Source organism: Phytopseudomonas dryadis (assembly GCF_004327355.1).
Classification (GTDB): domain Bacteria; phylum Pseudomonadota; class Gammaproteobacteria; order Pseudomonadales; family Pseudomonadaceae; genus Aquipseudomonas; species Aquipseudomonas dryadis.
This window is the reverse complement of the sequence record NZ_QJUM01000021.1, coordinates 1-56590: the sequence shown is the minus strand read 5'-3', so window position 1 is coordinate 56590 and position 56590 is coordinate 1. Positions and strand designations below refer to the sequence as shown.

The 56590-nt window shown below is 66.2% G+C and carries 53 protein-coding genes (1 of these 53 cut by a window edge); 41 read left to right on the top strand and 12 right to left on the bottom strand.

The genetic code is table 11. The annotated features are described in order from the left end of the window. Positions 1 to 656, top strand: partial view of a threonine ammonia-lyase, biosynthetic gene (gene ilvA, locus DNK34_RS17525; RefSeq protein ID WP_131175546.1) — the end only. Its footprint begins 859 nt before the window's first position; the window shows 656 of its 1515 coding nt (coding positions 860-1515); its start codon lies off the left edge, out of view; the stop codon is at positions 654 to 656. A 218-nt stretch (positions 657 to 874) separates the two neighbouring features. Further along, the gene (locus tag DNK34_RS17520; protein ID WP_131175547.1) at positions 875 to 1315 is read left to right on the top strand and encodes a DUF2269 family protein; all 441 of its coding nucleotides are present in this window, start codon (positions 875 to 877) and stop codon (positions 1313 to 1315) included. Here DNK34_RS17520 and DNK34_RS17515 read toward each other — a convergent pair whose 3' ends face one another. Continuing rightward, positions 1316 to 2521, bottom strand: a complete 1206-nt coding sequence (locus DNK34_RS17515; protein ID WP_131175548.1) for an MFS transporter — start codon at positions 2519 to 2521, stop codon at positions 1316 to 1318. A 156-nt stretch (positions 2522 to 2677) separates the two neighbouring features. Continuing rightward, positions 2678 to 3334: a histidinol-phosphatase gene (locus DNK34_RS17510; protein WP_131175549.1), complete on the bottom strand. Its 657-nt coding sequence runs from the start codon at positions 3332 to 3334 to the stop codon at positions 2678 to 2680. A 164-nt stretch (positions 3335 to 3498) separates the two neighbouring features. Between DNK34_RS17510 and DNK34_RS17505 the strand changes: the two genes are divergently transcribed. From DNK34_RS17505 to DNK34_RS17460, 10 genes are all read left to right on the top strand, one after another. After that, positions 3499 to 3978: an RNA pyrophosphohydrolase gene (locus DNK34_RS17505; protein WP_131175550.1), complete on the top strand. Its 480-nt coding sequence runs from the start codon at positions 3499 to 3501 to the stop codon at positions 3976 to 3978. Positions 3979 to 3996: 18 nt separating this feature from the next. Beyond that, the gene (ptsP, locus tag DNK34_RS17500; RefSeq protein ID WP_131175551.1) at positions 3997 to 6276 is read left to right on the top strand and encodes a phosphoenolpyruvate--protein phosphotransferase; all 2280 of its coding nucleotides are present in this window, start codon (positions 3997 to 3999) and stop codon (positions 6274 to 6276) included. A 347-nt stretch (positions 6277 to 6623) separates the two neighbouring features. Beyond that, positions 6624 to 7976 carry a flavin-containing monooxygenase gene (locus tag DNK34_RS17495; RefSeq protein WP_131175552.1) on the top strand — a complete coding sequence of 451 codons (1353 nt, stop codon included), beginning with the start codon at positions 6624 to 6626 and terminating at the stop codon, positions 7974 to 7976. Further along, on the top strand, positions 7976 to 8410 hold the full coding sequence (locus DNK34_RS17490; RefSeq protein WP_131175553.1) for a RidA family protein: 435 nt from the start codon (positions 7976 to 7978) through the stop codon (positions 8408 to 8410). The genes DNK34_RS17495 and DNK34_RS17490 overlap by 1 nt, the downstream gene beginning before the upstream one ends. After that, the gene (locus tag DNK34_RS17485) at positions 8407 to 9081 is read left to right on the top strand and encodes a DUF1028 domain-containing protein (RefSeq protein ID WP_131175554.1); all 675 of its coding nucleotides are present in this window, start codon (positions 8407 to 8409) and stop codon (positions 9079 to 9081) included. The genes DNK34_RS17490 and DNK34_RS17485 overlap by 4 nt, the downstream gene beginning before the upstream one ends. Before the next feature lie 28 nt (positions 9082 to 9109). Further along, positions 9110 to 10294 (top strand): acetylornithine deacetylase, encoded by a 1185-nt coding sequence (gene argE / locus DNK34_RS17480; protein ID WP_244216329.1) that lies wholly within the window; start codon positions 9110 to 9112, stop codon positions 10292 to 10294. Between the two features lie 262 nt (positions 10295 to 10556). Then, positions 10557 to 11228, top strand: a complete 672-nt coding sequence (locus DNK34_RS17475; protein WP_131175556.1) for a GntR family transcriptional regulator — start codon at positions 10557 to 10559, stop codon at positions 11226 to 11228. A 68-nt stretch (positions 11229 to 11296) separates the two neighbouring features. Then, positions 11297 to 11638: a hypothetical protein gene (locus tag DNK34_RS25750; RefSeq protein ID WP_242675173.1), complete on the top strand. Its 342-nt coding sequence runs from the start codon at positions 11297 to 11299 to the stop codon at positions 11636 to 11638. A gap of 16 nt (positions 11639 to 11654) precedes the next feature. Next, complete coding sequence (locus DNK34_RS17465) at positions 11655 to 12743, top strand: polyamine ABC transporter substrate-binding protein (RefSeq protein ID WP_131175557.1); 1089 nt, start codon at positions 11655 to 11657, stop codon at positions 12741 to 12743. Positions 12744 to 12771: 28 nt separating this feature from the next. Then, complete coding sequence (locus DNK34_RS17460; protein WP_131175558.1) at positions 12772 to 14388, top strand: gamma-glutamyltransferase family protein; 1617 nt, start codon at positions 12772 to 12774, stop codon at positions 14386 to 14388. Between the two features lie 78 nt (positions 14389 to 14466). Here DNK34_RS17460 and DNK34_RS17455 read toward each other — a convergent pair whose 3' ends face one another. Beyond that, the gene (locus DNK34_RS17455; protein ID WP_131175559.1) at positions 14467 to 15387 is read right to left on the bottom strand and encodes a LysR family transcriptional regulator; all 921 of its coding nucleotides are present in this window, start codon (positions 15385 to 15387) and stop codon (positions 14467 to 14469) included. A 649-nt stretch (positions 15388 to 16036) separates the two neighbouring features. On the opposite strand from DNK34_RS17455, the gene DNK34_RS17450 reads away from it, so the two are divergent. The 6 genes from DNK34_RS17450 (at position 16037) to DNK34_RS17425 (ending at position 23441) form a co-directional block, all read left to right on the top strand. Beyond that, the gene (locus DNK34_RS17450; protein WP_131175560.1) at positions 16037 to 17527 is read left to right on the top strand and encodes an aldehyde dehydrogenase; all 1491 of its coding nucleotides are present in this window, start codon (positions 16037 to 16039) and stop codon (positions 17525 to 17527) included. 41 nt (positions 17528 to 17568) lie between these two features. Continuing rightward, positions 17569 to 18942 (top strand): aspartate aminotransferase family protein, encoded by a 1374-nt coding sequence (locus DNK34_RS17445; RefSeq protein ID WP_131175561.1) that lies wholly within the window; start codon positions 17569 to 17571, stop codon positions 18940 to 18942. A 135-nt stretch (positions 18943 to 19077) separates the two neighbouring features. Beyond that, a complete protein-coding gene (locus DNK34_RS17440; RefSeq protein ID WP_131175562.1) occupies positions 19078 to 20064 on the top strand; it encodes an ABC transporter substrate-binding protein in 987 nt (328 codons plus the stop codon). Between the two features lie 154 nt (positions 20065 to 20218). Then, the gene (locus tag DNK34_RS17435; protein WP_131175563.1) at positions 20219 to 21022 is read left to right on the top strand and encodes an ABC transporter permease; all 804 of its coding nucleotides are present in this window, start codon (positions 20219 to 20221) and stop codon (positions 21020 to 21022) included. Further along, complete coding sequence (locus tag DNK34_RS17430; protein ID WP_131175564.1) at positions 21010 to 21843, top strand: ABC transporter ATP-binding protein; 834 nt, start codon at positions 21010 to 21012, stop codon at positions 21841 to 21843. The genes DNK34_RS17435 and DNK34_RS17430 overlap by 13 nt, the downstream gene beginning before the upstream one ends. Then, positions 21843 to 23441: a GMC family oxidoreductase gene (locus tag DNK34_RS17425; protein ID WP_131175565.1), complete on the top strand. Its 1599-nt coding sequence runs from the start codon at positions 21843 to 21845 to the stop codon at positions 23439 to 23441. The genes DNK34_RS17430 and DNK34_RS17425 overlap by 1 nt, the downstream gene beginning before the upstream one ends. A 30-nt stretch (positions 23442 to 23471) precedes the next feature. Here the strand turns inward: DNK34_RS17425 and DNK34_RS17420 are convergent, their stop codons facing one another. Continuing rightward, entirely contained in the window at positions 23472 to 24227 is a 756-nt protein-coding gene (locus DNK34_RS17420; protein WP_131175566.1) for an outer membrane beta-barrel protein, read from the bottom strand. 437 nt (positions 24228 to 24664) lie between these two features. On the opposite strand from DNK34_RS17420, the gene DNK34_RS17415 reads away from it, so the two are divergent. From DNK34_RS17415 to DNK34_RS17385, 7 genes are all read left to right on the top strand, one after another. Beyond that, positions 24665 to 25639 carry a Bug family tripartite tricarboxylate transporter substrate binding protein gene (locus DNK34_RS17415; protein WP_131175567.1) on the top strand — a complete coding sequence of 325 codons (975 nt, stop codon included), beginning with the start codon at positions 24665 to 24667 and terminating at the stop codon, positions 25637 to 25639. A gap of 148 nt (positions 25640 to 25787) precedes the next feature. Further along, the gene (locus tag DNK34_RS17410; RefSeq protein WP_131175568.1) at positions 25788 to 27050 is read left to right on the top strand and encodes an OprD family porin; all 1263 of its coding nucleotides are present in this window, start codon (positions 25788 to 25790) and stop codon (positions 27048 to 27050) included. A gap of 72 nt (positions 27051 to 27122) precedes the next feature. After that, positions 27123 to 27593, top strand: a complete 471-nt coding sequence (locus tag DNK34_RS17405; protein WP_131175569.1) for a tripartite tricarboxylate transporter TctB family protein — start codon at positions 27123 to 27125, stop codon at positions 27591 to 27593. A 3-nt stretch (positions 27594 to 27596) separates the two neighbouring features. Then, complete coding sequence (locus tag DNK34_RS17400; RefSeq protein WP_131175570.1) at positions 27597 to 29114, top strand: tripartite tricarboxylate transporter permease; 1518 nt, start codon at positions 27597 to 27599, stop codon at positions 29112 to 29114. Positions 29115 to 29118: 4 nt separating this feature from the next. Continuing rightward, positions 29119 to 30156, top strand: coding sequence for an AbrB family transcriptional regulator (locus tag DNK34_RS17395; RefSeq protein WP_131175571.1), 1038 nt, complete (start codon positions 29119 to 29121; stop codon positions 30154 to 30156). Positions 30157 to 30204: 48 nt separating this feature from the next. Then, positions 30205 to 31176: a Bug family tripartite tricarboxylate transporter substrate binding protein gene (locus DNK34_RS17390; protein ID WP_131175572.1), complete on the top strand. Its 972-nt coding sequence runs from the start codon at positions 30205 to 30207 to the stop codon at positions 31174 to 31176. Between the two features lie 118 nt (positions 31177 to 31294). Continuing rightward, positions 31295 to 31990, top strand: a complete 696-nt coding sequence (locus DNK34_RS17385) for an RraA family protein (protein ID WP_131175573.1) — start codon at positions 31295 to 31297, stop codon at positions 31988 to 31990. A gap of 39 nt (positions 31991 to 32029) precedes the next feature. On the opposite strand, the gene DNK34_RS17380 is transcribed toward DNK34_RS17385, so the two are convergent. Beyond that, on the bottom strand, positions 32030 to 32707 hold the full coding sequence (locus DNK34_RS17380; protein ID WP_131175574.1) for an IclR family transcriptional regulator: 678 nt from the start codon (positions 32705 to 32707) through the stop codon (positions 32030 to 32032). A 150-nt stretch (positions 32708 to 32857) separates the two neighbouring features. Here DNK34_RS17380 and DNK34_RS17375 point away from each other — a divergent pair, with 150 nt between their 5' ends. After that, entirely contained in the window at positions 32858 to 34057 is a 1200-nt protein-coding gene (locus tag DNK34_RS17375) for a CaiB/BaiF CoA transferase family protein (protein ID WP_131175575.1), read from the top strand. Beyond that, positions 34054 to 34890, top strand: a complete 837-nt coding sequence (locus tag DNK34_RS17370; protein ID WP_131175576.1) for a citryl-CoA lyase — start codon at positions 34054 to 34056, stop codon at positions 34888 to 34890. The genes DNK34_RS17375 and DNK34_RS17370 overlap by 4 nt, the downstream gene beginning before the upstream one ends. A 10-nt stretch (positions 34891 to 34900) precedes the next feature. On the opposite strand, the gene DNK34_RS17365 is transcribed toward DNK34_RS17370, so the two are convergent. The 6 genes from DNK34_RS17365 to glcC all read right to left on the bottom strand — a co-directional run bounded on the left by DNK34_RS17365 (position 34901) and on the right by glcC (position 40788). After that, a complete protein-coding gene (locus DNK34_RS17365) occupies positions 34901 to 36244 on the bottom strand; it encodes a hemolysin family protein (RefSeq protein WP_131175577.1) in 1344 nt (447 codons plus the stop codon). A 63-nt stretch (positions 36245 to 36307) separates the two neighbouring features. Beyond that, positions 36308 to 37612 carry a phosphate regulon sensor histidine kinase PhoR gene (phoR, locus tag DNK34_RS17360; RefSeq protein WP_131175578.1) on the bottom strand — a complete coding sequence of 435 codons (1305 nt, stop codon included), beginning with the start codon at positions 37610 to 37612 and terminating at the stop codon, positions 36308 to 36310. Positions 37613 to 37664: 52 nt separating this feature from the next. Then, complete coding sequence (gene phoB / locus DNK34_RS17355) at positions 37665 to 38354, bottom strand: phosphate regulon transcriptional regulator PhoB (protein WP_131175579.1); 690 nt, start codon at positions 38352 to 38354, stop codon at positions 37665 to 37667. A 91-nt stretch (positions 38355 to 38445) separates the two neighbouring features. After that, complete coding sequence (gene ubiA / locus DNK34_RS17350) at positions 38446 to 39336, bottom strand: 4-hydroxybenzoate octaprenyltransferase (RefSeq protein ID WP_131175580.1); 891 nt, start codon at positions 39334 to 39336, stop codon at positions 38446 to 38448. A gap of 43 nt (positions 39337 to 39379) precedes the next feature. Further along, on the bottom strand, positions 39380 to 39931 hold the full coding sequence (locus DNK34_RS17345) for a chorismate--pyruvate lyase family protein (protein ID WP_131175581.1): 552 nt from the start codon (positions 39929 to 39931) through the stop codon (positions 39380 to 39382). 83 nt (positions 39932 to 40014) lie between these two features. Beyond that, entirely contained in the window at positions 40015 to 40788 is a 774-nt protein-coding gene (glcC, locus tag DNK34_RS17340; RefSeq protein ID WP_131175582.1) for a transcriptional regulator GlcC, read from the bottom strand. 236 nt (positions 40789 to 41024) lie between these two features. Here glcC and glcD point away from each other — a divergent pair, with 236 nt between their 5' ends. The 7 genes from glcD (at position 41025) to DNK34_RS17305 (ending at position 49892) form a co-directional block, all read left to right on the top strand. Continuing rightward, a complete protein-coding gene (gene glcD, locus DNK34_RS17335) occupies positions 41025 to 42524 on the top strand; it encodes a glycolate oxidase subunit GlcD (protein ID WP_131175583.1) in 1500 nt (499 codons plus the stop codon). Continuing rightward, the gene (gene glcE / locus DNK34_RS17330; RefSeq protein ID WP_131175584.1) at positions 42524 to 43579 is read left to right on the top strand and encodes a glycolate oxidase subunit GlcE; all 1056 of its coding nucleotides are present in this window, start codon (positions 42524 to 42526) and stop codon (positions 43577 to 43579) included. The genes glcD and glcE overlap by 1 nt, the downstream gene beginning before the upstream one ends. Before the next feature lie 3 nt (positions 43580 to 43582). Next, on the top strand, positions 43583 to 44800 hold the full coding sequence (glcF, locus tag DNK34_RS17325; protein WP_131175585.1) for a glycolate oxidase subunit GlcF: 1218 nt from the start codon (positions 43583 to 43585) through the stop codon (positions 44798 to 44800). Positions 44801 to 44880: 80 nt separating this feature from the next. Then, the gene (locus DNK34_RS17320; RefSeq protein WP_131175586.1) at positions 44881 to 45279 is read left to right on the top strand and encodes a heme-binding protein; all 399 of its coding nucleotides are present in this window, start codon (positions 44881 to 44883) and stop codon (positions 45277 to 45279) included. Between the two features lie 85 nt (positions 45280 to 45364). Then, positions 45365 to 47542: a malate synthase G gene (locus DNK34_RS17315; protein ID WP_131175587.1), complete on the top strand. Its 2178-nt coding sequence runs from the start codon at positions 45365 to 45367 to the stop codon at positions 47540 to 47542. A gap of 296 nt (positions 47543 to 47838) precedes the next feature. Then, entirely contained in the window at positions 47839 to 49539 is a 1701-nt protein-coding gene (locus DNK34_RS17310; protein ID WP_131175588.1) for an L-lactate permease, read from the top strand. Between the two features lie 185 nt (positions 49540 to 49724). Further along, complete coding sequence (locus tag DNK34_RS17305; protein WP_131175589.1) at positions 49725 to 49892, top strand: rubredoxin; 168 nt, start codon at positions 49725 to 49727, stop codon at positions 49890 to 49892. A gap of 20 nt (positions 49893 to 49912) precedes the next feature. Here DNK34_RS17305 and DNK34_RS17300 read toward each other — a convergent pair whose 3' ends face one another. Then, positions 49913 to 50287, bottom strand: a complete 375-nt coding sequence (locus DNK34_RS17300; protein ID WP_207390785.1) for a winged helix DNA-binding protein — start codon at positions 50285 to 50287, stop codon at positions 49913 to 49915. A 209-nt stretch (positions 50288 to 50496) separates the two neighbouring features. Here DNK34_RS17300 and DNK34_RS17295 point away from each other — a divergent pair, with 209 nt between their 5' ends. The 7 genes from DNK34_RS17295 to DNK34_RS17265 all read left to right on the top strand — a co-directional run bounded on the left by DNK34_RS17295 (position 50497) and on the right by DNK34_RS17265 (position 55853). Continuing rightward, positions 50497 to 51354, top strand: coding sequence for a sugar phosphate isomerase/epimerase family protein (locus tag DNK34_RS17295; RefSeq protein WP_131175590.1), 858 nt, complete (start codon positions 50497 to 50499; stop codon positions 51352 to 51354). A gap of 20 nt (positions 51355 to 51374) precedes the next feature. After that, positions 51375 to 52463, top strand: a complete 1089-nt coding sequence (locus DNK34_RS17290; protein ID WP_131175591.1) for a putative urea ABC transporter substrate-binding protein — start codon at positions 51375 to 51377, stop codon at positions 52461 to 52463. Further along, positions 52460 to 53461: a fatty acid desaturase family protein gene (locus tag DNK34_RS17285; RefSeq protein ID WP_207390786.1), complete on the top strand. Its 1002-nt coding sequence runs from the start codon at positions 52460 to 52462 to the stop codon at positions 53459 to 53461. The genes DNK34_RS17290 and DNK34_RS17285 overlap by 4 nt, the downstream gene beginning before the upstream one ends. Before the next feature lie 45 nt (positions 53462 to 53506). After that, entirely contained in the window at positions 53507 to 53674 is a 168-nt protein-coding gene (locus DNK34_RS17280) for a rubredoxin (RefSeq protein WP_131175592.1), read from the top strand. Positions 53675 to 53750: 76 nt separating this feature from the next. Continuing rightward, positions 53751 to 54899, top strand: a complete 1149-nt coding sequence (locus DNK34_RS17275) for an NAD(P)/FAD-dependent oxidoreductase (protein WP_131175593.1) — start codon at positions 53751 to 53753, stop codon at positions 54897 to 54899. Positions 54900 to 55066: 167 nt separating this feature from the next. Then, the gene (locus DNK34_RS17270; protein ID WP_131175594.1) at positions 55067 to 55339 is read left to right on the top strand and encodes an HU family DNA-binding protein; all 273 of its coding nucleotides are present in this window, start codon (positions 55067 to 55069) and stop codon (positions 55337 to 55339) included. Positions 55340 to 55463: 124 nt separating this feature from the next. Next, positions 55464 to 55853: a helicase gene (locus tag DNK34_RS17265; protein ID WP_131175595.1), complete on the top strand. Its 390-nt coding sequence runs from the start codon at positions 55464 to 55466 to the stop codon at positions 55851 to 55853. The last annotated feature ends 737 nt before the right edge of the window (positions 55854 to 56590 follow it).

Here is a 56590-nt window from a genome sequence, read left to right as displayed (position 1 = left end):
AGCGGTACGTCGAGCGCGAAGGCGCCACTGGCCAGGTGCTGGTCGGCATCGATTCCGGCGCCAACGTCAACTTCGACCGCCTGCGCCACGTCGCCGAACGCGCCGAACTGGGCGAGAAGCGCGAGGCGATCATCGCCGTCACCATCCCGGAAAAGCCCGGCAGCTTCAGGGCCTTCTGCGAGGCCATCGGCAAGCGCCAGATCACCGAATTCAACTACCGTTATCACAGCGATGGCGAGGCGCATATCTTCGTCGGCGTGCAGACCCATCCGGAAAACGACCCGCGCGGGGCGCTGGTGGAGAACCTGCGTGGCCAGGGCTTCCCGGTGATCGACCTGACCGACAACGAACTGGCCAAGCTGCACGTCCGCCATACCGTGGGCGGCCATGCCGCGGCGGTGCCGGATGAGTGCGTATTCCGTTTCGAGTTCCCGGAACGGCCGGGGGCGCTGTTCAACTTCCTCACCAAGCTCGGTGGGCGCTGGAACATCACCCTGTTCCACTACCGCAACCATGGCGCCGCCGATGGCCGCGTGCTGGCCGCCCTGCAGGTGCCGGAGGACGAGCGCCACTTGCTGGCGCCGGCGCTGGATGCCATCGGCTACCCGTACTGGGACGAGAGCGACAACCCGGCCTATAAACTGTTCCTGGGCTAGTTCTTTCCTGGGTATCGCGTTGCTCAACCCAGGCTACGACTCTGTTTCTCGGCCAGCGGGCTCACCCATATCCCGGGCAGCGCGATAGTTCCGGTATGTTCCCGGGTATCGCTCTGCTCCACCCAGGCTACCTGTCTGTCTGCCGGTAGCCTGGTGTCGAGCGCAGCGATGCCCAGGGCTGCGTTACATCTGTATCCATAAAAATCAAGGAAACCGTGATGGAACATTACCTGCTGCTGAGAATCGCTCACAGCCTACCCGGCATCCTGCTGCTGCTCGGCGTGGCGGCCCATGCCTTCATGCTGTGGAAGGCATGGCGCGGCGGCGATGCGGCGTTGCTGCAACGCAAGCTGCGCCGCACGCGCCGCATCAGCCTGCCGGTGTTCGCCGTGCTGGCCCTGAGCCTGCCGCTCACCGGCTGGTGGATGGTCGAGCTGGCCGGCTGGCCGCTGGGGCTGACCTGGCTGCTGGCCGGCAGCGTGCTCTATGGTGTGATGATGGTGCTGGGCCTGCTGCTGGTCGGCCGCCTGAATGCCTGGCAGGCCCTGGGCGAAACCCCGGCGCCGGTGCGGCTGCTGCGCTTCAGCGCCGCCTATGCCGGGCTGATCGTGCTGCTGTTGCTGGTGATCATGGCGCTGATGGGCGCCAAGCCGGCCTGATCATTTGCGCCCCAGCCAGCTCAGGGCCAGCAGCAGGTAGATCAGCGAGCCGCCCCAATACAGCCAGGCGAAGCCGTCGACCAGCCCGATCAACAGGTAGGCGAGCAGCGGCCCCAGCGCGGCGCCCAGGTCCTGGGCGATCGAGTAACGGGTCATGAAGGCGACGACATTGCCCGCGCTGGCGGCGTCGCTGGCCAGCGCGTCGGTGAGCGTGGTCAGCGCCGTCGCCAGCAGCATCACCAGCAGGGTCACGGCGATCCAGGGCAGCAGGGGCAGGCCGCTGGCCATCGAGCCAAAGCTCAGGGCGGCGCCCAGCAACGTCCAGCCGTAGAGCCGGGAGCGGCCGCCCGGGCCATCGGACCAGGCGCCGAAGCGCCGGCCCAGCCAGGGCTCCCATGACCAGCGCAGCGCCTGCAGGATGCCGGATAGGGCGGTGGCGCTGAGCAGCAGGCCGAAGAGGTCGAGCTGGCTGCCATGGAAGCGTTCGATCAGGGCGCTCAGGGTCGCCGCCAGTACGCCCTGGATCAGCATGGCGATGCAGAAGCCGCTGGCGATCACCCGGTACTTGCCGTTTACCCGCGCGCTATCTCGCGCGGTGCCGGGGCTCTGCGCCGCCGCTAGCTGTCGTTCGCCGTAGCTCGAGGGCAGGTGGAAGTGGCGCAGCAGCAGCGGCACGCCGAGCAGGGCCATGCCGGCGAAGCTCAGGGCCAGCGCCGGCAGGCCGTAGAGCGGCACCAGCAAGCCGCCGAGCAGCATGCCGGCGAGGCTGCCGAGCCGGTAGAGGCCGTTGTACAGGCCCATCGCCTGGCCGCGCGACTGCCCGTTCGTGCAGTAGACCACCGCCGACAGCCCGCCGATACGGAAGAACGACCAGCCGATGCCCCATGCCGCGCGCAGCAGCAGCCAGGCGAAAAAGCCTTTGGCGATGCCGTAGCCGAAGGTCGTGGCGGCGCCGAGCAGGGTGGCCAGCAACAACCCGGTGCGCAGGCTGATGCGCTGGTACAGCCAACCGATCAGCGGGTTGAACGGCAGGCGGATGAAGCGATTGACCGACAGCAGCACGCCAACCTGCCAGAGCGCATCGAGGCCGACTTCGCGCCAGTAGACCGGCAGAGCGATATACAGCATGGAGTCGCCGGCCAGGCACAGGGCGGTGGCCAGTGCGACCACCACGAGCGGCCGCGAAGTGCGTTGATCGAGGGACATGCTGCTCCTTGCGCGCGTGTGGGCGGTGTCCCGGACAGGCTGACCGCGCGGTGTACTTCCTGCATCGACCGAAACGGCAATGCGCCTCGCGGCGAACCCCGGCTGCCGCCCGGCACCTGGCGACTCGGGGCGGGCGCCCCGCAGCCGCGCCGTGCTTCAGTCGCGCAGGGAAATGATCGACCAGCCGCGTTTCCCGGCCTCCGCGCGCAGGCTCGGGTCGGGATCGACCGCCACCGGCTGGGTGACCCGCTCCAGCAGCGGCAGGTCGTTGATCGAGTCGCTGTAGAAGCTGCTGCCTTCCAGGCTCAGGCCCTGCTCGCCGAGCCAGCGCTCGAGCCGGGTGACCTTGCCTTCCTTGAAGCAGGGCACATCGGTGGTGCGCCCGGTATAGCGGCCGCCCGCCATCTCGCACTCGGTGGCCAGCAGGCTGTCCACGCCCAGGCGCGCGGCGATCGGCGCGGTGACGAAGCGGTTGGTGGCGGTGATGATGACCAGCTTGTCGCCCGCGGCCCGGTGCCGTTCGAGCAGGGCCAGGCCCTTGGGCAGGATGATCGGCTCGATGCACTCGGCCATGAACTGCTCATGCCAGGCCTGCAGTTGCGCCATCTCGGTACGGCCGAGAATCTCCAGGCTGAAATTGAGGTAGTCGGCGATGTTCAGGCGCCCGGCCAGGTAGTCCTGGTAGAAGGCGTCGTTGCGGGCCTTGTAGGTCGCGCCGTCGAGGATACCGCGCGCGCACAGCCAGTCGCCCCAGGCATGGTCGCTGTCGCCGCCGAGCAGGGTATTGTCGAGATCGAATAGAGCCAAGCGCACGTCGCCACCTTTATATGCACGAATAACGGGAGGGCGCCAGGATAGCGGCTTTGCCCGCCCGGGGAAAACCGCGCGTGCCGGGGCGTTGCGCCGCTCGGTCGCGTTGCCGCTGTCCCGGGCTTTGTGGAACAATGCCGGAACATGCGTTTACGAGGTTGTGCGCCGTGATCGATCCTGATGGCTTTCGCCCCAATGTCGGCATCATTCTGACCAATGATGTCGGCCAGGTGCTCTGGGCGCGTCGAATTAACCAGGATGCCTGGCAGTTTCCGCAAGGCGGCATCAACGACCGTGAATCGCCCGAAGAAGCGTTGTACCGCGAGCTGAACGAAGAAGTGGGCCTCGAGCAGCAGGACGTGAAAATTCTCGCCTGTACCCGGGGGTGGTTGAGGTATCGTCTGCCTCAGCGTCTGGTGCGTACCCACAGCCAGCCGCTGTGCATCGGTCAGAAACAGAAGTGGTTCCTGCTGCGCCTGACGTCGGACGAACAGCGGGTGCGCATGGATCTCACCGGCAAGCCCGAGTTCGACGGCTGGCGCTGGGTCAGTTACTGGTATCCGCTGGGACAGGTGGTCACATTCAAGCGCGAGGTCTATCGTCGCGCCCTCAAGGAACTCGCTCCGCGCCTGCTGGCCCGGGACTGAACAGACTAGAGTCGAGCCATGCTCAATACGCTGCGCAAGATCGTCCAGGAAGTGAATGCCGCCAAGGATCTGAAGGCGGCGTTGGGCATCATCGTGCAGCGGGTCAAGGAGACCATGGGCACCCAGGTGTGTTCGGTCTACCTGCTCGACCCGGAGAGCAGCCGCTTCGTGCTGATGGCCACCGACGGCCTCAACAAGCGCTCCATCGGCAAGGTCAGCATGGCGCCCAACGAGGGCCTGGTCGGCCTGGTCGGCACCCGCGAGGAGCCGCTCAACCTGGAGAACGCCTCCCAGCACCCCCGCTATCGCTACTTCGCCGAGACCGGCGAGGAGCGCTACGCCTCCTTCCTCGGCTCGCCGATCATCCACCACCGCCGGGTGATGGGCGTGCTGGTGGTGCAGCAGAAGGAGCGCCGCCAGTTCGACGAGGGCGAGGAGGCGTTCCTGGTGACCATGAGCGCGCAGCTCGCCGGGGTCATCGCCCATGCCGAAGCCACCGGCTCGATCCGCGGCCTGGGCAAGCAGGGCAAGGGCATCCAGGAAGCCAAGTTCGTCGGCGTGCCGGGATCGCCCGGCGCGGCCGTCGGCACCGCGGTGGTGGTGCTGCCGCCGGCCGATCTGGAGGTGGTGCCGGACAAGCTCGTCGATGACGTCGATGCCGAGCTGGAGCTGTTCAACGATGCCCTCGAAGGTGTGCGCAGCGACATGCGCAACCTGTCGGCGAGGATGGCCACGCAGTTGCGCCCGGAAGAACGCGCGCTGTTCGACGTCTACCTGATGATGCTCGAAGACGCCGCCCTGGGTAACGAAGTGGTCAAGGTGATCAGGACCGGGCAGTGGGCCCAGGGCGCGTTGCGCCAGGTGATCGGCGAACACATCAACCGCTTCGAACTGATGGACGACGCCTACCTGCGCGAGCGCGCCTCCGACGTCAAGGATCTGGGACGGCGCCTGCTCGCCTACCTGCAGCAGGCGCGGCAGCAGACCCTGGTCTACCCGGACAACTGCATTCTGGTCGCCGAGGAACTGTCGCCGGCCATGCTCGGCGAAGTGCCGGAAGGCAAGCTGGTCGGCCTGGTCTCCGTGCAGGGCTCGGGCAACTCCCACGTGGCGATCTTCGCCCGCGCCATGGGCATTCCCACGGTGATGGGCGCGGTCGAGCTGCCGTACTCGAAGATCGACGGCATCCAGTTGATCGTCGACGGTTACCACGGCGAGGTCTTCACCAACCCCAGCGAGATCCTGCGCAAGCAGTATTCCGACGTGGTCGAGGAAGACCGCCAACTGACCAGGGGCCTCGATGCCCTGCGCGCGCTGCCGTGCGAGACCCTGGACGGCCATCACATGCCGCTGTGGGTCAATACCGGCCTGCTCGCCGACGTGGTGCGGGCGCAGGAGCGCGGCGCCGAAGGCGTGGGCCTGTACCGCACCGAAGTGCCGTTCATGATCAAGGACCGCTTCCCCAGCGAGAAGGAACAGCTGGCGATCTACCGGGAACAGCTGGCGGCCTTCCATCCGCTACCGGTGACCATGCGCAGCCTGGACATCGGCGGCGACAAGTCGCTGAGCTACTTCCCGATCAAGGAGGACAACCCCTTCCTCGGCTGGCGCGGCATCCGCGTGACCCTCGATCACCCGGAAATCTTCCTGGTGCAGGTGCGGGCCATGCTCAAGGCCAGCGAGGGCCTGGACAACCTGCGCATCCTGCTGCCGATGATTTCCGGGATCCAGGAGCTGGAAGAGTCGCTGCACCTGATCCATCGCGCCTGGGGCGAGGTGCGTGACGAAGGCACCGACGTGCCCTTGCCGCCGATCGGCGTGATGGTCGAGATTCCCGCCGCGGTCTACCAGACCCGCGACCTGGCGCGCCAGGTGGATTTCCTCTCGGTCGGCTCCAACGACCTGACCCAGTACCTGCTGGCGGTGGATCGCAACAACCCGCGGGTCGCCGATCTCTATGACTTCTTCCACCCGGCGGTGCTGCAGGCGCTGCGCAAGGTGGTCGACGATGCCCACGCCGAGGGCAAGCCGGTGAGCATCTGCGGGGAAATGGCCGGCGATCCCACGGCGGCGGTGCTGCTGATGGCCATGGGCTTCGACAGCCTGTCGATGAACGCCACCAACCTGCCCAAGGTCAAGTGGCTGCTGCGCCAGGTCAGCCTGGGCAAGGCCCGGGAGCTGCTGGCCCAGGTGATGAGCATCGACAACCCGCAGGTTATCCACAGCACCCTGCAACTGGCGCTGCGCAACCTGGGGCTGGGTCGCATGATCAATCCGGCCTCGGAGATTCAGGCCTAGGCGACGTTCGTCGCCGCTCATCGAGCGGCGGCGACAAGGCGAAAGCGGCCTTCGGCCTTCGATCAAAAACGCTCGAGGCTGGAACGCTGGACGAAAGAGCCTATGCGGTTTGCTTGTCGTTCAGCTTCCAGCCTCCAGCGCTCCTGCCGGCCGTCCGCTCCCTCTCCCTGATTCGTGCCGACATCGCCCCGCCAAGGCGTTCTGCCAGGCGGACAGCTTTTTCCTAGCCAGCGACTACAAAAATCATAATTTCGCCAATCCCTGTCTCTGCACAGAATGCGTTCGACATCCGCCGCCATCGCTGCGTCTGCGGAAACCGCCATGATCAGAATCAGAGCAGGCACGTCATGACCAACCTGAATCAAACCGCGTTTCAGACGCACACCGACAAGACCGTCGACACGCTGGAAACGGATACGCTGGTGGTCGGTGCCGGCCAGGCCGGCGTGGCCATGAGCGAGCACCTGAGCAAGCTCGGCGTGCCGCACCTGGTTCTCGAGCGCAAGCGTATCGCCGAAGCCTGGCGCACGGATCGCTGGGACTCGCTGGTGGCCAATGGGCCGGCCTGGCACGATCGTTTCCCGGGCCTGGCGTTCGACGATCTCGAGCCCGATGCCTTCCCCTCGAAAGAGCGCATAGCGGCCTACTTCGAAGCCTATGCCAAGCAGTTCGACGCCCCGATCCGCACCGGCGTGAACGTGAATAAGGTAGTGCGCAATGCGCAGGGCCCGGGCTTCACCGTGGAAACCTCCGAGGGGGTGATCCGGGCCAACCGCGTGGTGGCCGCCACCGGGCCGTTCCAGCAGCCGGTCATCCCGCCGATCGCGCCCGAGGACGAGCGGCTCACCCAACTGCACTCCGCCGCCTACCGCAATCCGCAGCAACTGCCCGAGGGGGCGGTGCTGGTGGTGGGCGCCGGCTCGTCGGGGGTGCAGATCGCCGATGAGCTGCAGCGCGCCGGCAAGCAGGTCTATCTGTCGGTCGGCCCCCATGACCGGCCGCCGCGGGCCTACCGCAATCGCGACTTCGTCTGGTGGCTGGGCGTGCTCGGCGAATGGGACGCGGAGGCCGCCAGGCCGGGCAAGGAGCACGTCACCATCGCCGTCAGCGGCGCCCGTGGCGGGCATACCGTGGACTTCCGCGGCCTGGCCCACCAGGGCATCACGCTGGTCGGCCTGACCCAGGCGTTCCATGACGGCGTGGCGACCTTCCAGGCCGACCTTGCCGACAACCTGGCGCGCGGCGACGAGAACTACCTGTCGCTGCTCGATGCCGCCGACGCCTACATTGCCCGCAATGCTCTCGACCTCCCGCCAGAGCCTGAAGCCCGCGCCACCTATCCGGATCCGCAGTGCGTGACCCAGCCCATTCTCGAGCTCGATCTGGCCGCGGCCGGCGTGACCACGATCATCTGGGCAACCGGCTATTCGGTGGATTTCAGCTGGCTGCAGGTCGACGCCTTCGACGCCAAGGGCAAGCCGCGGCATCAGCGCGGCGTCTCCAGCGAGCCGGGCGTGTATTTCCTCGGCCTGCCGTGGCTGTCGCGGCGCGGTTCCACGTTCATCTGGGGCGTCTGGCACGATGCCAGGCACATCGCCGACCACATCGCCACGCAGCGCAAGTACCTCGCCTATCGCGATGCCGCGCAGCGCCAGGTGGACCGCGACGACGCGCCCGCCCAGACCGCAGGAGTACGTTGATGCCTACCCACACCCGCATTCGCATGTTCAACACCAAGGACACCTACCCCAACCAGACCCTGGACAACGACCTGTGCCAGGCCGTGCGCGCCGGCAACACCGTCTATGTGCGCGGCCAGGTCGGTACCGATTTCGCGGGCAACCTGGTCGGCCTTGGCGACCCGCGCGCGCAGACCGAGCAGGCGATGAAGAACCTCAAGCAACTGCTCGAGGAGGCCGGCAGCGACCTGTCGCATATCGTCAAGACCACCACCTACCTGACCGACCCGCGCTACCGCGAGCCGGTGTACCGGGAAGTCGGCAAATGGCTCCAGGGCGTGTTCCCCATCTCCACCGGCCTGGTGGTGTCCGCCCTGGGCCAGCCGCAGTGGCTGATGGAGATCGATGTGATCGCGGTGATTCCCGATGGCTGGCACGCCAAGGAGCCTGCATGACCTTTTCCATCGTCGCCCGCTGTGCGGAAACCGGCCATCTCGGCATCGCCATCAGCTCCTCGAGCATCGCCGTCGGCGCCCGCTGCCCCTGGCTGCGCGCGGGGGTCGGCGCGGTATCGACGCAGAACATCACCCTGCCGGCCCTGGGGCCGCAGATCCTCGACCTGCTGGAAGCCGGCGAGAGCCCGGCGGCGGCGCTGGGCAAGGCGCTGGGCAGCAACGGCTATGGCCAGTATCGCCAGGTGACGGTGATCGACAGCCATGGCCTGAGCGCCCACTTCACCGGCAGCGAGGCGCTCGGTATCCACCATGCGCGGGCTGGCGAGCAGTGCGTGGCGGCCGGCAACCTGCTGACCGCGCCTGCGGTGATCGAGGCCATGGTCGAGGCCTTCGAGCAGGCCGACGGCGGCCTGCCGGATCGCCTGCTGGCGGCCATGCACGCGGCCATGGCCGCCGGTGGCGAAGCAGGGCCGGTGCATTCGGCGGCGCTATCGGTGGTGGGCGATCTGATCTGGCCGGTGATCGACCTGCGCATCGATTGGGCCGAGGAGAACCCCATCGGCGAACTGGACAAGCTCTGGCGCGCCTACCAGCCGCAACTGCACGACTATATCGTGCGCGCCCTCGATCCGACCCAGGCGCCCAGCTACGGTGTGCCGGGGGATGAATGAACACGAGCCGCAAGCCGCAAGCGACAGGCTGCAAGACCAGGCCGCTTGCTCTGCTGGCTGCACGCGTGAAACTCGCCGCTTGCTGGCCGACCTGATCGCCTTCGACACCACCAGCCGCGAATCGAACCTGGCGTTGATCGACTACGTGCGCGACTACCTGGCCGGGCTGGGGGTCGCCAGCGAGACGCTCTTCAATGCCGGGCGCAGCAAGGCCAACCTGCATGCCCGCCTTGGCCCGACCGGGCCGGGCGGGGTGATGCTGTCCGGGCACAGCGACGTGGTGCCGGTCGATGGTCAGCCCTGGACGCTGCCGGCGTTCCGGCTCAGCGAGCGCGACGGCCGGCTCTATGGGCGTGGCACGGCCGATATGAAGGGTTTCATCGCCTGCGTGCTGGCCAGCCTGCCGCGCTTTCTCGAACGCCCGCTACGCCTGCCGCTGCATATCGCCATTTCCTATGACGAGGAGGTGGGTTGCCTGGGGGTGCGCAGCCTGATCGAACAGTTGCGCGCCAGCCCCGAGCGGCCGGCCATCTGCCTGATCGGCGAACCGACGCACATGCGCCCGGTGCTCGGCCACAAGGGCAAACTGGCGATGCGCTGCGAGGTGCATGGCGCGGCCTGCCACTCGGCCTACGCGCTGCTGGGGGTGAATGCCATCGAATACGCGGCGAAGCTGATCGGCCGCCTTGGTGAACTCGGCACGCAACTGGCCGCGCCCGAGCGCCACGACCCCCGCTTCGAGCCACCTTATTCCACCGTGCAGACCGGACTGATCCAGGGCGGCCGGGCATTGAACATCGTGCCCGCCGAATGCTGCTTCGACTTCGAGATGCGTGCGCTGCCCGCCGATGACCCGCAACAGGTCGCCGCCGCACTGCGCGATTACGCCGAGCGCGAACTGTTGCCGCGCATGCGCGCCGTCAGCGCGGACAGCGATATCCGCTTCAGCGAGCTGTCCAGCTACCCCGGCCTGCTCACCGACCCCGCCAGCGAGGCTGCGCGCCTGCTGGCGCTGCTGTGCGGGCGCGAGGATTTCACCACCGTGGCCTTCGGCACCGAGGGCGGGCTGTTCGACGAGGCCGGCATCGCCACCGTGATCTGCGGCCCCGGCAGCATGGAGCAGGGCCACAAGCCCGACGAGTACGTCAGTCTCGAGCAGCTCGCGCAATGCGATGCGCAATTGTTAAGACTGGCGCAGTGGATGCAGGGCTGAGTCTCGAGTCGTAACGGGGCTCGCTCGGTTCCGCCAGCGCGTGAGGACGCGCAGCGGCATGCGGTCGCATTCTCATCCTGTGGTTTTTTGCCTCGTCGACTGCCCTGGAAGGGGGCTTGGTAACGCTTTTGGTGCGTCAGTCGCCTTGTCGTCACTTCGACAGAATAATTTCTTCTATGAAAACAAGGAGCTGACGTTTCAGGCATGAGTTCTGCATTTGGATTATTGTGTTTTTGGATCCAGAAATTCAGGAATCCTCCCCATGCTTTTCGCCATCACCCACAACACCCAGCCCGCCCTGTCGGCCGAGGACGAGGCTTACCTGCATCTGCTCGACGCCATCTGTCAGGGGCGTTACCGAACCGGCGACCGGCTGATCGCCGAAGACATCGCCAACGAGCTGGAGATGAGCCGCATGCCGATTCGCGGGGCCTTCAAGCGCCTGGCGGCAGAAGGGCTGGTGACGCTGCGGCCCAACCGAGGTGCCGTCGTCAGCGGCCTCGACCGCGACCAGATGCGCGAAGTCTTCGAGATGCGCAGCGCCCTCGAGGGCCTGGCGATCCGGGTCGCCACGCCCAAGGTCAACGCGCGGCACCTGGCGCGCCTGGAGCGTCTGCTCGACGAGATGGACGACTGCCGCGACGACAGCTCGGAGTGGGTGGTGCGCCACCGCATCTTCCACGAATACCTCTGCAGCCTCGGCGAGCGCCCGCGGCTGATGCGCCAGATCAGCGCGCTCCACGCGATGATCGAGCCGTACATGCGGCTCTGGCTCAAGCACGTCGACAAGCCCCTGGGCGCTCGCGAAGAACACCTGGAGATCCTCGACGCCCTGCGCCTGGGCGATGCCCGGCATGCCGAGCGAATCGTCTGCGAGCATATCGAGGGCACCGTGCCCGATCTGCTCGAGTTCCTGGAACAGGCGGGTGCCTAAGGCTCGTCTTTCCGTATGCCTGGCGCCATTTTCGCACTGCCCGTCCCCAAAGCGTCCCGGAGTCGAACATGTTTGAACGCCCCCTTGCCCCATCCGCGACGACACTTTCCCCGACCGCGGGCATGACCGGCCTGATCCAGGCCGAGGTTCTGCTTCCTGAGCGCTTGAAGGCTGCGGACAAGGTCGTCTGTTGCGGTGCAACGGACTCGCCATCTCCGGGCCTTGTCGATGAAAACCGGAAGCCGGCGGCTATCACCGTTGCGCTGGGCGGCGAGCTCGCCAGGCGTCTCGGCGGCAAGCGCGTGGCGCCGCTGCAGCAGGGCGAGCTGATCGAGCCGGGGCTTGCGGTCCAGGTATCCGGCAATCCCCATCACCCGCGCACGCGGGAACTTCTCAGTCGTGTTCTCTGACCCACAAGGATCGACCATGAACAAGCCAATGCTGTTAGCCAGTCTGAGTCTCGTCGCTTGCACCTTTGCCCAGGCCGCCGACAAAACGGTGCATTTCTACAACTGGTCCGACTACATGGGGCCGGACACGCTGAAGAGCTTCGAGAAGGAAACCGGCACCGCCGTCCAGTATGATGTCTTCGAAACCAATGAGATGCTCGAGGCCAAGCTGCTCTCGGGGCACTCCGGTTACGACCTCGTGGTGCCCTCCAGCCAGTTTCTCACCAAGCAGATCCGCGCCGGTGTCTACCAGCCGCTCGATCGCAGCAAGCTGAGTAACTGGCAGCACCTCGACCCGCTCCTGATGCAGCGCCTGGAGGCCGCCGATCCGGGTAACCGGTATGCAGTGCCGTACATGTGGGGCACCGTCGGCATCGGCTACAACTACGCCCAGGTCAAGGCCGCGCTGGGCAACAGCGCGCCGCTGGACTCCTGGGATCTGGTGTTCAAACCGGAGAACCTGGCCAAGCTCAGCGGTTGCGGCGTGGCGTTTCTCGATGCTCCAGTGAAGATCATCCCGCAGGCGATGCACTACCTCGGCCTCGATCCCAACAGCAGCGACCCCGATGACTACGCCAAGGCCTCAGCGTTGTTGCAGAAGCTGGCGCCCTCGGTGACCTACTTCCACTCATCGCGCTACACCACCGATCTGGCCAACGGCGACGTGTGCGTGGCCATCGGCTATTCCGGCGACGTGATGCAGGCCCAGAGCCGCGCCAAGGAGGCCGGCAAGAACATCGACATCCGCTACCTGATCCCCAAGGAAGGCGCCAACCTCTGGTTCGACATGCTCGCCATCCCGCGCGATGCCCGCAACGCCGATGGCGCCCACGCGCTGATCAACTACCTGCTGCGCCCGGAGGTGATCGCCCCGGTCAGCGACTACGTGGGCTATGCCAACCCCAACAAGGATGCCACGGTCCTGCTGGAGCCTGGCGTGCGCGATAATCCCGGCATTTACCCGGCTGACGAGGTGATCGCAAGGATGTACGTCTCCGCCGACCTGCCGCCGAACATCCAGCGCATCATCACCCGTGAATGGACACGCATCAAAAGTGGCCGCTAGGGTCTAATGTCCTGCTCGAGTAATGCCCATGCTTGATTTTTCTGCCCACGTATACCCCTATGCCTCACAGCGCCAGAGCGTGTTCGCCCGCAACGGCATGGTCGCCGCCTCGCAACCGCTGGCGGCCGAGGCCGGTATCGCCATGTTGCGCCGTGGCGGTAATGCCATCGACGCCGCCATCGCCACCGCGGCTGCGCTGACGGTGGTCGAGCCCACCGGCTGCGCCATCGGCGGCGACGCCTTCGCCCTGGTCTGGATCAGGGATCGGCTGTACGGTCTGGATGCCAGCGGCCATGCCCCGGCAGCCTTGTCGAGCGAGGTGGTGCAGGCCGCCGGCCACGAACGTATCCCGGTGCACGGCTGGCTGCCGGTCACCGTGCCGGGCTGCCCTTCGGCCTGGGCCGAGCTGTCGCGGCGCTTCGGCAAGCTGCCGTTCGCCGAGTTGCTGCAACCGGCCATCGAACTGGCCCGGGACGGCTTCCCGGTGTCGCCGGTGGTCGCCCACCAGTGGCGTATCGCCCTGGAGGAATACCAGGCCAGCCGCGAGCGCCTCCCCGAGCTGCAGGCCTGGTTCGACACCTACCTGATCGACGGCCAGGCGCCGCGCGCCGGGCAGCTGTTCCGCAACCCGGCGCAGGCGCAGACCCTGGTCGAACTGGCCGCCAGCCAGTGCGAGAGCTTCTATCGCGGCGCCCTTGCCGAGCGCCTGGCCAGCCACGCCGCCGCCAGCGGCGGCATGCTGACGGCGGCCGACCTGGCCGGCTACCTGCCGCGCTGGGTCGAGCCGATCAAGGCCAGCTACCGGGGTTACGACGTCTGGGAGATTCCGCCCAGCGGCCAGGGCCTGATCGCCCTGATGACCCTGAAGATCCTCGAAGGCTTCGATTTCGACCACCGCGACAGCCGCCAGACCTGGCACCGCCAGATCGAGGCGATGAAGCTGGCCTACGCCGACGGCCTGCACTACATCACCGACCCCGAGCACATGCGCGTGGCCGCCGAGGAACTGCTCGCCGACGGCTACTGCGCCCGGCGCCGCGCGCTGATCGGCGAACGCGCGCGCGAACCGCTGCATGGCGACCCGCACGCCAGCGGCACGGTGTACATCGCCGCCGCCGACGGCGAGGGCAACATGGTCTCGTTCATCCAGAGCGCCTATCACGGCTTCGGCTCCGGCGTGGTGCTGCCCGACAGTGGCATCGCCCTGCAGAACCGCGGCTGTGAGTTCAGCCTGGATCCGAACCACGCGAACTATCTGGTTCCCGGCAAGAAGACCTTCCATACCATCATTCCCGGTTTCCTCAGCAAGGATGGCGTGGCGGTCGGTCCGTTCGGCGTCATGGGCGGCTACATGCAGCCGCAGGGGCACGTGCAGATGGTGATGAACCTGATCGACTTCGGCCTCAACCCCCAGGCCGCGCTGGACGCCCCGCGCTGGCAGTGGCTGGGCGGGCAGAAGGTGGGCATCGAACAGGGCGCCTCGCGCGACCTCGCCTTCGCCCTGGCCCGCCACGGCCACCAGGTCGAGGTGGCCTGCGACCTCACCGACTACGGGCGCGGGCAGATCATCGTGCGCGACCCGCAGAGCGGCGTGTTGTGCGGTGGCACCGAGCCGAGGGCCGACTCGCATATCGCCGTCTGCTGACGGTCGTGCGGACGGCTTCGTAGCCGGGATCAGGCGCAGGCGTAATCCGGGTTTGTCGTCGGATCACAGGTTATTCGTCTATGCCTTCTCGGTCGCTCTCGCCGCGAACTGCTCCTTGCAGTACTCGACGAACAACTGCGCCGGCTTGGTCAGCTGTGCGCGCTTGAGCCAGGCGGCCACCAGCCCCGAACCGGTGACCTCTTCGCTGATGTCGACGCAGACCAGCCGTTGGCCGTCGTAGGTGACGTTGCAATGCGGACGGGTGACCAGCACGGAGAAGCCGAATCCCTGGCCGACCATGCCGCGGACCATCTCGATGGACGGCGAACTGAACACGATGCGCGGGTTCAGACCCAGTTCGTGGAAGATGCTCACGAAGTAGTTACGGCTCGGCAGCACGTCGAGCAGGATCATCGGCTCCAGCGCCAGGTCGTGCAGGGACACGCTCTGCTGCCGGGCGAAACGGTGCTCGAAGGGCAGCAGCACATAGGGGCGCTGGGGCGCCATCAGCGCCTCGGTCTCGATGGTGGCGTCGAGATCGTGCTGGTAGAGCAGGGCCAGGTCGAAGCTGCCGGCGGTCAGGCCCTGTACCAGTTCGTGCTGTTCGCCATCGCGCAGGCGGATCTCCACGCCCGGGTAACGCTGGCCGAAGCCGGCGATCAGGCATGGCAGGATCAGCGGCGCGACCGTCTCGAAACAGCCGATGTCGATCTGCCCGGCCACCACGTCGTTGTCGGCCAGGGCGTTCTGTTCGAACTCATGGGCCATGCGCAGCAGCTCCTGGGCCTTGCGGTAGAAGCGCCCGCCCGCCGGCGTCAGCGAGACGCCCTGGGCGTGGTGGCGGATGAACAGTTGCACGCCGAAGCTTTCCTCCAGGCCCTTGATCGCCGTGGAGATGGAGGGCTGGGCGATGTACAGCTTGCGCGATGCTTCGGCGACGCTGCCGCATTCCACGGTGGTGACGAAGTACCTGATCTGGCGCAGGGTATAGGAAGCCACGGCATACCTCGGGTAACGGTTACGGCACCCACCATAGCGCGTTGCCGCGCTGCGGGTGCGGCGCGCCGAACCAGCATTTTGCTGGGCAGTGGGCAGGTTTTTCATGGGCTGTGCGGCAGCGGCCGGGGACTGCCGTTGCAAGATGCTCGCCGTTGCTCGTGCCGATGGTGGCTGAAGAAAGCGCCAGCTACGTGCCCCGATCCACCCGGGATTCAGCGATAAGCGCGCAGGATTGCCAATGTGTGTAGGAGCCGCGACCTCGCGGCGAATCGTGGCCATACCGCGATTTTTGCAGCATGGCCGCCAGCATATCGCGCCGGGTCGGCGCTCCTACTTGTGAATCCTGACTGCGAACAGGCTCTTGTAGGCTGGATCAAGCCGCTAGCTACCTGAGTCAGGTCGGGCACTGGAATGAAGCAGGAATGGGCCCTGCCATCGGCTGGGCAAGGGCCGTGGTGCCGTGCGCTGCTCGCACAGGCCCTGGCGCTGTGCAGGGGCTTGCTCGGAAAGGGTGCGACGAGCGCCCTGTTGGTGCGCGTGAAGCCAGTTTTTTCGTATGTCCCGATGATATTTTTAATATTTTTCCTCTCGTCGCCCATGGGCCACCATCTGCTCGCAACAGCAATCCATTGGCGAGAAGGGGATGGCGGTGTACGAACTCAGCGACTGGCAGCAACGTGCGCAACGGCAACGCTTCATCGACCGGGCGATCATCGGTGGTCGTCAGGTCGCTGCGCAGTCCGGCGCCACCTTCGCCTCGATCGACCCCGCCAGCGGCCGGTTGCTGGCCCATGTCGCCGCCTGCGACGCCGCCGATGTCGAGCTGGCGGTACGGGCCGCGCGGCACGCCTTCGACGCCGGCGTCTGGTCGCAACGGGCGCCGGTCGAACGCAAGCAGGTGCTGCTCAGGCTCGCCGAGCTGATCCTCGCCCACCGCGACGAACTGGCGCTGCTCGATTCGCTGAACATGGGCAAGCCGGTCATGGACGCCTGGAACATCGACGTGCCCGGCGCCGCCGGGGTACTGCGCTGGTATGCGGAAAGCCTCGACAAGCTGTACGACGAAGTGGCGCCGAGCGCGCGCAACGTGCTGGCCACCATCACCCGTGAAGCCCTGGGGGTGGTCGCCGCCGTGGTGCCGTGGAACTTCCCCCTGGACATGGCCGCCTGGAAACTCGCCCCGGCCCTGGCCGCCGGCAATTCGGTGATCCTCAAGCCCGCCGAGCAATCGCCCTTCTCCGCCCTGCGCCTGGCCGAACTGGCCCTGGAGGCCGGTGTGCCGGAAGGCGTGTTCAACGTGGTCACCGGCCTTGGCGAGAGCGCCGGCAAGGCCCTCGGCCTGCACAGGGATATCGATTGCCTGGCCTTCACCGGTTCCACCGAGGTCGGCAAATACTTCATGGGCTATTCGGCGCAATCCAACCTCAAGCAGGTCTGGCTGGAGTGCGGCGGCAAGAGTGCCAACCTGGTGTTCGCCGATTGCCAGGACCTGCAGCTGGCCGCCGAGAAGGCCGCCTTCGGCATCTTCTTCAACCAGGGCGAAGTCTGCTCGGCCAACTCGCGCCTGCTGGTGGAGCGCTCGATCCACGACGAGTTCGTCGAGCGCCTGCTGCACCAGGCCCGCGACTGGCAGCCGGGCGACCCGCTGGACCCGGCCAGCCGCGCCGGGGCCATCGTCGAGCAGCGGCAGACCGCGCGGATCATGGCCTTCATCGACGATGCGCGCAGCGAGGGCGCCCACCTCGCCTGCGGTGGCCGGCAGCTGCGGGTCAACGGCTCGGACAATTTCATCGAGCCGACCCTCTTCACCGGCGTGGCGCCGGGTAGCCGCCTGGCCCGCGAAGAGGTGTTCGGCCCGGTGCTGGCGGTGATGCCCTTCGACAGCGAAGCGCAGGCCGTGCAACTGGCCAACGACAGCCACTACGGCCTGGCCGCCTCGCTGTGGAGCGACGACCTCAATCGCGCCCACCGCGTGGCGCGCCAGTTGAAGGTCGGCACCGTGTCGGTCAACACCGTCGATGCGCTGGACGTCGCCACCCCGTTCGGCGGTGGCAAGCAATCGGGCTTCGGCCGCGACCTGTCGCTGCATTCGTTCGACAAGTACACGCAGCTGAAGACCACCTGGTTGCAGTTGCGCTGAGCCATGGCCATCAGAGCCAGACAGAAGAAAGGAGCCCTGCGATGACTGCCCCGAAGCACACGACGAAGGAATACCAGGCCCTGGATGCGGCGCATCATATCCATGCCTTTCTCGATCAGAAGACGCTCAACGAGCAGGGCGCCCTGGTGATCGCCAGGGGCCAGGGCCTGAACCTGTGGGACAGCGACGGCAAGCGCTACCTGGACGGCATGTCCGGCCTCTGGTGCACCGCGCTGGGCTATGGCCGCGCCGATCTCAACGCCGCCGCCGCTCGCCAGCTGGAAGAGCTGCCGTACTACAACCTGTTCTTCCACACCACGCATCCGCGGGTGGTGGAGCTTTCGGAGCTGCTGTTCAGCCTGCTGCCGGCGCACTACAGCCATGCCATCTACACCAACTCCGGTTCCGAGGCCAACGAGGTGCTGATCCGCAGCGTGCGCCGCTACTGGCAGGTGGTCGGCAAGCCGCAGAAGAAGATCATGATCGGCCGCTGGAACGGCTACCACGGTTCCACCCTGGGCAGCACCGCGCTCGGCGGCATGGGTTTCATGCACGAGATGGGCGGCATGCTGCCGGACTTCGCCCATATCGGCGAACCCTACTATTTCGCCGCAGGCGGCGATCTTTCCGAGGACGAATTCGGCCTCGAGGCCGCCCGCGAGCTGGAAGCGAAGATCCTCGAACTGGGCGCCGAGAACGTCGCCGCCTTCGTCGCCGAGCCGTTCCAGGGCGCCGGCGGCATGATCTTCCCGCCGGCCAGCTACTGGGCCGAGATCCAGCGCATCTGCCGCCAGCACGACGTGCTGCTGTGCGCCGACGAAGTGATCGGCGGCTTCGGCCGCACCGGCGAGTGGTTCGCCCACCAGCACTTCGGCTTCGAGCCGGACACCCTGACCATCGCCAAAGGGCTGACCAGCGGCTACATCCCCATGGGCGGCCTGGTGCTGTCCAGGCGCATCGCCGATGCCCTGGTGCAGCAGGGCGGCGTATTCGCCCACGGCCTGACCTACGCCGGCCACCCGGTGGCCGCCGCGGTGGCCATCGCCAACCTCACCGCGCTGCGCGACGAGAGGATCGTCGAAAGGGTCAAGGCCGACACCGGCCCCTACCTGCAGCAGCTGCTGCGCGACACCTTCGGCGAACATCCGCTGATCGGCGAGATCCAGGGCACCGGCCTGGTCGCCGCGCTGCAGTTCGCCGAGGACCGGGCCAGTCGCAAGCGCTTCGCCAACGAGAACGACATCGCCTGGCATTGCCGCAATGTCGGCTTCGACGAGGGCCTGATCATCCGTTCGACCCTGGGGCGGATGATCGTGGCCCCGGCCCTGGTCGCCAGTCATGCCGAGCTGGACGAACTGGTGGAGAAGACCCGCCGCGCGCTGGATCGCACTGGCCGCGAACTGAACCTGCTGTAACTGAAACCGCTTCACAGAAAGCGCCAGGAACAAGGCGCCGGCCCGACGAGGCCGGCCCGCGCAAGACATTTGGCCACTGGCCGCCTTCTGCCCCACGCAAACCAATAACGAGCCAACAGGCTGTGGGAGTGCTTCATGAAACCATCCTTGTGCCACCGTATCGTCCGTACTTTCGCGTGCAGCGCACTGGCTGCGGGCACGGCCGCCACTGCGCAGGCCGGCAGCCTGTCCATCGGCCATACCACCTGGGTCGGCTACGGCACCCTGTACCTGGCCCGCGACCTCGGTTACTTCAAGGAGCATGGCCTGGACGTCGAGTTCAGCGTAATCGAGGAGGCGTCCATGTACATGGCCGCCCAGGCCTCGGGCAAGCTCTCCGGCTCGGCCTCGACCATCGACGAGATCCTCAAGTACCGCTCCAAGGATTTCTGCTTCAAGGCGGTGGCCGCGCTGGACGAGTCCCATGGCGGCGACGGCATCGTGGTGAGCGAGGGCATCACCGCTATCGAGGATCTCAAGGGCAAGTCGGTGGCGGTCAACGAGGGCTCGGTGTCGCAGTTCTGGCTGGCCTACCTGCTCAAGCAGGCGGGCATGAGCCTGGACGACATCGAGGTGCAGAACATGACCGCCGACGATGCCGCCTCGGCCTTCATCGCCGGGCGCGTACCGGCGGCGGTGACCTGGGAACCGAACCTGACCACGGTCAGGCAGAAGGGCGCCGGCCAGGTGCTGGTCGACAGCAGCGCCACGCCCGGGGTGATCGTCGACGTGGTGGCGCTGTCCTGCGAGGTCATCGACCAGCAGCCGGAGGACGTCAAGGCGCTGGTCGCCGGCCTGTACAAGGCGGTCGAGTACACCAGGACGAATCCCGAGCAAGCCTACGCGATCATGGCCAAGGGCGTCGGTGGTTACCTGTCCAAGCCCGAGGATCTGGCCGAGGCGGCCAAGGGCGTGAAGTTCTACGACCAGGCCATGAGCGAGAAGCTGCTCGGCACGCCGGGCAAGCCGGGCGACATCGCCGCCATCATCGGCCTGGCCAATGAAACCTGGAGCAGCCTGCAGGGCAAGCCCTACGTGGTGAGCTACGAGGATCTGGTGGATACCTCGTTCGTCACGCCGTAGGCCTTCGCGCCCTTTCTGCGCAGAACGGGCCCTGTGGGAGGGGCTTCAGCCGCGACCGTCGCCGCTGAAGCGCCTCCCACGGCGCTTGCCCCAGGGACAGAGGGGCCGACTGCGCGTTCAGCGTCTTCCAATACCCCGCAACACGAGGTGGTGAATGGCCACGCAAAAATCCTGGCTGCAGCGTTGTCTGACGCCGAAAGCCGATCTGCCGGGCGCCCTGGTGCTTGGCGCCGGCACCCTGTGCTGGCTGCTGGTGCTCGGCCTGTGGGCCGGCTTTTCCTATGGCGGCGTGGTGCCGTCGATGTTCCTGCCGACCCCGGGCGACGTGCTCGCCGCCGGCGTGCGCCTGGCCGGCGACGGCACCCTGGGCAAGCATGTGCTGGCCAGCCTGGAGGTGGTGCTGATCGGCTTCGCCGTCTCGGCCCTGGTGTCGGTGCCGCTGGGTCTGCTGATGGGCAGTTTCCGCATCGTCCAGGCGCTGCTCGAGCCGCTGGTCAACTTCATCCGCTACCTGCCGGTGACCTCCTTCGTGCCGCTGTTCATCCTGTGGATCGGCATCGGCCTGGAGCAGCGCGTGGCGGTGATCATCTTCGGCGTGTTCTTCCAGCAACTGGTGATGATCGCCGACGTCTCCAAGGGCGTGCAGAAGGATCTGATCAACGCCAGCTACACCCTTGGCGCCAGCCGCCGCGACGTGGTGCTGCACGTACTCGGCCCGGCCTCGCTGCCGGGTATCCTCGATACCCTGCGGGTGACCATGGGCTGGGCCTGGACCTACCTGGTGGTGGCCGAGCTGGTCGCCGCATCGAGCGGCCTGGGTTACATCAGCCTCAAGGCCATGCGGGGTTTCCAGGTCGACGTGATCTTCCTCGCCATCGCCATCATCGGCCTGCTCGGGCTGATCACCGATCAACTGTTCCGTTTGCTCCGCCTGAAGGTGACCGCATGGGCGCAATAGCCAAGAAACCCTACATCATGCCGGCATTGAGCGAGTACGCCGAAGTGGCCGCGCGCCTGCGCGTGGACAACGTCAGCCTGCGCTACCAGTCGCCCAAGGGGGAAACCTTCACCGCCCTGGACCGCGTCTCCTTCGAGGTGCCGGATCAGCAGTTCGCGGTGATCGTCGGCCCTTCCGGCTGCGGCAAGTCGAGCCTGCTCTACCTCACCGCCGGCCTCAGCGAGCCCAGCGAGGGCGACATCTACGTCGGCGGCAACAAGGTCGAGGGGCCCGGTGCCGACCGTGGCATGGTGTTCCAGGGCTATACCCTGTTCCCCTGGCTGACCGTGCGCCAGAACATCGAGTTCGGTCTCAAGCGCCGTGGCCTGGCCAGTGGCGAGATCAACACCATCGTCGACTTCTACCTGGGCGAGGTCGGCCTGGCCAGGTTCGCCGGGCATTACCCCAAGCAGCTTTCCGGCGGCATGATGCAGCGCGTGGCGATCGCCCGGGCCCTGGCCAACGACCCGCAGATCCTGCTGATGGACGAACCCTTCGGCGCCCTGGACAGCCAGACCCGCCTGCAGATGCAGCAACTGCTGCTGCAGGTGTGGGGCAACAGCAAGAAGACCGTGGTGTTCGTCACCCACGACATCGACGAGGCCATCCTGCTGGCCGACCGCATCTACGTGATGGGCGCGCGCCCGGGACGGATCAAGGAAGTGCTCGACGTGCCCATCGAGCGGCCGCGCAATCTGGATGTGGTGATGGAGCCGGCGTTCATCCGCATGAAGCGGCACATTCTCGGCCTGCTGCACGATGACCTGGAGGTGATGCACTGATGGCCGATACATTCGATTACCTGATCGTCGGTGCCGGTTCCGCCGGTTGCGTGCTGGCCAACCGACTGAGCGCCGACCCGGCCATGCGCGTGTGCCTGATCGAGGCCGGCGGCAGCGACGCCAGCCCGCGGGTGCAGACACCCGCCGGTACCATCACCCTGTACAAGAGCCGGGTGTTCAGCTGGAACTACTTCTCCGCACCGCAGAAGAACCTCGCCGGGCGCAGCCTGCACACGCCACGGGGCAAGGCCCTGGGCGGCTCCAGCGCGATGAACAGCATGATCTACATCCGCGGCGACGCCAGCGACTACGACCGCTGGGAGGCCGCCGGCTGTCCCGGCTGGGGCTGGCAGGACGTGCTGCCGTACTTCAAGCGCTCGGAAGGCAACCGCCTCGGCCAGTCGCTGCTCTACCACGGCACCCAGGGCGAACTGCTGGTGGATCGCCCGCGCGACCCCAATCCGCTGTCGGAGGTGTATATCCGAGCCGGCGAACGCCTCGGCCTGAGCCGCAACGACGACTTCAATGGCGGCACCCTGGAGGGGGTCGGCCTGTACAACGTGACGCAGAAGGACGGCAGACGCTTGTCCAGCTACCGCGCCTTCGTCCACCCGCTGCGCGACCGGGCCAATCTCACGGTGCTCACCGGCTGCCAGGTCGGCCGGCTGATCCTCGACGGCGCGCGTGTCAGCGGCCTCGAGCTGCAGCAGGCCGGGCAGTGGCGCACCCTGCACTGCGTGCGCGAAACCATCCTCTGCGCCGGTGCCCTGGGCTCGCCGCATATCCTGCTCAACTCCGGTATCGGGCCGCAGGCCGAACTGGAAGCGGCGGGCGTGGCCTGCAAGGTCGATCTGCCGGGGGTGGGCAAGAACCTCCAGGATCATATCGACGGGCTGGTCACCGTGCGTTCGAAGAGCCCGCTGTCACTGGGCTTCTCCCTGGGTTCGCTGCCCAAGGTGCTGGCCTCGCCGTTCAGGTACCTGGCGCAGAAGATGGGCTGGCTGACCACCAACTACGTCGAGGCCGGCGGCTTCGCCCGTACGCCCCTGGCCGGCGCGCTGCCGGACGTGCAGATGCACTTCGTACCCGGCTACCGCAGTCATCGCGGTCGCCTGTTCGAGTGGGGCCACGGTTACGCCATCCACACCTGCGTGCTGCGTCCCGGGAGCGTCGGCGAGGTGCGTCTGGGCCCCGGGCGCAGCCTGGAAATCGACTTCAACTTTCTCGACGATCCCGAGGATGCCCGGGTGCTGGTGGAGGGGGTGAAACTGGCGCGGCGTATCCTCGCCCAGCCGCCGTTCGACGGCTTGCGCGGTACCGAGATGCTGCCGGGGCCGCAGGTGCAGAGCGACGAGCAACTGCTGGCGCACCTGCGCGAACAGGCGGCAACGGTGTTCCATCCGGTGGGTACCTGCAAGATGGGCACGGACGCCATGGCCGTGGTCACGCCCGAGCTGAGGGTGCGCGGCGTGGACAACCTGCGGGTGGCGGACGCCTCGATCATGCCGACGCTGATCAGCGGCAACACCAATGCGCCGTGCATCATGATCGGCGAACGTGCCGCCGATCTGATCCTGAGCGCCGAGCGCCCGGGCTGACTGCCGGACGCTCGACGTTTTGCGGGTGGCTTAGAATGCCAGGCCGACTTTCAGGCCCACCTGTTCCTGCTTGAGCTTGGTGCGCTCGGCGAGCGCACTGTTGCTATCCAGCTCGTAGCGGGTCTGGGTGTAGTACAGGCTGGTGCTGATTGGCAGGTTGCTGATGCCCTTGTTCCACAGCACGCTCAGCTCGCCGTAGGGGTTGACCTTGTCCTTGAGGTCGACCGAATCGCTGTCGCCATCGACCTTCAGGCGGGCCTCGGAATTGATCGAGTAGCGGGCGCCGACTTCCAGACGCACGGTGTAGTCCGGGGTCAGGTAGTTGTAGCCCACGCCGGCCTTGGCGAACGGCGATTTGCTGGTCAGCTTGACGTTGCTGTCGAACGGGCCGATGTCATCCTGCTCGATACGGCCCCAGTCGTAGCCGCCACCGACGATCAGGTCGACATAGTTGTTGCTGCTCAGGGCCGCGCGCAGACCCAGGTCCAGGTCGGCACGGGCGGATTTGTACTCGACATCGTCCTTGTCGCGGTACTGGCCTTCGATACCGGCCTGGTAGATGAAGCCTTCCTGGCCGGTCAGCTTGTTGCCGAAGTTGTAGAACAGGCCGCCCTGGTTGAGGCGCTCCTTGTCGCTGTCATCATCGACGGTCAGCTTGTACTGGTTGTGCGAACCGATCACGCCGATGGTGGAGATCGGGTCGGTGATCGAGTCGGCATAGGCATGGGAGGCGCCGGCGAGGCAGAGGGCGAGGGCGGTTTTCGAGGTTAATCCATTGCGTGTCATGGCGAGATCCTTGTTGAGACAGTCGATTGAAATGCTGGCGTGCACCGAAATAGAGCGGTCAGCTCACGATGGACTGTCACCGACTGGTGATGATTCGGGTCGCCCGACAAGCGGTCGCAAGTGCCTGTTTTCCCTGGTCGGGACTCGCTGCCCGGTGCTCTGAAAGTGACCGTTCGGTCAACATGGTCCCCGGCTGTTCATCGCCCTCTACCGCACCTTATTGCCTGCTCGCCGTTCCACCGTGCAGAACGATCAGCGTTTTTTTCCTTTCGCCTGCGTCCCTCGATCGCCGAAGGCGCCGCTTCTTTGCCACAGAGAAGTGGACACCGGTCGATTTATTTCTTAATCTGTCCATAAATCAGAACGATGTTCTGTCTGATAGAACAAATGGAAATGTTCATCCCGGCAACTCCCAATAAAAACAAAGAGGAATTCCTATGTTGCGTTTGAGCAAGCGTCACGCATTGGGGCTGAGCGTGCTATTGATCGCCGGCAGCCTGCAGGCCGAGCCACGTCGTCCGGAATGCATCGCGCCTTCCAGCCCGGGCGGCGCCTTCGATCTGACGTGCAAGCTCGCGCAAAGCGGCCTCAAGGACATCGAACTGCTCAAGGCGCCGATGCGCGTCACCTACATGCCCGGCGGCATCGGCGCGGTGGCCTACAACACCATGGTCGCGCAGCGTCCTGCCGATGCTGGCGCCATCGTCTCGTTCTCCAGTGGCTCGTTGCTCAACCTGGCGCAGGGCAAGTTCGGCCGCTACGACGAGAATGACGTGCGCTGGCTCGCCGCCGTGGGAGCCAGTTACGGGGTGATCGCCGTCCGCAAGGATTCCCCCTACCAGAACCTCGACGATCTGCTCGGCGCGCTCAAGGAAAACCCGGCCGTTACGCCGCTGGGCGCCGCCGGTACGGTGGGCAGCCAGCACTGGATGCAGGCCGCGCTGCTCAGCCGTGCCGGCGGCATCGACCCACGCAAGCTGCGCTATGTCGGCTTCGATACCAACGGCGATGTATTCACCGCCTTGCTCGGTGGCCATGTCGGGGTGATCAGCGGCGATATCGCCGTGGCCGCGCCTTATGTCGAGTCGGGCGATGTCCGCGTGCTGGCGTTGCTGGCCGACGAGCGCCTGGACGGCAAGCTGGCGGGAATCCCTACCGCCAAGGAGCAGGGCTATGAGGTGTCCTGGCCGGTGATCCGCGGTTTTTTCATGGGGCCGAAAGTGAAGGATGAGGATTACGCCTGGTGGCTCGCCTCCTTCGAACGGCTGATGCAGACCGAAGCGTTCGCCCAGCTGCGCGACCAGCGGGAAATGTACGCCTTCTCCATGACCGGCGATGAGCTGACCGAGTACGTGAAGAAACAGGTGGCCGAGTACAAGCAACTGGCCGGCGACTTCGGCCTGATGCAGTGAGTGGCCGCCACTCATTCGACCCCCAAGCGGGAGCGGATGAGGAATGGTCGGTAATGGACGCTATCGATCTCAGCCACGAACAACCCTGCCGTCATCAGGCCGATGACGCTTGCAGGCGTATCACCCGATAACAACAAGGAGGCAGTCGATGCCCGTTTTCCGTTCCGCACCGCTGGCTGCGGCTATTGGTGCCTCGCTCCCGCTGCTGGCCTGCAGCCTGGGGAGCCAGGCCGCTTTCGTCGAGGACAGCTCGGCCAGGCTGGATCTGCGCAATTTCTACCTCAACCGCGACTTCCGCGATGGCGCCGGCCAGTCCAAGCGCGAAGAGTGGGCTCAGGGATTCATCCTCGACCTGCGTTCCGGCTATACCGATGGCACCCTGGGCTTCGGCGTGGATGCCCTGGGCATGCTCGGCCTCAAGCTCGATTCGGGGCGCGGGCGCACGGGTACCGGGCTGTTGCCCACTCACGATGACGGCCGCGCCGCGGACGAATACTCGAAGCTGGGCCTGACCGCCAAGGTGCGGCTGTCCGCGAGCGAGCTGAAGGTCGGCACGCTGATTCCCAGGTTGCCCACCGTGCGGCCCAACGACGGCCGCATCCTGCCGCAGGTGTTTCGCGGCGGGCAGCTGACCGCCAACGAGCTGGAGGGTCTGACCCTCAACCTCGGTCGTCTGCAGCGGGTCACCGCGCGGGATGTCAGCCATTCCGAGCGCCTGGCGCTGAACAACAAGAACCGCCGTTTCAGCGGTGGTGCGGCGGAATCGGCACATTTCGATTTCGCCGGCGCCGACTACCGTTTCACCCCGGCGCTGACCGGCAGCTACCACTTCGGTCAGTTGGACGATGTGTACAACCAGCACTTCCTCGGCCTGCAGCATTCGCTGCCGCTGGGCGAGGGCGAGCTGAAGACCGACCTGCGCCTGTCCATCAGTGACGACCAGGGCCGCGCCCTCGGTGGCGAGGTCGACAATCGCGCGCTCAATGGCATGCTCACCTACAGCCAGGCCGGACACAGCATCGGTGCCGGTTACCAGCGCATGTTCGGCGATACCGGTTTCGCCTACATCGACGGCTCCGACCCCTACCTGGTCAACTTCCTCCAGCTCAACGATTTCGCCCAGGCCGAAGAACGCTCCTGGCAGGCGCGCTACGACTACGACTTCAGTGCCCTGGGCGTACCGGGACTGACCTTCATGGCCCGCTACGTCAGCGGCTCCCAGGCCCAGGTCACCGGCAGCGACCAGCACGGTCGCGAGTGGGAGCGCAACATCGACGTGCAATACAAGGTACAGAGCGGTGCGCTGAAGAACGTCGGGGTGCGCTGGCGCCATGCCAGTCACCGCGCCAACTTCACCCGCGGCGCGGACGAGCATCGTCTGATCGTCAGCTACAGCCTGCCGATCTGGTAACCAGCGAACCTGGTCGCCGTGGGCGGCCTTCTTGCAGCGGAACGCGCAAGCCACGTCCGTGAGGGGTGTTTCATGTATCAACGCATCTTCGGAGCGATCCTGCTGGCGATCTGCGTCGGCCTGGTCGTCGTCGCCTGGGGTTACCAGGCACCGTTTTCCTACGAGCCGGTCGGGCCGCGGGCCTATCCGCTGCTGTTGCTGGTGCTGATCATGGGCGGCGCGCTGTACCTGCTGTTCAAACCGGCTTCGCTCACCCTGGTTGCGCAGCCCGGTCACGACGAAGACGTGCCGCTGGATCGGCCCATGCTGATCAAGGTCTGTACCTGCGTCGGTCTGCTGCTGGTGTATGCCGCGCTGTTCGAAAACCTGGGCTTCGTGCTCAGCACCACGCTGTTCGGCTTGTTCATCGCCCGCCTGTATGGCGCCCGTTGGTGGCAATGCGCGGTGATCGGCGTGGTCGCCTCGATCGGCCTCTACCTGCTGTTCGATTACGCGCTCGACGTGCCCCTGCCCTTGGGCGTTCTGGAACTCCTGGAGATCTGATCGATGGAAACTCTTAGCTATCTGGGGCAGGGCTTCGGCGTCGCGCTCACGCCTTACAACCTGTTCACCGCGCTATGCGGCACCCTGATCGGCACCGTGGTCGGCCTGTTGCCTGGCCTGGGCCCGATCAACGGCGTGGCGCTGCTGATTCCCATCGCCTTCGCCCTCGGCCTGCCGCCGGAGAGCGCGCTGATCCTGCTCGCTGCCGTATACCTGGGCTGCGAATACGGCGGCCGTATCTCCTCGATCCTGCTGAACATTCCCGGCGAAGCCTCGGCGGTGATGACCACCCTCGACGGCTACCCGCTGGCGCGTCAGGGCAAGGCGGGCGTAGCGCTGTCGATCTCCGCCTGGAGCTCCTTCGTCGGCGGCCTGATGGCCACCTGCGGCGTGGTGATCTTCGCCCCGCTGCTGGCCAGTTGGGCAGTAGCCTTCGGCCCGGCGGAGTACTGCGTGCTGATGGTCTTCGCCATCGTCTGCCTGGCCGGCATGGCCGGCAACAAGCCGATGAAAACCGCCATCGCCGCGCTGATCGGCCTGCTGCTGTCGTGCATCGGCATCGACTCCAACAGTGGCGTGTACCGCTTCACCTTCGGCAGCCTCGGCCTGGCCGATGGCATCCAGTTCGTGGTGCTGGTGCTCGGCCTGTTCTCGGTCAGCGAAATCCTCGTGCTGCTCGAGCGCACGCACAATGGCCAGAAAGCCATCGAGGCCGGCGGGCGCATGCTGTTCAACCTCAAGGAAGGTGCCTCGGTGCTAGCGACCAACCTGCGCACCGGAGCCCTGGGCTTCTTCCTCGGCATCCTGCCCGGTGCTGGCGCGACCCTGGCCAGCGCCGTGGCCTACATGGCCGAGAAGCGCCTGGCCACCAAGGACAACAAGTTCGGCGATGGCGACCTGCGCGGCCTGGCCGCTCCGGAAACCGCCAACAGCGCCTCGGCCTGCGGCTCCATGGTGCCGATGCTGACCCTTGGCGTGCCCGGCTCCGGCACCACCGCGGTGATGCTCGGCGCCCTGACCCTGTACAACATCACCCCGGGCCCGCTGCTGTTCCAGAACCAGCCGGACATCGTCTGGGGCCTGATCGCCTCACTGTTCGTCGCCAACCTGATGCTGATCGTGATCAACGTACCGATGATCAAGATCTTCACCAAGATCCTCGCCGTGCCGTACTGGGCGCTGGTACCGGTGATCGCCATCATCACCTCGATCGGCGTCTATGCGGTGCACGCCACCACCTTCGACCTGTACCTGATGATCGCCATCGGTGTGGTCGGCTACATCCTGCGCAAGATGGATTTCCCGCTGTCGGCGATCCTGCTCGGCTTCATCCTCGGCGGGCTGATGGAGCAGAACCTGCGCCGGGCGCTGTCGATCTCCAATGGCGAGCTGAGCATCCTCTTTTCCAGCCCGATCACCTGGGTGGTCTGGGTGCTGATCGCCGGGATGATCCTGTTCCCCATCTGGCGCACCCTGCGTCGTCGCCGCGAGGTCCGCCGCGCCCTGGCTGCGGCCGAGTAACGGTATGCGCGGATCGCGCTGGTTCGCCACGCCCTTCGTCGGCCTGCTCGGTGGCTGGCTGGCGAGCCTGATTGGCTGGCCGCTGCCGTGGATCGTCGGCGCCATGCTGGCGGTGATCCTGGTGCGCTGCAGTGGCTGGCGCATCGAGGACATCCCCAATGGGCGCAAGTGCGGGCAGTGGCTGATCTCCACCGGCCTGGGCCTGCACTTCACCCGCGAGGTGGTGGAGCAGATCGGCAGTCATGCGCTGGTGATCCTGCTCTGCGCCCTGGCCACGCTGCTGCTGTCGGTGATCGGCGTGGTGATCTTTCGCCGTGGCGGCAACGACCCGGTCACGGCGTACTTCGCCAGCATGCCCGGTGGTGCCAGTGAAATGATCAACCTGGCGGCACGCCACGGCGCCGGCCAACTGGATAGGGTGGCGGCCGGGCAGAGCCTGCGCATGGTGCTGATCGTGCTGTGCATCCCGGCGCTGTTCACCCTGGGCATCTCCACGCCGAGCGCGCCGGCTCCGGCAGCGGTGGACTGGCGCTGGCTGGCGCTGCTGCTGCCGCTCGGCGCCCTGGTGGCCTGGGCCTGGCAACGCCTGCACCAGCCCAACCCGTGGATGCTCGGGCCGCTGCTGGTCTGCGCCACCTGCGCGGTGTGGATGGACCTGCATATCGGCCTGCCGCCCGGGCTCGGCGAGGCGGGGCAATGGCTGATGGGCTGCTCGCTGGGCAGCTACTTCGATCGCCCGTTCTTCCGCTCGGCGCCGGCCTTCCTGCTACGCGTGCTGGCGTTCACCGCATTGATGGTGCTCGGCGCCAGTGGCCTGGCCTGGTGCCTGGCGCAGCTCGGCGGCCTGCCGGTGGCCGCGACCATGCTGGGCATGATGCCCGGCGGCATCAGCGAACTGAGCCTGACCGCCGAGGCGCTCAATCAGTCGGTGGCGCTGGTGACCGCGATCCAGGTACTGCGTTTCGTGCTGGTGGTGTTTCTCGCCGAGCGCGTGTTTCGCTTCTGGCGGCGTTGTGCGTCGCCGGATGCACCCAGGGAATGACCGCGCCGGATGCGCATTCACTGTACAAAAACAACAAAGGTGTTCGACATGAAGCATTTCGCTGTTCTGTTTGCGTTGTCCCTCTCGGTGGCCGTCTCCAGTGTCCACGCCGATGCACCGCGTCGCCCCGAATGCATCGCCCCCAGCAGTCCGGGAGGTGGCTTCGATATCACCTGCAAGCTGCTGCAGGGCGGTCTGAACGAGCAGAAACTGCTCAACAGTCCGATGCGCGTGACCTATATGCCGGGCGGCCTGGGGGCGGTGGCCTACAACGTGATCGCCGGGCAGAAAAAAGCCGATCCCGGTCTGGTCACGGTGTTCTCCAGTGGTTCGCTGATGAACCTGGCGCAGGGCAAGTTCGGCCGCTTCGATGAAAACGCGGTGAAGTGGCTGGCGGCCCTGGGCGTGGACTATGGCCTGGTGGCGGTGCGCGCCGACTCGCGCTTCAAGACCCTCGACGACCTGGTCGAGGTGCTGAAACAGGACCCGGGCGCGGTGCCGATGGGCGCCGGCGGTACGGTCGGCAGCCATGGCTGGATGCGCGCTGCGCTGCTGGCGCGGGAGATCGGGGTGGACGCCCGGGCGCTGCGGTACGTGCCGTTCGAAGGCGGTGCCACCCATTACACGGCGTTGATGGGCGGCCACATCGAGGTGGTGTTCGGTGCCACCAGCGAAGTGGCCGGGCAGATCGAAGCCGGCACGCTGCGGGTACTGGCGGTGCTCGCCGACGAGCGCCTGCCGGGCAAGCTGAGCGAGATCCCGACCGCGAAGGAGCAGGGCTACGACGTTTCCTGGCCGGTCATCCGCGGTTTCTACATGGGCCCGGAGGTCAGTGACGAGGCGTTCGCCTGGTGGCAGGACGCGTTCGCCCGCCTGTTCGCGTCGGCTGAGTTCAGCCAGCAGGTCGAGCGCCGCGATCTCTATCCGCTGACCCTGCAGGGCGATGAGCTGGATGCCTATGTCCGGCGCCAGGTCGCCGAGTATCGGCAACTGGCCAAGGAATTCGGGCTGGCCGAATGAGCGCCTTTACAGGCGGCCCACCGGGGATTCCCGTACCCCCGTCGGCCGCGCAGGCCGAGCCGCCGCTACGCCACGCCCGTATCGACCCCCACGTCTTGTTCCAAGAGGAGTTCGCATCATGAGTCACGCTGCCCCTGCCTGGCCCGCCGGCTTCGCCGTCAATCCGCGTGCCACTGCGCCCGATCGCGAGTTGATCGAAGCCTTTCGCCGTGTCCCGGTCGCCCACGCCAGCGACTGCATGGGCCGTGCGGTCGGTGGCCTCGGCCTGCGTGCCTACCACGGGTCGCCGGACATGCTGATGTGCGGCCCGGCGCTGACCGTGCGTGTGCGCCCCGGCGACAACCTTATGATCCACAAGGCCATGCTCATGGCCGAGCCGGGCGATGTGATCGTCATCGATGGCGCCGGTGACCTGACCCAGGCGGTGATCGGTGGCCTGATGCGGACCACGGCACTGGCCAGGCACCTCGGCGGTTTCGTGGTCAATGGCGCGGTTCGCGACGTCGCCGAGTGGGCCGAAGGCGAGATCCCGGTCTACGCCCTGGGCCATGTGCACCGCGGGCCGAGCAAGGAGGGGCCGGGCGAGGTCAACGTGCCGCTGTCCTGTGCCGGGTTGATGGTGGCGCCGGGCGATCTGATGCTCGGCGACGCCGATGGCGTGGTGGCGATTCCCGCCGCACGCCTGCGCAGCCTGTTGCCCGAGGTGCTCGCCCATGCCGACAAGGAGGCGCGCATCCGCCAGAGCAACCAGCAGGGCAGTGCCGATCCGGAACGCATCGACGCGCTGCTGCGCGCCAAGGGCTGCCCGGTCTGATCCCGTCACCTTCAATTGCGGCGCATGGCCTGAAGCGCGTCACTCGTTGGCGATCTGCCGGGTCAGGCGGATCGCCTCTTCCTTCAGGCGCTCTACGGCCCGCGCCTGGAAAGCCTCGTCGAAACGGCTCTTGAGGCCGGACACCGACAGCGCGCCGCGCAACGAACCATCGGGCAGGCACAACGGCACCGCGATGGCTGCCACGTCCGGCGCTCGCTCCCCAAGCGACAGGTGATAACCGCGCTGGCGAATCAGATCCATCACCTCGCCCTGCTCGCCGGCAAAGGCCAGCAGTACCTGGCCGGCAGCGCCGCGCTGCAGCGGCAGGCGCACGCCTTCCTCCAGGTGATGGCGGATTTCCTGGTTGGAGTTCTGCCGCAGCAGGCAGACCCGCACATCTCCCTCGCGCACATAGAAGGACGCTGTCTCGTTGAGCTCCTCGGCCAACTGTCGCAGCGACGGTCGGATCAGGTCGCCAAGTTCACGGCGATACAGCGAACCGAGCTGGCCGATGGTCGGGCCCAGGCGAAAGGCGCCGTGCTCGTCGCGCACCAGGTAACCGAAGTGCTCCAGCGAACCGCACAGGCGCAGGATGGTGCTCTTGTACAGGCCGGTCTTCTCGGCCAGGTCACGCAGGTTGAGGCGGCTCGGGCCATTGGCGAAGGCGCCGACGATCGACAGGGCGCGATCGACGGCTTCGACTCGATTCTTGGTCATGGGGCATTCCTGTGCGGGCGAATCCGGCCATTCTAATCCAGCTGATGGGACGAACCGCAGCGATGCGTTGAAAGCGAGGCGATATTCTATATAATAGAAAGATGTTCTATCTAGTAGAATAAAATCTCTCAAAACAAGGAGCTCGTCAGCATGATCAGCCCACTGAAAGGCATTCGTGTGCTGGATCTGACCAACGTACTGGCCGGTCCATTCTGCTGCCATCAACTGGCCCATATGGGCGCTGACGTGATCAAGGTCGAGGTGCCCGGCAGCGGCGACCTGGCCCGCCAACTGGGAGCCGATGCCGAGCTCAACCAGAAATTCATGGGTGTTTCCTTCCTGGCGCAGAACCCCGGCAAGCGTTCACTGACCCTGAATCTGAAGAACGCCGAGGCCCGCGAGGTATTCCTCAAGCTGGTCGCCAGCGCCGACGTGCTGGTGGAAAACTTCCGCCCCGGTGTGATGACGCGCCTGGGGCTGGGCTACGAAACGCTCAAGGCGGTCAATCCCAAGCTGATCTATTGCGCCATTTCCGGTTTCGGCCAGGATGGCCCGCTGCACGATTTACCGGCCTACGATCAGATCATCCAGGGCATGTCCGGGGTGATGAGCATCACCGGCGCGCCGGAAAACGCGCCGTATCGGGTGGGTTATCCGATCTCCGATACCGTCGGTGGCATCACCGCCGCCTTCGCCATTACCAGTGTGCTGGCCGACCGTCAGCGCAGCGAAGGCTGCTTCCTCGATATTTCCATGCTCGAAGCGTCCCTGGCCACCATGGGCTGGGCGGTGTCGAACTTCCTGGTCGCCGGTCGTGTACCTCAGCCGATGGGCAACGACAACGTCACCGCCAGCCCGTCGGGCACCTTCCGCACGGCCAGCGGGCCGCTGAATATCGCCGCCAACAAACAGGAACAGTTCGAGGCGGTGTGCCGGGTCGTGGGGCGCGAGGAGCTGATCGCCGATCCGCGTTTCGCCAAGCGCCAGGCTCGCCTGCAGCACCGTGATGAGCTGACCCGGCTGCTGGAGGAGGCGTTGTCGACCCGCCCGGCGGACGAATGGTGGGCCTTGCTGGTGGCGGCGGGCGTGCCGTCCGGGCCGGTATACCAGGTGCCGGAGGTGCTCGAGCATCCACAGATTCGCGACCGCGGCATGATTGCCCACTTCGAGCGGGTGCCTGGTGTCGAGCGCCCGGTCAGCCTGCTGCGTACCGGTATCAAGATCAACCGCCAGGCGCCGTCGGTGAGCACACCGCCGCCGCAGCTCGGTGAACACACCGACAGCATCCTGGCCGAACTCGGCTACAGCGACGAACAGATCCACAGCCTGCGCGAGGAGCACGCACTATGACCGACGCCAACGACGGACGCCGCCTGAGCGAACAATGGTGGACGACCTCCATTATCCAGATGCAGCCGGGCGAGATCCGCTACCGCGGTTACGCCATCGAAGAACTGATCGGCAATGTCGGTTTCGCCCAGATGATCTGGCTGATGCTGCGTGGCGAGCTGCCCAGCGTCGCCCAGGGCCGCCTGCTGGAAACCGCGTTGATGTCGGCTGTCGACCACGGCCCGCAGGCACCGAGCATCGCCATCGCGCGCATGGCCACGACCTGCGGCGTCGGCCTCAACAGCGCCATGGCGTCGGCGCTGAATGTGCTTGGCGACGTGCATGGTGGTGCCGGTGAGCAGGCTGTCGGGTTGTACCTGGACATCGCCGCGCGGATGGAGGCCGGCGACGCCCAGGAACAGGCCACCGATGCCGCCCTCGATGCCTTCATCGCGGCCAATGGCAAGTTCATCCCCGGTTTTGGCCATCGCTTCCATCCTGTCGATCCGCGTTCGGCGCCGCTGTTGGCGGCGGTCGACAAGGCTGCCGCCGAGGGCGTGGTCGGTGGGCGTTTCGCGCAGATCGCGCGGGGCATCGAAGAGCGGCTGCAGGCCCGCAAGGGTAAGCGCATTCCGATGAACATCGACGGTGCCACCGCGGTGATCTACGCCGAGCTGGGCTTTCCGGCACCGCTGGCGCGAGGGCTGTTCTGCCTCTCGCGTTCGGTCGGCATCCTCGCTCACGCCTGGGAGCAGACCCAGCAGGGCGGGCGCAACAAGGGGCCGATCCCGCGACAGTTCATCTGGGATTACGACGGCCAGGCAGCGCGGCCGGTGCCGGCTAAGGAGGGCTGAGCCGGGTGGCTCAGGCGTCCAGTTTGATGACCTTGGCCAGGACGATCTTCGGGCCTTTCATCTTCTTGACGATCAGGCGCAGGCCAGTGACTTCCAGCGATTCCTCTTCCTCGGGAACGCGCTTGAGGGTTTCGTAGATCAGGCCGGCGAGGGTTTCCGCCTCGATGTGGTCGAGGTCGACGCCGAGCAGGCGTTCCAGCTTGAACAGCGGCGTGTCGCCGCGCACCAGCAGCTTGCCCGGCTGGTAGGCGAGGATGCCGCGTTCGGCCTTGCGGTGCTCGTCCTGGATATCGCCGACCAGGGCTTCGAGCACGTCCTCCATGGTCAGGTAGCCGATGACCTTGCCGTCGGCTTCCTCGACCAGAGCGAAGTGCGCGCCGCCCTTGCGGAACTCTTCGAGCAGTTCGGACAGCGGCAGGTTGCGGTTGACCTTCTCCAGCGGGTGCATCAGCTCGCTCAGGCGCAGGGTCGAGGGCAGCATTTCCAGCTGCGACAGGTGCAGCAGCAGATCCTTGATGTGCAGCACGCCGACGAATTCGCCGGCGGCTTCGTCGTAGATCGGGTAGCGGCTGTACTTGTGACGGCGGAACACGCTGAACACTTCGTCCAACGAGGCATTGAGCTCCAGATAGACCAGGTCTTCCCGCGAGTTGGCCCAATCCACCACTTCCAGCTCGCTCAGTTCCACGGCCGAGGCGAGTACGCGCATGTCCTGATCGGTCGGGTCGCTGGCGCGGCTGGAGTGCAGGATCAGCTTGAGCTCGTCGCGGCTGTAATGGTGATCGTGGTGCGTGCCCGGTTCGCCCTGGCCGGCGATACGCAGGATGGCGTTGGCGCTGGCGTTGAGCAGGAAGATCGCCGGGTACATGGCCCAGTAGAACAGGTACAGCGGCACCGCCGTCCACAACGATAGCAACTCGGGCTTGCGGATCGCCCAGGATTTGGGCGCCAGCTCGCCGACCACGATGTGCAGGTAGGAAATGATGAAGAAGGCGGTGAAGAAGGCGATGCCGTGAATCAGCTTCGGCGACTCGATGCCGATCGAGGTCAGCAGCGGTTCGAGCAGGTGGGCGAAGGCAGGCTCACCGACCCAGCCAAGCCCGAGAGAGGCCAGGGTAATGCCCAGTTGGCAGGCCGACAGGTAGGCATCGAGCTGGTTGTGCACGGTGCGCAGGATGTGTCCACGCCAGCCATTCTCCTGGGCCAGGGCTTCGACCTTGGTGGCCCGCAGCTTGACCATGGCGAACTCGGCGGCGACGAAAAAGCCGTTGAGAAGCACCAGGAACAAGGCGAACAGCACGAGGCCGAAATCGGCGAAATAGGTGGAGAAAGAGACGCTCGTAGAGGGATCCATGGGGAGTTCGTGTGACCAGATATTGCTAAAGGGTGGGGCCTGGGACGGTGCTTTGCAATAGGTCTAAACGCGGTGCGCTATCTGGGTGGCCGGGAAATGGCAGATGAACAGGCTGCCCTTGCCGACGACGCTGGTGATATCCAGCTTGCCGCGATGACGCAGCAGCACGTGTTTGACGATGGCCAGGCCCAGACCGGTGCCGCCGGTGTTGCTGGCGCGGCTGGAGTCCACCCGATAGAAGCGTTCGGTCAGGCGCGGCAGGTGTTTGGCCTCGATACCCAGGCCGCTGTCCTGCACCGAGAGGTGGGCGCCCTGTTCGTTTTGCCACCAGCGGATGCGGATCTCTCCCTCGGCCGGGGTGTATTTGACCGCGTTGAACACCAGGTTGGAAAAGGCGCTGCGCAGCTCCGATTCGCTGCCCTTGAGTTTGAGCTGGGGGTCGGCTTCCAGGCTGATGCGGTGGTTGCGTTCGGCGGACAGTGCCTGGGCATCGGTCTTGATCGACAGCAGCAACAGATCGACCGCCACCGGCTGATTGTCGGACGGATAGTCGGTGGCTTCCAGCTTGGCCAGCAGCAGCAGATCGTTGAGCAGGCCCTGCATGCGCGAGCCCTGTTGCTGCATCTGCTGCAGAGCGCGGCGCCAGCGTGGATTGATCTCGTCCACGTTGTCCTGCAGGGTTTCCAGGTAACCGGAAATCACCGTGAGCGGCGTGCGCAGTTCGTGGGATACGTTGGCCACGAAATCCTTGCGCATCTGTTCCAGCTGGTGCAAACGGGTCACGTCGCGCACCAGCATCAGGTGTTCCCGATTGCCGTAGCGGGTGATGTTCAACTGTAGCTGCTTGCGAGGGTTGACCGGCGAGGGCAGGTCGAGCGGTTCGAGGTAACTGCCACGCTCGAAATATTCCTTGAAGCGCGGATCACGCACCAGGTTGGTGATGGACTGGCCGCTGTCCTGGGGCGTTTTCAGGCCCAGCAGGGTTTCCGAAGCCTTGTTCCACCATTCCAGGTTGCCGTTGCTGTCGAGCATGATCACCGCATCGCGCAGGGCCGCGGTGGATTCCTGGACGCGGTCGATGACTGCTTGCAGGCGGCCACGGGCACGCTGGTTGCGGCGCTGCAGGTGATAGATGCTGTCGAACACCTCGCCCCACAAACCGTAGCCGTCGGGCGGCGGCTCATCGGGTTGGTGATCCTTGAGCCAGGCGTGCAGGCGCAGCAGTTGGCTGAGTGTCCACGCCAGGTGGATGGCCAGCCCCAAGGCCAGCGCCCAGGCATAGTGGCCGCTGATCAGGCCCACCATCAGGCAGGCTGCGATCAGCAGCAACAAACGACGGGTTATGGCGCCACGCCAATGGCTCGTCACGTTTCGTTCATCCGCCAGCATGTCCCTGTCATGTTGCGCTCCAGGCTGCCGGTCAGCCCTTGGTGGAGAAACGATAACCGGTGCCGCGCACCGTCTGCACCAGGTTTTCGTAGGCTTCGCCGAGTGCCTTGCGCAGACGGCGGATATGCACGTCGACGGTTCGCTCTTCCACGTAGACGTTGCCGCCCCACACCTGGTCGAGCAACTGGCCGCGTGTGTAGGCGCGCTCCTGATGGGTCATGAAGAACTGCAGCAGGCGGTATTCGGTCGGGCCCATTTCCGCCGGCCTGCCATCGATGGTCACGCGATGGCTGATCGGGTCGAGCAGCAGCCCGCCCACTTCGATAGGGCCTTCGCTGTCGCTGGGGCCAGCACGGCGCAGTACGGCTTTCAGGCGGGCGACCAGCTCGCGGGGCGAGAAGGGCTTGGTGATGTAGTCATCGGCACCGACTTCCAGACCCTGGATCTTGTTGTCCTCTTCGCCCTTGGCGGTGAGCATGATGATCGGGATATCTCCGGTCAGCTCGTCGCGCTTGAGGCGCCGCGCCAGCTCGATGCCGCTGGTTCCGGGCAGCATCCAGTCGAGCAGGATCAGATCGGGTTTGCGGTCGACGATGATGGCGTGGGCCTGCTGGGTATTTTCCGCTTCCAGGCACTCGTAACCGGCCATTTCCAGCGCCACCACGATCATTTCGCGGATCGGTGCTTCGTCATCGACGATCAGGATGTTCTTGCCAACCATGGATCAAGCCTCGGTTCATTCAACTGTCATGCGGCGCATTAGATAACGGAATTATTGCAGCGATATGACAGCGGGGCTGCAGCGTACGCCTTCACGCCAGCGCGTAGTCGAGGACGATACCGAGAAAGATCGCCAGGCCGGCCCAGTGGTTGTGCAGGAAGGCCTTGAAGCAGACCAGCGGTTCGCGTCGGCGGGTGACGTGGAATTCCCAGGCGAAGCAGGCCGCGGCCAGCAGCAGGCCGAGGTGGTAGTACAGGCCCAGCTCGAAGCGGGCGCCGGCCAGCAGCAGGCACAGCAGCGCCATGCCCTGCAGGCCGAGGATGATCACCCGGTCGGCATCGCCGAACAGGATCGCGGTGGACTTCACGCCGATCTTCAGGTCGTCCTCGCGGTCGGCCATGGCGTAGTAGGTGTCGTAGCCCACCGTCCAGATCACGTTGGCCAGGAACAGCAGCCAGGCTTCGGGCGGCAGGCTGCCGGTCTCGGCGGTGAAGGCCATCGGCATGCCCCAGGAGAAGGCGGCACCGAGCACCACCTGCGGGTAGTAGGTGTAGCGCTTCATGAAGGGGTACAGCGCGGCCACGCCGAGGGCGCCGAACGACAGCCAGATAGTGCTGGCGTTGGTCAGCAGCACCAGGAAGAAGCTCGCGGCCACCAGGATGGCGAACAGCATCAGCGCTTCGCGGGCGCTCACCCGGCCGCTGGCCAGCGGGCGAGCCCGGGTACGGCTGACGTGGCCGTCGAAGTGGCGGTCGGCATAGTCGTTGATCACGCAGCCGGCCGAACGCATGAGGATCACGCCGAGCACGAAGATCGCCAGGTTCTTCAGGCTCGGTACGCCCTGCGCCGCGATCCATAGTGCCCACAGCGTCGGCCACAGCAGCAGGTAGATGCCGATGGGCTTGTCCAGGCGCGTCAGTTGCACGAAGTCCCAGGCGCGAGGGTGCAGGCGATCGAGCGATTGCAGCAGGCGGGTGTACATCGAGCATGTCTCCTGGCGGTTTGCGCGGATTATACGCGCAGCCCTAGGGCTTGCCGGTGTCGTCGGCGACGGCTTGCCAGAAGGCGGGCAGGAACACTTCGGCGACCAGTACGCCCAGCGCGCCGCGGCGAAAGCACGAACGACGGCCCCACATGGCTTCATGGCGGCTGTCGGCGGGCAGCCAGGCGGCGGGGTAATGGCAGACCTGCAGGGGGCCGCGATCGAAAGCCTGGTCGCTGAACAGCAACTCGCCCAGTGAGCGGTTGCCCAGGTGCTGCAGGTCCATGTCCGAGCCTTGCAGAGCCACCTGCGCGGCGACGCTGCGGGCGAATACCCAGGGCTGGCCGTTGCCGCGCAGGTACACTTCGCGCACCCAGCCGCGGCTGCCCTCGGCGACCTCCAGCGCGGCGCATTCGTCGTGGCGTAGCCTGTGCCAGCCCTCGTGCAGCGGGGTGACGCTGAAGCCATCGTCGGACAGCGCGGTCAGGCGCCGGGTCAGCGAGTCTTCGTTGAACAGCCAGTCGCGTTCTTGCGCAGAGGGCGGCGGAAGTTGTGCGGCGCTCAGCCACAGGGGTGACGGCAGGTTGTCGGGCACGGCAGCGGGTCATCGTGGCTCATGGGTGCGCGCGAGTCTAGCACGCGGCTCCAGGGGCTGTTCCCGCGCCGGCGCGGTCGTGCCTAGGCCCAGCCCTGCAGGCGCATGGTGGCACGCACCAGGCGTTGCTCCTCCTGCTCGATTTCCTTCAGGTTGTCGCGGATGCCGTTGATGTGATCGCGGGCCGCCCGCTGGGCCTGTTCCGGCAGGCGCTCGATGACCGCGTGATAGAGGCGCCCGTGCTGGCGGTCGATCTGCCTTTTCTGCGCTGGACGGTGGTAGAGGTTGTTCACCGAGGCGAACACGGTGCTGAGCATCAGGTCGGTGAGCGACTGCAGGGTGTGCACCAGCACCGGGTTGTGCGAAGCCTCGCAGATGGCCAGGTGAAAGGCATGGTCGAGGCGCGCGTGCTCGCGTGGATCGACCGGGTTCCGCCGGGCGTGGGCGGCGAGCATGTCCTCGTAGCGGCGGCTGAGCAGCACGAAGTCCGCCTCGGTGCCGCGCAACGCGGCCAGGCGTGCGGATTCGCCCTCCAGCAGCCCGCGCACTTCGAGCAGGTCGTACAGGGTGCGCGGTTGCGAGTTGAACAGGTGCATCAACGGGCTGGCGTCCTGCTCGCCGCTGAGCCTGGCCACCCGCGAGTCGCGGCCTTGCGCCGTGTCGATGATGCCGCGCCCACGCAGCACCTTGAGCCCTTCACGCAACGCCGAGCGGGAGATGCCCAGCTTCTCGCACAAGCGCCGTTCCGACGGCAGCGGCTGGCCTACCTTGAGCACGCCATCGACGATCAGCCGCTCGATGCGTTCTGCCACCACGTCGCTGAGCTGGCGCCGCGCGGCACCCTGACGCTCTTCCATCGGTACCTCCATGGACTGGTCGTACCAGTCTTCTTGTCGCCCAGAGGAAATCCTCTCGTTACCGATGACCATAGGAGAGTACGGGGCTTTTGGCCAAGCATTGGCGAAAGGCTGGTGAAAGAAACTGGTCGTACCAGTTGCCGAAAAGGTGGACGCTCGTGCGTCGCGGTGGCAAAGATGCGGGCCATGGTCGCAGCCTGACCCGCCATAACAACAATGAGCCGAAAGAGCCTGCCATGAGCATTCTGTACGACGAGCGCGTCGATGGCGCGCTGCCCAAGATCGACAAGGCCGCCCTGCTCACGGCACTGCGCACGCGGTTGCCCGACCTCACGCTCCTGCACAGCCGTGAAGACCTCACGCCCTACGAGTGCGACGGCCTCTCCGCCTACCGCACCACGCCCATGCTGGTGGCCCTGCCCGAACGTATCGAACAGGTGCAGCGGTTGCTGCGCCTCTGCCATGCGCGCGGCGTGCCGGTCGTCGCCCGTGGCGCCGGCACCGGCCTGTCCGGCGGCGCGCTGCCGCTGGAGCAGGGCATCCTGTTGGTGATGGCGCGCTTCAACCAGATTCTCGAGGTCAACCGCGCGGGCCGCTTCGCCCGTGTGCAGCCCGGCGTGCGCAACCTGGCGATCTCCCAGGCGGCCGCTCCCTTCGATCTCTACTACGCACCGGACCCGTCCTCGCAGATCGCCTGCTCCATCGGTGGCAACGTTGCCGAGAATGCCGGCGGCGTGCACTGCCTGAAATACGGGCTGACCGTGCACAACCTGCTCAAGCTGGAAATCCTCACCGTCGAGGGCGAGTTCATGACCCTCGGCAGCGACGCCCTGGATGCGCCCGGCTTCGATCTGCTGGCGCTGTTCACCGGCTCCGAGGGCATGCTCGGCATCGTCACCGAGGTCACCGTCCGGCTGCTGCCCAGGCCGCAGGTGGCCAAGGTCTTGCTGGCCGCCTTCGATTCGGTGGAAAAGGCCGGTGCGGCGGTCGCCGACATCATCGCCGCCGGCATCATCCCCGGCGGCCTGGAAATGATGGACAACCTGGCGATTCGTGCCGCCGAGGACTTCATCCATGCCGGCTATCCGGTGGACGCGGAGGCCATCCTGCTGTGCGAGCTGGACGGCGTCGAAGCTGACGTGGCCGACGACTGCAAGCGGGTGCGTGAGGTGCTGGAAAAAGCCGGCGCCAGCGAGGTGAGGCTGGCCCGCGACGAGGCGGAGCGCGTCAGGTTCTGGGCCGGGCGCAAGAATGCCTTCCCCGCCGTGGGGCGCATCTCGCCGGACTACTACTGCATGGATGGCACCATCCCGCGGCGCGAACTGCCCGGCGTGCTGCGCGGTATCGCCGCGTTGTCCGAGGCATACGGCCTGCGTGTGGCCAACGTGTTCCATGCCGGCGACGGCAACATGCATCCGTTGATCCTCTTCGATGCCAACGTGCCGGGCGAGCTGGAGCGGGCCGAGGCCCTCGGCGGCAAGATCCTCGAGCTGTGCGTCGAGGTCGGCGGCAGCATCACCGGTGAGCACGGTGTGGGCCGGGAAAAGATCAACCAGATGTGCACACAGTTCAACAGCGACGAGATCACCCTGTTTCACGCGGTGAAGGCGGCATTCGACCCGGCCGGCCTGCTCAACCCGGGCAAGAACATCCCCACCCTGCATCGCTGCGCCGAGTTCGGCGCCCTGCACGTGCACCACGGCCAGCTGCCCTTTCCCGAACTGGAGCGCTTCTGATGCCGCACGATGTCGATGCCAGTGCCGCGCTACTGGAGCAGGTCAACCACGCTCTGAACGACGCCACCCCGTTGCGCATCCAGGGCGGCGCCAGCAAGGCCCACCTGGGGCGTTCGACCCCGGGTGAAGTGCTGGATACCCGCGGCCATCGCGGCATCGTCAGCTACGACCCCACCGAACTGGTGCTGACCGCCCGCGCCGGTACGCCGCTGCGCGAGATCGAGGCGGCGCTGGAGGAAAACGGCCAGATGCTGCCGTGCGAGCCGCCCCACCTGGGTGATGGCGCCACCCTCGGCGGCGCCGTCGCGGCGGGCCTTTCCGGGCCGCGGCGGCCATGGGCCGGCTCGGTGCGTGACTATGTGCTCGGCAGTCGGCTGATCACCGGGCAAGGAAAGTTGCTGCGCTTCGGTGGCGAGGTGATGAAGAACGTCGCCGGCTACGATCTGTCGCGCCTGATGGCCGGCAGCTTTGGCTGCCTCGGCCTGCTGACCGAAGTATCGCTCAAGGTGCTGCCCAAACCGCGCCAGTGCCTCAGCCTGCGCCTGGAACTGGATGCCGAGGCGGCGCTGCTCAGGCTCGCCGAGTGGGGGCAGCAGCCACTGCCGATCAGCGCCGCCAGCCACGACGGCCAGACGTTGCGCCTGCGCCTGGAAGGCGGAGAGGGATCGGTAACGGCCGCCCGTCAGCGCCTGGGCGGCGAGGAGATCGACAACCTCTACTGGCTGGAGCTGCGCGAGCAGCGCCTGCCGTTCTTCCGTGGTGAGGGCGCCCTGTGGCGCCTGTCGTTACCGGCCAATTGCGGTCCGCTCGAGCTGCCGGGCCGGCAGTTGCTCGACTGGAGCGGCGCCCAGCGCTGGCTCAAGTCCGACGCCGAGGCGGCACTGATTCAGGCTGTTCTGAGCGAGGTCGGCGGTCATGCCACGGGCTTCTTCGCCGGCCTGGAGCAGCCTTTCCAGCCGCTGACCGCCGTGCTGCTGCGCTATCAGCGCCAGCTCAAGCAGCAGCTGGATCCGCAGGGCATCTTCAACCCTGGCCGACTGTATGCGGAGATATGAACCGTGCAGACCAACCTGAGCGAACGAGCCAAACGACTGCCACGCGCCGAGGAGGCCGAGCGCATCCTGCGCTCGTGCGTGCATTGCGGTTTCTGCAATGCCACCTGCCCGACCTATCAGCTGCTGGGAGACGAACTGGACGGTCCGCGTGGACGCATCTACCTGGTCAAGCAAATGCTCGAAGGTGACGCTGTCAGCGCCAAGACCCAGGAGCACCTGGATCGCTGCCTGACCTGCCGCAATTGCGAAACCACCTGTCCCTCCGGCGTGCAGTACCACGACCTGCTGGACATCGGCCGTGAACTGGTCGAGCAGCGCGTCGCGCGTCCGCTGAACGAGCGCCTGTTGCGTCAGGCTCTGCGCGCCGTGGTGCCGCACCCTGCGCTGTTCAAGGCGCTGACCCGGGCCGGCATGCGCCTGCGCCCGTTGCTGCCGGGTGCGCTCAAGGCCAAGCTGCCGCGCCAGGTTCGCCCGCCCAGGCCGCGCCCGCCGGTACGCCACGCCCGCCGCCTGCTGCTGCTCGAAGGCTGCGTGCAACCGGGCCTGTCGCCCAATACCAATGCCGCCGCGGCGCGGGTGCTGGATCGGCTCGGCATCAGCGTCCTACCGCTGCGTGAAGCCGGATGCTGCGGCGCCGTGGATTACCACCTCAATGCCCAGGAGGCGGGGCTCAGCCGTGCCCGTCGCAACATCGATGCCTGGTGGCCGGCGATCGAGGCTGGCGTCGAAGCCATCGTGCAGACAGCCAGCGGCTGTGGGGCCTTCGTCAAGGATTACGGCCATCTGTTGCGCAACGATGAGGGCTATGCGGCCAAGGCCGCGCGGGTCAGCGGCCTGGCCAGGGATCTGGTCGAAGTGCTGCGGGACGAGCCGCTGGAGCGGCTGCAGGTTCACGCCGAGCAGCGACTGGCCTTTCATTGCCCCTGCACCCTGCAGCATGCGCAGAAACTCGGGGGCGCCGTGGAAAGCGTACTCGGCCGCCTCGGGTTTGCCCTCAGCAGCGTGCCGGACGGCCATCTGTGCTGCGGTTCGGCCGGCACCTACTCGGTGACCCAGCCAGGGCTGTCGCGGCAGTTGCGCGACAACCGGCTCAACGCCCTGGAAAGCGGCGATCCCGACACCATCGTCACCGCCAACATCGGCTGCCAGGCCCACCTCGACGGGGCCGAGCGCACGCCGGTGCGGCACTGGGTCGAGGTTGTGGAGGAGGCGATGCGCTGACCATCGCGGCATGCGCGAGCGCATGCCGCCGCACCCCCGGAGCCGATCCGGGATAGCAAACCGCGAACATGAGGTATGCCATGCAACAGAAAGCCGTACTCAGCCAGACCGACGTCACCCGCATGCTCGCCGCCGCGCGCAGCGAAGCGCAGCAGCACGGCTGGGCCGTGAGCATCGCCGTGGTCGACGACGGTGGCCACCCCTTGGCCCTGGAGCGCCTCGACGGTAGCGCGCCGATCAGCGCCTACATCGCCACGGAGAAAGCGCGCAGTGCCGCCCTGGGGCGCCGCGAGACCAAAGGCTACGAGGACATGGTCAACGGCGGCCGTACCGCGTTCGTCGGTGCGCCGCTGCTCACCTGCCTGGAGGGCGGTGTCCCGGTCCAGGTGGATGGCCAGGTGATCGGCGCGCTGGGTGTGTCCGGCGTCAAGGCCGAACAGGACGCGCAGGTGGCCACGGTCGGTATCGCTGCGCTGTGAACGCACTTGGCCAGCTTGCCGGCGAGCAACCCATCGTCCCGTGCCCCGGCGCATCGGGCGAAGCGAACAGAGAGGAGGTCCGAAGATGACCGATCGCGTGCAATGCCAGCGCCTGCAGGTCGCCGGCGAACTGAAGCGTTTTATCGAGGACGAAGTGCTGCCGGGCTGCGCTATCGATGCCGCTGCATTCTGGAGCGGTTTCGACGCGCTGGTGCATGATCTGGCCCCGCGCAACCGGGCCCTGCTGCACGAGCGTGATCGCCTGCAGCGGGAACTTGACGGTTGGCACCGCGCCAATCCCGGCCCGATCCACGACATGGCCGCCTATCGCGGCTTCCTCGAGTCCATCGGCTATCTGCAGCCGCAACCGGCCAGCGTGCGGGCCAGCACCGCCAACGTCGACAGCGAGATCGCCAGTCAGGCCGGCCCGCAACTGGTGGTGCCGGTGATGAACGCCCGCTACGCGCTCAATGCGGCCAATGCCCGCTGGGGGTCGCTGTACGATGCCCTGTATGGCACCGATGCCATCAGCGAGGAGGGCGGTGCCGGCAAAGGGGCGGGCTACAACGAAGTCCGCGGGGCCCAGGTGATCGCGTTCGCCCGCGCCTTCCTCGATCAGGCCGCGCCACTGGCCAGCGGCTCACATGCCGAGGCCACGGCCTACGCGGTGGCCGATGACGGCCTGCAGGTGACCCTGGCGAGTGGCAAGACCGTGGCGCTGGCCGAGGCGCAGAAGTTCGTCGGTTACCAGGGCAGTGCGGCGGCGCCCTCGGCCGTGCTGCTGAAGAACCACGGCCTGCATCTGGAGATCCAGATCGATCCGGACAGTGCCATTGGCGCTACCGACTCCGCCGGGGTGAAGGACGTAGTGATCGAGGCCGCGCTGTCGACCATCATGGATTGCGAAGACTCGGTCGCCGCCGTGGACGCCAGCGACAAGGTCGCGGTCTACCGCAACTGGCTGGGATTGATGAAGGGCGATCTCAGCGAAACCCTGGAGAAGGGCGGCAAGCGCATCGTCCGCCGCCTCAACCCGGATCGCACCTACACCGCCGCAAGCGGCGGCGAACTGACCCTGCACGGCCGTGCTCTGCTGTTCGTGCGCAACGTGGGGCACCTGATGAGCAATCCGGCGATCATCGACGGCGACGGCGAGGAAATCCCCGAAGGCATCCTCGATGCCGTGCTGACCAGTCTGATCGCCCTGCACGACCTCGAGCGCCGCGGTAACTCGCGCAGCGGCAGTATCTACATCGTCAAGCCAAAGATGCACGGGCCTGCCGAGGTGGCCTTCGCCGCCGAACTGTTCGGGCGCGTCGAGCGACTGCTGGGCATCGCGCCCAACACCCTGAAGATGGGGATCATGGACGAGGAGCGGCGCACCAGCGTCAACCTGGTGGCCTGCATCGAGGCGGCCAGTGCTCGCGTGGCTTTCATCAACACCGGTTTCCTCGACCGCACCGGCGATGAAATGCATTCCGCCATGGAGGCCGGCGCCATGCTGCGCAAGGGCGACATGAAGTCCAGCGCCTGGATTCAGGCCTACGAACGCAACAACGTGCTGGTCGGCCTGGCCTGTGGCCTGCGTGGCAAGGCGCAGATCGGCAAGGGCATGTGGGCCATGCCCGATCTCATGGCGGCCATGCTCGAGCAGAAGATCGGGCAGCCCAGAGCCGGTGCCAACACGGCCTGGGTGCCATCGCCGACCGCCGCTGTCCTGCATGCCCTGCACTACCACCAGGTGGATGTGCAGGCGGTGCAGCGCGAGCTGGAGCGAGTCGACCTGGCCAGCCAGCGCGACGGCCTGCTGCACGACCTGCTGAGCGTGCCGGTGAGTGCCGAGCGGGCCTGGAGCGCGAACGACATCCAGCAGGAACTGGACAACAACTGCCAGGGCATCCTCGGTTATGTGGTGCGCTGGGTGGAGCAGGGTGTGGGCTGTTCCAAGGTGCCGGACATCCATGACGTCGGTCTGATGGAGGACCGTGCCACCCTGCGCATTTCCGCGCAGCACATCGCCAACTGGCTGCATCACGGCGTGGTCGACGAGGCCCAGGTACGCGAAACGCTGCAGCGCATGGCCAGCGTGGTGGATGGGCAGAACGCCGGCGACCCGGCCTACCGGCCGATGGCCGCGGACTTCGACGGTTCCCATGCCTTTCGCGCCGCCTGCGACCTGGTGTTCAAGGGCCGTGAGCAGCCCTCCGGTTACACCGAACCGCTGCTGCATGCCTGGCGTCTGCGTTTCAAAGAGGAGGCTTGAGCGACACCCGATCCGTGGCAGGGGCTGCAGCCGCGACCAGCTGTCCACGGCTCGCCGCTGAAGCGCCTCCCACACCAGCGGATTGATAACCGTGGATGGCGTCAAACGCCGCCATGGAGCAATGACAAACCCTGACGGTGCCGAGCCGTCGGGGCTTTCGAGCATGGCGCCGGTGGTGGGCGATCCTCGCTGTCGGTGTCCACGGAAGTGGTCGGGTCGTTTCGCCATTTCCAGATGCATGGCGCCGGGTCACCCCCGGAAAACTGTGGTTCACAAGAACAAGAGGGAACCGACCCATGAGTCAAACGCTGCTCTCCATCCTGGCCTTCGTGCCGCTGGTACTGGCGGGCGTACTGTTGATCGGCTTTCGCTGGCCGGCCAAGTACGCGATGCCGCTGGTGTTCGTGCTCACCGCCCTGATCGGCCTGCTGGCCTGGGACATGACGCTCAATCGGGTGATCGCTTCCAGCCTGCAGGGGCTGATCCTCACCGCCGCGATCCTGTGGATCATCTTCGGCGCCATCCTGTTGCTCAACACCCTCAAGCATTCCGGTGGCATCTCGGCCATTCGCCGGGGCTTTTCCAATATCAGCCCGGATCGACGTGTCCAGGCGCTGATCGTCGCCTGGCTGTTCGGCTGCTTCATCGAGGGCGCCTCCGGTTTCGGTACCCCGGCCGCGGTGGCCGCGCCACTGCTGGTCGCGCTGGGTTTCCCGGCCCTGGCCGCCGTGGTGCTGGGGATGATGGTGCAATCCACGCCGGTATCCTTCGGTGCCGTCGGCACGCCGATTCTGGTCGGTGTCGGCGCCGGCCTGGACCAGAGCGGCATCAGCGCGCAGCTGGCGGCCAGCGGCAGCAGCTGGGACACCTTCTTCCATTTGATCTACTCGCGGGTGGCCATCATCCACGGCCTGATCGGGCTGCTGATGCCGCTGATCATGGTGATGGTGATGACGCGCTACTTCGGTCGCAACCAGAGCTGGAAGGAAGGCCTGGCGGTCGCTCCCTTCGCCATCTTCACCGCCTTCGCCTTCTCCATCCCGTACATGGCCGCCGGGGTGTTCCTCGGCCCCGAGTTCCCGTCGATCATCGGCGCCCTGGTCGGCCTGGCCATCGTGGTCCCGGCCGCCAGGGCCGGCTTCCTGCTGCCCAGGGACACCTGGGACTTTGCCGATGCCAGGGAGTGGCCTGCCGAGTGGATGGGCAAGATCGAGATGAAACTCGACGAGGTGGCCGGCAAGGCGCCGATTTCGGTACCCATGGCCTGGGCGCCGTATCTGCTGTTGGCGGCGTTCCTGGTGATATCGCGCACCTTTCCCCAGGTGAAGGCGGCGCTGATGGACCTCAGCTTCGGCTGGAACGACATCCTCGGCGAGTCCGGCGTGTCCGGTGCCATCGAGCCGTTATACCTGCCGGGAGGCATCCTCTGCGTGGTGGTGCTGATCACCTTCTTCCTGCACCGCATGCGTTTCTCCGAGCTCAAGGCGGCCGTGGGCGAGTCGAGCAAGACCCTGCTCGGCGCGGGCTTCGTGTTGATCTTCACCATCCCCATGGTACGTATCCTGATCAATTCCGGCGTCAACGGTGCGGATCTGGTTTCCATGCCGGTGGCCATGGCGCAGTTGGTGGCCGACAGTGTCGGTGGCGTTTATCCCTTCTTCGCCCCGGCAGTGGGCGCGCTGGGCGCCTTCATCGCGGGCTCCAACACCGTTTCCAACCTGATGCTGTCGCAGTTCCAGCTCAATGCGGCGGAGCTGCTCGGCGTTTCCGGGGCAATGATGGTCGCGGTGCAATCGGTGGGGGCCGCGGCGGGCAACATGATCGCCATCCACAACGTGGTCGCCGCCTCGGCCACGGTCGGCCTGCTGGGCCGCGAGGGCATCACGCTGCGCAAGACGCTCCTGCCGACCCTGTACTACCTCGTCATGGCGGGTGGCATCGCACTCTTGGCCATGTACGTCATGGGCGTCAGCGATCCGTTGCTGGAAAGCACCTGAGCCCATGGGCGTACGGCGGCGCCCGACGTTGCCTGACCCCGGGGTCTGTTACCGTTTCGGCAGGGCTGGCGCCGCAGCGGGAACAGACTCTGGCGGGGTGGCTTCGTCGCCCCGTCGCTTGGCGTATGCTGGCAATTGCGGTAGCGTGCCCCGCGCAATGACCGTGAGATACGCCGGAGAGCGTTATGAAGAAGTGGCAATGTGTGGTCTGTGGACTGATCTACGACGAACGCGAAGGCTGGCCGGATGATGGCATCGCCCCCGGCACCCGCTGGGAAGACGTGCCGGAAGACTGGCTGTGCCCGGATTGCGGCGTGGGCAAGATGGATTTCGAGATGATCGAAATCGACTGACCGGTGCCGTCGCGCCGCGCTCAGCTTCTGCCCAGCGCGGAAAAGTGCTGGCAGGCCTCGTCGTAGAAACGCTCCAGACGTTCGATCAGAGGCGTGGTCAGGGTAACCCTGCGCACGCGCTTGTCCGCCTCCGAACCCGTCTCCTGCAGAAGTCCCTGGTCGATCAGGTTCTGCACGTATTTCACCGCCGTGCGCCGGCTGACGCTGGGCATGTAGGCGTAGAGATCGGTCTTGTGCAGGGCCTGGTCGCGACGCAGCCACATGTGGATGAACAGGTCGCAATAGCAAAGGTCGCTGAGGCCGATGTCGCTGAACAGGGCGATCCAGCTTTCATCCATGCCGATGATCGCTTCGGCGACGGTGCGGCGGTTGCTCTGGCTGTAGCGGCGGGTCATCGTTCGGCATTCCCTTGGCTGGCTATAATGGTGCAGTTTTGCACGTATTGCCCTGTCGAGGGGCGTTTCCCGGCAGGTCGAGCAGGGTGTCCATTTTCTATAAAAGTGCAAAATTGCATGAAAAATAACATGTTAATGAATCGGTGAAGATACTGGCATAGTGGTTGCTCTGTTCCCCTCGTGCGCTCATGCCGAGCGGGGAGGACAGGATGCAGTTTAAGTTATTCAAAACCTTCTGGGGGTTTTCCGGCTCCCCGCAGGAGGCCGCCCATGAGGCCCGTGAGGCGGGTTTCGATGGCCTGGAGGCGCCTGCGCCGACGACCTCGGCGGCGCTCGACGGGTTCGCCGCGGCCCTGGCGGAGCATGGGCTCGACTACATCGCCGAGATCTGCACGGCGGGCAGCTATGTACCGGATCGCCATGCCACCCCGGCAGAGCACCTGGCCGACCTCGAACGCAAGATCGTCGGCGCACTGCCCCTGGGGCCGCGCTTCTGCAATGTCATGGCCGGCTGCGATGCCTGGCCCCTGGTGGTGCAGTACGAATTCTTCGCCCGGGCGCTGGAGGTCGCCGACCGCCATGCCGTCACCCTGAGCTTCGAGACGCACCGCAGCCGTTCGCTGTTCACCCCCTGGGTCACCGAGGCCGTGCTGCAGCGCGTGCCGCAATTGCTGCTGACCGTCGACATCAGCCACTGGGTGGTGGTCAGCGAGCGCCTGCTGGATGACGACTGGGAACTGCTGCTGGGCATCGCCGAGCGGGCCCACCACATCCATGGCCGTATCGGCTATCCGCAAGGGCCGCAGGTACCCCATCCGGCGGCGCCGGAATACGCCGACTGCCTGGCCTTCCACCAGCGCTTCTGGGCAGCGGTATGGGCTGCGCAGCGGCGGCGTGGCTATGCCGTCAGCAGCATGACGCCGGAGTTCGGCCCGGACGGTTACCTGCACACCCTGCCATTCACCGACCAGCCCGTCGCCGACCTGTGGCAGATCAACCGCTGGGTCGGCGATTGCGAACGGGCGCACTTCCAGCGCTGCGCGGCCCCCGTCGCGCTGTCCCACTGAAATCCAAGCGGAGCGTCGTCATGCAGGCACAAGCATTCAATCATTGGGGACGGCGTCTATTCGCCGTGTTCACCCTTGCCCTGGCGCTGCTGGCCCAACCGGCACTGGCCAAGGAGCAGTTCCGCATCGCCTGGGTGCTGTATCCCGGCTTCATGCCGCTGGATTACGCCCAGCGCAGCGGCATTCTCGACAAGTGGGCGCAGCAGTACGGCATCGACATCGAGGTGGTGCAGGTCAATGACTACATCGAGGCGGTCAACCAGTACAGTGCCGGCGAGTTCGATATCTGCCTGATGGCGACCATGGACGCGCTGACCATTCCGGCGGCCAGTGGCGTGGACTCGACGGTGCTGAACATCGTCGACTATTCCAACGGCAACGACGCGATCATCCTCAAGCATGGGCAGACCCTCGCCGACATCCGTGGCCAGCGGGTGAACATCGTCCAGTTCTCCATCTCCCACTACTTTCTCGCCCGCGCTCTGGAGAGCGTCGGCCTGAGCGAGCGCGAACTGACCCTGGTGAACACCTCCGACGCCGACATGGTGTCGCTGTACGGCCAGCCGTCGGTGTCGGCGATGGTGACCTGGAACCCGATGGTCAGCGACATCCTCCGTCGCGACGACGCTCACCTGGTGTTCGATTCGCGGCAGATGCCCGGCGAACTGACCGACGCCATCGTCGCCCATACCGCCACCCTGGAGCAGAACCCCGCACTGGGCAAGGCACTGATCGGCGCCTGGTTCGAAACCTTGGCGGTCATGCGCCGCGACGACGAGCAGGGCCGCCAGGCGCGGGAAACCATGGGCATCGCCGCCGGTACCGACCGCGCCGGCTACGAGCAGCAACTGGCCGCCACCCACCTGTTCTACAGCGCCCAGGAAGCCGTCGATTTCATCAGCGATCCGCAACTGGCCAAGACCATGGCGCGGATCGCCGAGTTCTCCTTCGACAAGGGCCTGCTCGGCAATGCCGCCCCGTCGGCCGGGGCGGTCGGCATGGCCTTCACCGATGGCAGCGTGTATGGCGACCCCGGCAACGTGAAACTGCGTTTCGACGACCGCTTCCTGCGCATGGCCGTCGATGGCGAACTGAGGAGCACGCCATGAAACTGCCAAGCATCCGCTATCCCGATGGACGTCTGCCCACCCTGCTGGCCGTCCTCTATGTCCTGGTCGCCTATGGCGCCGGCCTTGCCCTGCTGGTGCACGCCAGCCTCTGGAGCTGGCCGCTGGGTGTGCTGTTGCTCGGCCACAGCCTGGTGATCGGTGCCTACCTGATCCACGACTGCACGCACCAGGCGGTGTTCTTCGAGCGCCACTGGAACGCGCGCCTCGGCAGCCTGCTCAGCGTGCTGGCGGGTGGTTGCTACGGTACCTACGACGGCCTGCGCCTCAAGCACATGCGCCACCATGTCGATCGGGCCGACGTGGTCGCCTTCGACTACCGGGCCATCCTCATCGCCCATCCGTGGCTGCGGCGCCTGGTCGAGGCCCTGGAATGGGCCTACATCCCGGCGGTGGAACTGCTGATGCATTTCCTGGTGATCTACAGTCCTTTCGTCGTCGAACACTACCGCCCGCTCCGGCGCCGGGTACTGTTCTGGCTGGCACTGCGTGGCGCGGCCTTCGTCGCCCTCGGCCTGTTCTCCTGGCCGGCGCTGCTGGGCTATGCCGTGGCCTACCTGCTGTTCCTCAACGTGATGCGCCTGATGGACATGCACCAGCACACCTTCGAGGTGGTGGTCGGCCTGGATGCCGAACCGGGCGAGCGGCCCGACCAGGCCTACGAGCAGCGCAACACCTTTTCCAACCCCTTCGGCCACTCGCGCCTGCTCAACCTGCTGGTGTTGAATTTCGGCTATCACAACGCCCACCACGAGAAGCCCACGGTGCCCTGGTACCGCCTGCCGCAACTGCACCATGAGCTCTATGACAAGGGCGAGGAGCCGGTGCTGCCGGCGCGACGTTTTCTCGCCAGCATGCACCGGCACCGCGTGGCGCGGGTGATGAATGCCGATCATGGCGACCAGACCATCGGCCTGCCGCCGGCCCAGGGCCCGGGGTTCATGGGGACTTACGGGGTTTCCTTTCTCACCGCCATCTGATCGCGTCGGGATTCTGCGAGCGGTGGCCCGACCACGGAGGCGATGATGCGCAGGTGGCAATGCGTGGTGTGCGGTTTCATTTATGATGAGGCCGCCGGCTTGCCGGAAGAGGGCATCGTCCCCGGCACCGCCTGGGAAGACGTACCGGCGGGCTGGTCATGCCCGGACTGTGGCGTGGGCAAGGCGGATTTCGACATGATCGAGATCGCCTGAGTCGCCCGCCGATGGCCCTCACTGCACCGCGACGGCCGCTGGCCGTCGCGTCGTTTTCCCGATGGAGGAACAGACAATGGATACACCCGTGGTGATCGTCGGTACCGGGCTGGCCGGTTACAACCTGGCCCGCGAGTTTCGCAAGCTCGACAATGACACGCCGCTGCTGCTGATCACCGCCGATGACGGGCGCTCCTACTCCAAGCCGATGCTGTCCACCGGCTTCGCCAGGAACAAGGACGCCGACGGGCTGTGCATGGCCGAGCCCGGCGCCATGGCCGAACAACTCGACGCCGAGGTGCGTACCCATACCCCGGTCACCGGCATCGACCCCGGGCACAAGCGCCTGTGGCTCGGCGAAGAGGCCGTTGCCTACCGCGATCTGGTGCTGGCCTGGGGCGCGGAAGTGATCCGCGTCCCGGTCGAGGGCGAGGCGCGCGACGCGCTGCTGGCGCTCAACGACCTCGAGGATTACGCGCGTTTCCGCCAGGCGGCGCAGGGCAAGCGGCGGGTGCTGATCCTCGGCGCCGGCCTGATTGGTTGCGAATTCGCCAATGACCTGTCCCTCGGTGGCTACGAGGTGGACCTGGTCGCGCCCTGCGAACAGGTGATGCCGGCCCTGCTGCACCCGGCGCCGGCGGCGGCCGTGCAGGCCGGGCTGGAAAGCCTGGGGGTGCGCCTGCACCTGGGGCCGGTGCTGAGTCGCCTGGAGTACGCCGCCGATGGCCTCGAGGCGCATCTGTCCGATGGCCGGGTGATCGCCTGTGACCTGGTGTTGTCGGCCGTTGGCCTGCGCCCGCGCATCGCGCTGGCGGCCGCCGCCGGCCTGGCGATCAATCGCGGCATCATGGTCGACCGCCAGTTGCGCACCTCCCATGCCAACATCCATGCCCTGGGCGACTGCGCCGAGGTCGACGGCCTCAATCTGCTGTATGTCATGCCATTGATGGCCTGTGCCCGGGCCCTGGCGAAAACCCTCACCGGCACGCCGACCGAGGTTGCCTATGGCGCCATGCCGATCACCGTGAAGACGCCGGTGTGTCCGCTGATCGTTTCGCCGCCACCGCGTGGAACCCAGGGCGAGTGGACGGTCGAAGGCAGTGGTGGCGACATCAAGGCGCTGTGCCAGGATGCCTCCGGCGCGCTGTTGGGGTATGCCCTGACCGGCGCGGCGGTACAGGAAAAACTGGCGCTTAATCGTCTGCTGCCGGCCCTGTTACCCTGAGCGTTCTGTCGCCTGTTCGACAAAATTGCCGGATTACTCGCCCACGGGACTGGCGAAGCCCACCACGGCGTGCCATTCTCCCCGGGTCTGCCGCAGCGCAGAGCTGTTGCGGCACCTTGGCCGGGCAGCACGGAACACAACAACAACAAACCGTAAATGAGGCATTTATGCGCAAACCGGAACTCGCCGCCGCTATCGCGGAAAAAGCTGATCTGACCAAGGATCAGGCCAATCGTGTACTCAACGCCGTGCTTGAAGAGATCAGCGGCGCACTGAACCGCAAGGACAGTGTGACCCTGGTTGGCTTTGGCACCTTCGTGCAACGCCATCGCGGTGCGCGTACGGGCAAGAACCCGCAGACGGGCCAGCCAGTCAAGATCAAGGCCAGCAACACCGTAGCCTTCAAGCCGGGCAAGGCCCTGAAGGACTCGATCAACTGAGCCTCGTGGGCCCGGAGCTTGGCTCCGGGCCATGCCCGTCACAGGACCAGGCTCTCGGTCGGCTGTTAAGCCCGGGTCGAGCCGTTACAATGCGCCGCCTTAACATCATCTAGAGGCCTTGCGCATGAAATTCCGTTTTCTCCTGTGGATGCTGGGCCGGCTCATGGCCAAGGCCAGCCGTGACAATCCCGCGTTCCGGCAACAGCTCGAAGGCCGGGACATGGTGTTCCAGCTGCATACCCTGGACGGCAGGGTGGCGCGCCACTTCATCGTCAGCCAGCAGCGCATCGGCAGCAAGCGCGGCACGGTCAGCGAGCCCGCCTTCGCCATCGGTTTCAAGGACGCTGCCTGCGGCTTCGCCACCCTGACCGCGAAGAACAAGCAACTGGCCTTCATGCAGGGTATCCAGAACAAGGATATTCGGATCGAGGGCAATCCGGCGCTGGTGCTCTGGTTCCAGGGGCTGAGCAAATACCTCGGGCCCAAGCGCCGCATCGAGAAAAAAGCGGCCTGAGCGGCCCGCAACCTGGCGGTTCCCCAGCCGCGCCCCCGCGGCGAATAGCGCTCACACCATGGATTCTGCGAGATGGCCGCCATCGCATCGCGCCGAGGTCGACGCTCCTACACGGTCGGTGGTTTGCCGCGATCCCGTGGGAGCCGCGCCCCCGCGGCGAATAGCGGCCACGCCACGGATTCTGCGGGATGGCCGCCATCGCATCGCGCCGAGGTCGACGCTCCTACACGGTCGGTGGTTTGCCGCGATCCCGTGGGAGCCGCGCCCCCGCGGCGAATTGTGGCCATACCGCGATTTTGCGGCATGGTCGCCAGCGCATCGCGCCGGGGTCGACGCTCCTACACGGTCGGTGGTTTGCCGCGATCCCGTGGGAGCCGCGCCCCCGCGGCGAATCGTGGCCATACCGCGATTTTGCAGCATGGTCGCCAGCGCATCGCGCCGGGGTCGACGCTCCTACACGGTCGGTGGTTTGCCGCGATCCCGTGGGAGCCGCGCCCCCGCGGCGAATCGTGGCCATACCGCGATTTTGCGGCATGGTCGCCAGCGCATCGCGCCGGGGTCGACGCTCCTACACGGTCGGTGGTTTGCCGCGATCCCGTGGGAGCCGCGTCCCCGCGGCGAATAGCGGCCACGCCACGGATTCTGCGGGATGGCCGCCATCGCATCGCGCCGAGGTCGACGCTCCTACACGGTCGGTGGTTTGCCGCGATCCCGTGGGAGCCGCGCCCCCGCGGCGA

Bases quoted from the DNA above. Each gene is read 5' to 3' on its own strand.
- DNK34_RS17520 (WP_131175547.1), top strand. From the start codon at position 875: ATGGAACATTACCTGCTGCTGAGAATCGCTCACAGCCTACCCGGCATC.
- DNK34_RS17515 (WP_131175548.1), bottom strand. From the start codon at position 2,521: ATGTCCCTCGATCAACGCACTTCGCGGCCGCTCGTGGTGGTCGCACTG.
- ptsP (WP_131175551.1), top strand. From the start codon at position 3,997: ATGCTCAATACGCTGCGCAAGATCGTCCAGGAAGTGAATGCCGCCAAG.
- DNK34_RS17495 (WP_131175552.1), top strand. From the start codon at position 6,624: ATGACCAACCTGAATCAAACCGCGTTTCAGACGCACACCGACAAGACC.
- DNK34_RS17490 (WP_131175553.1), top strand. From the start codon at position 7,976: ATGCCTACCCACACCCGCATTCGCATGTTCAACACCAAGGACACCTAC.
- DNK34_RS17485 (WP_131175554.1), top strand. From the start codon at position 8,407: ATGACCTTTTCCATCGTCGCCCGCTGTGCGGAAACCGGCCATCTCGGC.
- DNK34_RS17475 (WP_131175556.1), top strand. From the start codon at position 10,557: ATGCTTTTCGCCATCACCCACAACACCCAGCCCGCCCTGTCGGCCGAG.
- DNK34_RS25750 (WP_242675173.1), top strand. From the start codon at position 11,297: ATGTTTGAACGCCCCCTTGCCCCATCCGCGACGACACTTTCCCCGACC.
- DNK34_RS17465 (WP_131175557.1), top strand. From the start codon at position 11,655: ATGAACAAGCCAATGCTGTTAGCCAGTCTGAGTCTCGTCGCTTGCACC.
- DNK34_RS17460 (WP_131175558.1), top strand. From the start codon at position 12,772: ATGCTTGATTTTTCTGCCCACGTATACCCCTATGCCTCACAGCGCCAG.
- DNK34_RS17445 (WP_131175561.1), top strand. From the start codon at position 17,569: ATGACTGCCCCGAAGCACACGACGAAGGAATACCAGGCCCTGGATGCG.
- DNK34_RS17440 (WP_131175562.1), top strand. From the start codon at position 19,078: ATGAAACCATCCTTGTGCCACCGTATCGTCCGTACTTTCGCGTGCAGC.
- DNK34_RS17435 (WP_131175563.1), top strand. From the start codon at position 20,219: ATGGCCACGCAAAAATCCTGGCTGCAGCGTTGTCTGACGCCGAAAGCC.
- DNK34_RS17430 (WP_131175564.1), top strand. From the start codon at position 21,010: ATGGGCGCAATAGCCAAGAAACCCTACATCATGCCGGCATTGAGCGAG.
- DNK34_RS17425 (WP_131175565.1), top strand. From the start codon at position 21,843: ATGGCCGATACATTCGATTACCTGATCGTCGGTGCCGGTTCCGCCGGT.
- DNK34_RS17420 (WP_131175566.1), bottom strand. From the start codon at position 24,227: ATGACACGCAATGGATTAACCTCGAAAACCGCCCTCGCCCTCTGCCTC.
- DNK34_RS17415 (WP_131175567.1), top strand. From the start codon at position 24,665: ATGTTGCGTTTGAGCAAGCGTCACGCATTGGGGCTGAGCGTGCTATTG.
- DNK34_RS17410 (WP_131175568.1), top strand. From the start codon at position 25,788: ATGCCCGTTTTCCGTTCCGCACCGCTGGCTGCGGCTATTGGTGCCTCG.
- DNK34_RS17405 (WP_131175569.1), top strand. From the start codon at position 27,123: ATGTATCAACGCATCTTCGGAGCGATCCTGCTGGCGATCTGCGTCGGC.
- DNK34_RS17400 (WP_131175570.1), top strand. From the start codon at position 27,597: ATGGAAACTCTTAGCTATCTGGGGCAGGGCTTCGGCGTCGCGCTCACG.
- DNK34_RS17395 (WP_131175571.1), top strand. From the start codon at position 29,119: ATGCGCGGATCGCGCTGGTTCGCCACGCCCTTCGTCGGCCTGCTCGGT.
- DNK34_RS17390 (WP_131175572.1), top strand. From the start codon at position 30,205: ATGAAGCATTTCGCTGTTCTGTTTGCGTTGTCCCTCTCGGTGGCCGTC.
- DNK34_RS17385 (WP_131175573.1), top strand. From the start codon at position 31,295: ATGAGTCACGCTGCCCCTGCCTGGCCCGCCGGCTTCGCCGTCAATCCG.
- DNK34_RS17380 (WP_131175574.1), bottom strand. From the start codon at position 32,707: ATGACCAAGAATCGAGTCGAAGCCGTCGATCGCGCCCTGTCGATCGTC.
- DNK34_RS17375 (WP_131175575.1), top strand. From the start codon at position 32,858: ATGATCAGCCCACTGAAAGGCATTCGTGTGCTGGATCTGACCAACGTA.
- DNK34_RS17370 (WP_131175576.1), top strand. From the start codon at position 34,054: ATGACCGACGCCAACGACGGACGCCGCCTGAGCGAACAATGGTGGACG.
- DNK34_RS17365 (WP_131175577.1), bottom strand. From the start codon at position 36,244: ATGGATCCCTCTACGAGCGTCTCTTTCTCCACCTATTTCGCCGATTTC.
- phoB (WP_131175579.1), bottom strand. From the start codon at position 38,354: ATGGTTGGCAAGAACATCCTGATCGTCGATGACGAAGCACCGATCCGC.
- ubiA (WP_131175580.1), bottom strand. From the start codon at position 39,336: ATGTACACCCGCCTGCTGCAATCGCTCGATCGCCTGCACCCTCGCGCC.
- glcC (WP_131175582.1), bottom strand. From the start codon at position 40,788: ATGGAAGAGCGTCAGGGTGCCGCGCGGCGCCAGCTCAGCGACGTGGTG.
- glcD (WP_131175583.1), top strand. From the start codon at position 41,025: ATGAGCATTCTGTACGACGAGCGCGTCGATGGCGCGCTGCCCAAGATC.
- glcE (WP_131175584.1), top strand. From the start codon at position 42,524: ATGCCGCACGATGTCGATGCCAGTGCCGCGCTACTGGAGCAGGTCAAC.
- DNK34_RS17320 (WP_131175586.1), top strand. From the start codon at position 44,881: ATGCAACAGAAAGCCGTACTCAGCCAGACCGACGTCACCCGCATGCTC.
- DNK34_RS17315 (WP_131175587.1), top strand. From the start codon at position 45,365: ATGACCGATCGCGTGCAATGCCAGCGCCTGCAGGTCGCCGGCGAACTG.
- DNK34_RS17310 (WP_131175588.1), top strand. From the start codon at position 47,839: ATGAGTCAAACGCTGCTCTCCATCCTGGCCTTCGTGCCGCTGGTACTG.
- DNK34_RS17305 (WP_131175589.1), top strand. From the start codon at position 49,725: ATGAAGAAGTGGCAATGTGTGGTCTGTGGACTGATCTACGACGAACGC.
- DNK34_RS17300 (WP_207390785.1), bottom strand. From the start codon at position 50,287: ATGACCCGCCGCTACAGCCAGAGCAACCGCCGCACCGTCGCCGAAGCG.
- DNK34_RS17295 (WP_131175590.1), top strand. From the start codon at position 50,497: ATGCAGTTTAAGTTATTCAAAACCTTCTGGGGGTTTTCCGGCTCCCCG.
- DNK34_RS17290 (WP_131175591.1), top strand. From the start codon at position 51,375: ATGCAGGCACAAGCATTCAATCATTGGGGACGGCGTCTATTCGCCGTG.
- DNK34_RS17285 (WP_207390786.1), top strand. From the start codon at position 52,460: ATGAAACTGCCAAGCATCCGCTATCCCGATGGACGTCTGCCCACCCTG.
- DNK34_RS17280 (WP_131175592.1), top strand. From the start codon at position 53,507: ATGCGCAGGTGGCAATGCGTGGTGTGCGGTTTCATTTATGATGAGGCC.
- DNK34_RS17275 (WP_131175593.1), top strand. From the start codon at position 53,751: ATGGATACACCCGTGGTGATCGTCGGTACCGGGCTGGCCGGTTACAAC.
- DNK34_RS17270 (WP_131175594.1), top strand. From the start codon at position 55,067: ATGCGCAAACCGGAACTCGCCGCCGCTATCGCGGAAAAAGCTGATCTG.
- DNK34_RS17265 (WP_131175595.1), top strand. From the start codon at position 55,464: ATGAAATTCCGTTTTCTCCTGTGGATGCTGGGCCGGCTCATGGCCAAG.